We start from the raw sequence: 57,418 nt of genomic DNA on the forward strand, positions 1-57,418 counted from the left end.
CAACGGCCGACACATCGTGCGCTGCGTCAAAGTGATTCAGGAAACCTGGGATGTGCGCACCTTCTGCTTTATGGCTGACCAGCCGATCCTGTTCTTTTTCAAGCCGGGGCAGTTCGTGACCCTGGAGCTGGAAATCGACGGCGATCCGGTGATGCGCTCGTACACCATTTCCAGTTCGCCTTCGGTGCCGTACAGCTTTTCGGTGACCATCAAGCGCGTGCCGGGCGGGCGCGTCTCCAACTGGCTGCACGACACCTTGAGTGAGGGCCAGGAGCTGGCGGTACACGGCCCGGTCGGGCTGTTCAACGCCATCGACGCGCCGAGCCCCAAGGTGCTGTATCTGAGCGGCGGGGTCGGCATTACCCCGGTGATGTCCATGGCGCGCTGGTTTTACGACACCAACGCCAATGTCGACATGGTGTTTATCCACAGCGCCCGTTCACCGAAAGACATCATTTATCACCGCGAGCTGGAGCACATGGCTTCGCGCATCGACAACTTCAGCCTGCACCTGATCTGCGAGAAGCACGGCCTGGGCGAGCCCTGGGCCGGCTACCGCGGCTATTTGAATCACAAGATGCTGGAGCTGATGGCGCCCGACTTCATGGAGCGCGAGGTGTTCTGTTGCGGCCCCACGCCTTACATGAGCGCGGTCAAGCGGCTGCTGGAAGCCAACGGTTTTGACATGAGCCGGTACCACGAAGAGTCTTTTGGTGCGACCCCGCCCGAGGCCCGGGCCGATGCGGTGGAGCAGGCCGAACAGGCGGCAGATGCGCCGGAGCTGGATCTGGCGGACCTCAACCAGGTGGAGTTCACCGCGTCGGGCAAAAGTATCCGCGTGGGCCCGGCCGAAACCGTACACGCTGCGGCAGCCAAGCTGGGGCTGTTGATTCCCAAAGCCTGCGGCATGGGCATTTGTGGCACGTGCAAGGTGTTGAAGCTGGGCGGCGAAGTCGAGATGGAGCACAACGGCGGCATCACTGACGAAGACGTGGCAGAAGGCTACATCTTGTCTTGCTGCAGCGTACCCAAGGGCGATGTGCGGATTGAATTCTGATACCTGTAGGAGCGAGCTTTTTAAAACCACAGCTCGCTCCCACAGTGGGTGTTTGGGGGAGGACGGGAACAAAGATTGGAAACCACAGTCTTTAGGGGGCTTAAAGGCCGGTTGCCGCTAGCTTAGCCGGTGACTTTTCTTTATCGTACGCGCCCTCTGAAAACAGCTTGAGATCACCACCATGATGGAATCATCCCTTAGCAAACTGGAACAACTGGTCAGCGACCTGGTTCAACAAAAGCAGGAGCTGTTGGACACCAACGCTGCGCTGAACGCTGAACTGGCCCAGGCCAAAGACGACAACGAAAGCCTGCAACTGAGCCTGATGGAACAGGAAGAGAAGCAAGGTGCAACCGCTGCACGCATCCAGGCACTGGTTGAACGTGCGAGCACTGTCAGCGCATGAGCGAAGACAGAGACGGAATAAAAGTCGTCTCGATTCTGGGCAACGACTATTCGATCAAGGCGCCTGTGGGGGAGCTGCAAACCCTGGTGGCCGCATCGGTGATGTTGAACACTGCCTTGGCCGATACGAAAAGAAAGTACCCGAGCTTGATCGGGGACAAGTTGCTGGTGCTGGCCGCGTTGAATCTGTGTTCACAACAGATTGAACTCAAACAGCAGCACAAACAGGAAATCGACCGTTATCAAGAGCAAGTCAGCGCCACGGTCGAAGTGATTGAGCGGACTCTCGGGCAATCCTGAGTCTCGCAAAAAACAATCATCTTCTGTGGGCGCGAGCTTGTTCGTGAGCTGTTAGAAGCTCGCGAGCAAGCTCGCCCCTGCATTAATTTGCGCCCATCACTTCGCGGATATCCGCAGCCAGTTCCCGCACCCGCGCCTCTTCGGTGTCCCACGAGCACATGAAGCGTGCGCCGCCCTTGCCGATAAAGGTGTAAAAGCGCCAGCCCCTGGCTGTCAGCGCTGCCACAGCCGGTTCCGACAGTTGCAGGAACACGCCGTTGGCTTCCACCGGAAACATCAGCTCAACCCCCGGAATGTCACTGACCAGCTGGCTCAGCAATTGTGCGCAGTGGTTGGCGTGGCGTGAATGTTTGAGCCAGGCGTCGTTTTCCAGCAAGCCGACCCAGGGGGCTGACAGAAAACGCATTTTCGACGCCAGTTGCCCGGCCTGTTTGCAGCGATAGTCAAAATCCACTGCCAGGGCGTGATCAAAGAACAGAATCGCTTCGCCCACCGCCATGCCGTTTTTGGTCCCGCCAAAGCACAGCACATCAACCCCGGCCTTCCAGCTCAGTTCCGCAGGCGTGCACCCCAGAAACGCGCAGGCGTTGGAGAAGCGGGCGCCGTCCATGTGCAACAGCAGGCCCAGCTCCTTGCAGGTAGCGCTGATGGCGCGGATTTCTTCCGGGCGATACACGCTGCCGACTTCGGTGGCCTGGGTGATGGTGACGACCCGCGGCTTGGGGTAGTGAATGTCTTTGCGCTTGAGGGCGATTTCGCGGATCGACTCGGGGGTGATCTTGCCGTTTTCAGTACGGGCGAGCAGCAGCTTGGAACCGTTGGAGAAGAACTCAGGGGCGCCGCATTCGTCGGTTTCGACGTGGGCGGTCTCGGAGCAGATCACGCTGTGGAAACTCTGGCACAACGACGACAGGGCCAATGAGTTGGCAGCGGTGCCGTTGAAGGCGAAGTACACCTCGCAATCGGTTTCAAACAGTTTGCGGAAATCGTTGGCGGCGCGCAGCGTCCACTCGTCATCACCATAGGAACGCTGGTGGCCGTGGTTGGCCAGCTCCATGGTGGCCCAGACTTCGGGACAGATACCGGAGTAGTTGTCGCTGGCGAATTGTTGGCTCTTGTCAGTCATTTCCCGGTTCCATGGTCGAAGATCGTGCTGCACTTTATCCAAGAATCCGGCGGGTGCACAGAATGCTCGACAGACTTCTTGTGGGAGCCGGCTTGCCGGCGATGGCAGATCAGGTATCGCCGGCAAGCCGGCTTCCACAGGGCATGAGTGATACCCGCTTTTGTCCCATGTCGTAAACGCACCTTTGTGTGGCGTCCATAGGCATTTGATCCGGGGGCGCCAGCTCTACCATCTGGCTCAAAGGGCAAGCCCTAACCGAGACCAAAGGCGCGCTGGCGCTGGGAGAACGCAATGTTCAGCAAGCAGGATCAGATTCAGGGCTACGACGATGCCTTGTTAGCGGCCATGAATGCCGAAGACCAGCGTCAGGAAGATCACATCGAACTGATTGCCTCCGAGAACTACACCAGTCGGCGCGTGATGCAAGCCCAGGGCAGCGGCCTGACCAACAAGTACGCCGAAGGCTACCCCGGCAAGCGTTATTACGGCGGCTGCGAGCATGTGGATAAAGTCGAGCAACTGGCCATCGACCGTGCCAAACAACTGTTCGGTGCCGATTACGCCAACGTGCAACCGCACTCCGGCAGCCAGGCCAACGCAGCGGTGTATCTGGCGTTGCTCAATGCCGGGGGCACCGTGCTGGGCATGAGCCTGGCCCACGGCGGTCATTTGACCCACGGCGCCAGCGTGAGTTTTTCCGGCAAGTTGTACAACGCCGTGCAATACGGCATCGACACCGCCACCGGCCTGATCGACTACGACGAAGTCGAGCGTCTGGCCGTCGAGCACCAGCCGAAGATGATCATTGCCGGGTTCTCGGCTTACTCCAAGTTTCTCGATTTTCCGCGCTTCCGGCAGATCGCCGACAAGGTGGGGGCTTACCTGTTTGTCGACATGGCCCACGTGGCCGGTCTGGTGGCGGCGGGCCTGTACCCGAACCCGCTGCCGTACGCTGACGTTGTGACCACCACCACCCACAAAACCCTGCGCGGGCCACGTGGCGGTCTGATTCTGGCCAGGGCCAACGAAGCGCTGGAGAAAAAATTCAACTCGGCGGTGTTCCCCGGCGGCCAGGGCGGGCCGTTGATGCACGTGATCGCCGCCAAGGCCGTGTGTTTCAAGGAAGCCCTGGAACCCGGCTTCAAAGCCTATCAACAACAGGTGATCGACAACGCCCGGGCGATGGCCGAGGTGTTTGTGAAGCGCGGTTACGACGTGGTTTCGGGCGGCACCGACAACCACCTGTTTCTGCTCAGCCTGATCCGTCAGGGCCTGACCGGCAAAGACGCCGATGCAGCCCTGGGCCGGGCCCATATCACGGTCAACAAAAACGCCGTGCCCAACGATCCGCAATCCCCCTTCGTGACTTCGGGCCTGCGCATCGGTACCCCGGCGGTCACCACCCGCGGTTTCAAAGTGGCGCAATGTACGGAGCTGGCCGGCTGGATCTGCGACATCCTCGATCACCTCGGCGATGCCGATATCGAGGCTGATGTGGCGCGCCAGGTAACGGCACTGTGCAAAGACTTCCCGGTTTATCGCTGAGCGCGGTTTTGGAGTAATCCCTATGCAACGGTATTCAGGCTTCGGCCTCTTCAAACACTCCCTCAGCCACCACGAAAACTGGCAGAAGATGTGGCGCACGCCGACCCCGAAAAAGGTTTACGACGTGATCATTGTCGGCGGTGGCGGCCACGGCCTGGCCACTGCTTACTATCTGGCCAAGGAGCACGGCATTACCAATGTAGCGGTGGTGGAAAAGGGCTGGCTGGGGGGTGGCAACACGGCGCGCAACACCACCATCGTGCGTTCCAACTATTTGTGGGACGAGTCGGCGCATCTCTACGAACACGCGATGAAGCTGTGGGAAGGCCTGTCCCAGGATCTGAACTACAACGTCATGTTCTCCCAGCGCGGGGTATACAACCTGTGCCATACCCTGCAAGACATCCGCGATTCCGAGCGCCGGGTCAGCGCCAACCGACTCAACGGGGTGGACGGCGAGTTGCTGAATGCGAAACAGGTGGCGGACGAAATTCCGTACCTGGACTGTTCAAAAAACACCCGCTACCCGGTGATGGGCGCCACCGTGCAACGACGTGGCGGCGTGGCCCGGCATGACGCCGTGGCCTGGGGCTTTGCCCGGGCCGCCGATGCGCTGGGGGTGGACTTGATCCAGCAAACCGAGGTACTGGGCTTTCGCAAGGAAAACGGGGTGTGCATCGGCGTCGAAACCAGTAAAGGTTTTATCGGTGCCAAGCGCGTAGGCGTGGTCACGGCCGGTAATTCCGGGCACATGGCACGCCAGGCCGGCTTCCGTCTGCCGATTGAATCGCACCCGCTGCAGGCACTGGTGTCGGAGCCGATCAAGCCGATTATCGACAGCGTGATCATGTCCAACGCCGTGCACGGCTATATCAGCCAGTCCGACAAGGGCGACCTGGTGATCGGTGCCGGTATCGATGGCTACAACGGCTATGGCCAGCGCGGCTCGTACCCGGTGATCGAACACACCATTCAGGCCATCGTCGAGATGTTCCCGGTGTTGTCCCGGGTGCGCATGAACCGCCAGTGGGGCGGCATCGTCGATACCACGCCGGACGCCTGCCCGATCATCTCCAAAACCCCGGTGCCGAACCTGTTCTTCAACTGCGGTTGGGGCACGGGCGGGTTCAAGGCCACACCGGGCTCGGGCAACGTGTTTGCCGCCAGCCTGGCCAAAGGCGAAATGCATCCGCTGGCTGCCCCGTTTTCCATTGACCGGTTCCACAACGGCGCCCTGATCGACGAACACGGCGCTGCCGCTGTCGCCCACTAACAGGAGAATCACCCATGTTGCACATCTTCTGTCCCCATTGCGGCGAGCTGCGTTCCGAAGAGGAATTTCACGCCAGTGGCCAGGCCCACATTCCGCGTCCGCTCGACCCTGGCACCTGCACCGATGCCGAGTGGGGCGACTACATGTTCTTTCGCGACAACCCCCGTGGCCTGCACCACGAGTTGTGGAACCACGTGGCCGGCTGTCGCCAGTTTTTCAACGCGACCCGCAATACCCTGACCTATGAAATTCTTGAAACCTACCTGATCGGCAGCAAGCCGCAGTTCACCGAACAGGCTGCACCACTGACCACCACGGCCACTCGCGAGCTGGGAGAAAAGGTATGAGCCAGACCCACCGCTTGCCTAACGGCGGCCGCGTCGATCGCAACAAAGTGCTGACCTTCACCTTTAACGGGCAACAGTACAAAGGCTACGAAGGCGACAGTCTGGCCGCTGCCTTGCTGGCCAACGGCGTCGACGTGATCGGTCGCAGCTTTAAATATTCCCGGCCGCGGGGCATTTTTGCCGCCGGTGCCGAAGAGCCCAATGCGGTGCTGCAAATCGGCGCCACCGAAGCCACCCAGATCCCCAACGTGCGCGCCACACAACAGGCGCTGTATCAAGGGCTGGTGGCGACCAGCACCAACGGCTGGCCCAACGTCAACAATGACGTGATGGGGATTTTGGGCAAGGTTGGCGGTAAGCTGATGCCGCCCGGCTTTTACTACAAAACCTTCATGTACCCGCAGTCGTTCTGGATGACTTACGAGAAATACATCCGCAAGGCGGCGGGGCTGGGGCGTTCGCCAACCCAGAACGACCCCGATACCTACGATTACATGAACCACCATTGCGATGTGCTGATCGTCGGTGCCGGCCCGGCCGGACTGGCCGCCGCCCTGGCAGCAGCGCGCAGCGGCGCACGGGTGATAGTGGCCGATGAACAGGAAGAGTTCGGCGGCAGCCTGCTGGACAGCCGCGAAAGCCTGGACGGCAAACCGGCGATGGAGTGGGTAGCCGGGGTGATTGCGGCCCTCAAGGCGCTGCCGGACGTGTTGCTGCTGCCACGGGCCACAGTGAACGGCTATCACGACCACAATTTCCTGACCATTCACGAGCGCCTTACCGACCACCTTGGCGACCGCGCACCCATCGGCCAGGTGCGTCAGCGCATCCATCGGGTACGGGCCAAGCGCGTGGTGCTGGCCACCGGCGCGTGCGAGCGGCCGCTGGTGTATGGCAACAACGACGTGCCGGGCAATATGCTTGCGGGTGCGGTGTCGACCTATGTGCGCCGCTACGGCGTGGCTCCGGGCAAAAAACTGGTGCTGAGCACCAACAACGACCATGCCTATCGCGTGGCGCTGGACTGGCTCGACGCCAGTCAGCAAGTGGTGGCCATTGCCGATGCCCGCAGCAATCCCCGCGGTGCACTGGTCGAAGAGGCACGGGCCAAAGGCATCCGGATTCTGACCGGCAGCGCGGTGATCGAAACCCGCGGCAGCAAACATGTAACCGGTGCCCGTGTGGCGGCGATTGACCTTAAACAGCACAGCGTCGCCAGCCCTGGCGAATGGCTGGAGTGTGATCTGGTTGCGACCTCCGGCGGCTACAGCCCGGTGGTGCACCTGGCCTCGCACCTGGGTGGCAAGCCGACCTGGCGTGAAGACATTCTCGGCTTTGTTCCCGGCGAAGCGCCGCAGAAACGCGTCTGCGTGGGCGGCATCAATGGCGTCTACAAGCTCGGCGACAGCCTGGCCGATGGCTTTGAAGGAGGCGTGCGGGCGGCCAGTGAAGCTGGTTTCAAACCGGTTGAGGGCGTGTTGCCCAAAGCCCTGAACCATCATGAAGAAGCCACCCTGGCGCTGTTTCAGGTGCCCCACGAAAAAGCCACTGCACGGGCGCCGAAGCAATTCGTCGACCTGCAAAACGACGTCACTGCAGCGGCCATTGAACTGGCCACCCGTGAAGGCTTCGAGTCGGTGGAACACGTCAAACGCTACACCGCCCTGGGTTTTGGCACTGACCAGGGCAAGCTGGGCAACGTCAACGGGCTGGCCATTGCGGCGCGTTCGCTGAACGTGACCATCCCGCAAATGGGCACCACCATGTTCCGCCCCAACTACACGCCGGTCACATTCGGCGCGGTGGCGGGCCGCCATTGCGGGCACATCTTCGAGCCGGTGCGCTACACCGCGCTGCAGAGCTGGCACGTCAAGCAAGGTGCCGAATTTGAAGACGTCGGCCAGTGGAAGCGCCCGTGGTACTTCCCGCGCAATGGCGAAGATCTGCACGCGGCCGTCAAGCGCGAGTGCCAGGCGGTGCGTGACAGCGTCGGCATTCTGGATGCTTCCACCCTCGGCAAGATCGACATTCAGGGCCCGGATGCCCGGGAGTTCCTCAACCGCATCTACACCAACGCCTGGACCAAGCTCGATGTGGGCAAGGCCCGCTACGGCCTGATGTGCAAAGAAGACGGCATGGTGTTCGACGATGGCGTGACCGCCTGCCTGGCCGACAACCATTTTGTGATGACCACCACCACCGGCGGTGCGGCCCGGGTACTGCAATGGCTGGAGATCTATCAACAGACCGAGTGGCCGGAGCTGAAGGTGTACTTCACTTCGGTCACCGACCATTACGCGACCCTGACCCTGTCCGGCCCCAACAGCCGCAAGCTGCTGAGCGAAGTGACCGACATCGACCTGGACCGTGAGGCTTTCCCGTTCATGACCTGGAAGGAAGGTCTGGTGGGCGGCGTACCGGCGCGGGTGTTCCGTATCTCGTTCACCGGCGAGCTGTCGTATGAAGTCAACATCCAGGCTGACTACGCCATGGGCGTGCTGGAAAAAATTGTCGAGGCGGGCAAGCAGTACAACCTCACCCCGTATGGCACCGAGACCATGCACGTGCTGCGGGCCGAGAAGGGTTTCATCATCGTCGGTCAGGACACCGACGGTTCCATGACCCCTGACGACCTGAACATGGGCTGGTGTGTGGGCCGCACCAAGGCATTTTCATGGATCGGCTGGCGCGGGATGAACCGTGAAGACTGTGTGCGTGATCAGCGCAAACAACTGGTGGGCCTCAAGCCGGTGGACCCGACCAAATGGCTGCCTGAAGGCGCACAACTGGTGTTCGACACCAAGCAGGCGATCCCGATGAGCATGGTCGGTCATGTGACCTCCAGCTACACCTGCGGCTCGCTGGGTTACTCGTTTGCCATGGGCGTGGTCAAAGGCGGCCTCAAACGCATGGGCGAGCGGGTGTTCGCACCGTTGGCGGACGGCAGCGTGATCGAGGCTGAAATCGTGTCTTCGGTGTTCTTCGACCCCAAGGGCGAACGGCAGAATATTTGAATCAAGACCATCGCTGGCAAGCCAGCTCCCACATGGGTTGCATTGCAAGTGTGGGAGCTGGCTTGCCAGCGATAGCGGTCGATCCTACATAACATTGCGAACGGGTGATTCATGACCACAGCCAACGTGTACCAACAACGCCCTGACTCGGGCGCGAAAGCCGAGTCATCGTTACACCACGCCAACCTCGCCGGGCTGATTGGCAAAGGCCGTAAAAATCCCGGTGTCATCGTGCGCGAGAAAAAACTTCTGGGGCATCTGACCCTGCGTGGCGACGCCAAAGACCCGGCCTTTGCCGAAGGTGTGCACAAGGCCCTGGGCCTGGAATTGCCGGTGGCCTTGAGCCTGGTGGCCAAGGATCAGACATCGCTGCAATGGATGGGCCCGGACGAGTGGCTGCTGATTGTGCCCGGTGGCCAGGAATTCGCTGTGGAACAAGCCCTGCGCGCAGCGCTGGCGGGGCTGCATATTTCGGTGGTCAATGTCAGTGGCGGCCAGCAACTGCTGGAGCTGAGCGGGCCCAACGTGCGTGAAGTGCTGATGAAGTCCACCAGCTATGACGTGCACCCCGACAACTTCCCGGTGGGCAAGGCCGTGGGTACGGTGTTCGCCAAATCGCAGCTGGTCATCCGCCATACCGGCGAAGACACCTGGGAACTGCTGATCCGGCGCAGCTTTTCGGACTATTGGTGGTTATGGTTGCAGGATGCAGCGGCGCAATACGGGCTGAGTGTCGAGGCCTGAGCAACGCGCGATCACATAACTGATTGTGGGAGCTGGCTTGCCAGCTTCCACAAGGGTTACGCCATTCCACACAATTACAAGGACCCCCCCCATGAGCCGCGCCCCGGATACCTGGATTCTCACCGCTGACTGCCCCAGCCTGTTGGGTACGGTGGATGCGGTGACGCGTTATCTGTTTGAGCACCGCTGCTATGTCACCGAGCACCATTCGTTCGATGACCAGCGTTGCGGACGGTTTTTCATTCGTGTCGAGTTCCGCCAGCCCGATGGCTTCGACGAGCACGAATTCCGCGCCGGCCTGGCCGAACGCGGCGAAGCCTTTGGCATGAGGTTCGAGCTGACCCCGCCTCACTACCGGCCCAAAGTGCTGATCATGGTGTCCAAAGCCGACCACTGCCTTAACGACTTGCTCTACCGCCAGCGCATCGGCCAGTTGTCGATGGATGTGGTGGCCGTGGTGTCCAATCACCCGGACCTTGAGCCGCTGGCCCAATGGCATGGCATTCCTTATCACCACTTCGCCCTCAACCCCGCCGACAAACCGGCGCAGGAGGCGAAGGTCTGGCAAGTGATCGAAGACACCGGCGCCGAGCTGGTGATTCTCGCCCGCTACATGCAAGTGCTGTCGCCTGAGCTGTGTCGCAAACTGGACGGCAAGGCGATCAATATCCATCACTCGCTGCTGCCCGGTTTCAAAGGCGCCAAGCCCTATCACCAGGCTTACGAGAAGGGGGTCAAGCTGGTGGGCGCCACTGCGCACTACATCAACAACGACCTGGATGAAGGCCCGATCATCGCCCAGGGGGTCGAGGTGGTGGATCACAGCCATTACCCCGAAGACCTGATCGCCAAGGGCCGCGACATCGAGGCGCAAACCCTGGCCCGGGGCGTGGGGTATCACATCGAGCGGCGCGTTTTCCTAAATGGAGGTCGTACGGTGGTGCTGTAACCGCAGCAGCCCGTTCTAAGCTGCAAGCTGCAAGTCACAGCAGACTGCTTGCGGCTTTTAGCTTGCCGCGTGCAACTGCCCTCAAATAACAACAAGGGTGAACTCGATGGCTGACAATCGCGGTGTGGTGTACCTGGGCAATGGCCAGGTGGAAGTGCAAAGCATCCCTTTCCCGAAGATGCAGAACCCGCAGGGCAAACAAATCAATCACGGCGTGATCCTGCGAGTGGTATCGACCAATATCTGCGGTTCCGACCAGCACATGGTGCGCGGACGCACCACGGCGCAAACCGGGCTGGTGCTGGGGCATGAGATTACCGGGGAGGTGATTGAGGCCGGACGCGACGTGGAGCATTTGAAAGTCGGCGACCTGGTATCGGTGCCCTTCAACGTGGCGTGCGGCCGTTGCCGCAGCTGCAAGGAACAAAATACCGGGGTGTGCCTGACCGTCAACCCGGCCCGTCCCGGCGGCGCTTATGGTTACGTGGACATGGGCGACTGGGTCGGCGGCCAGGCCGAATATGTGCTGGTGCCCTATGCCGATTTCAACCTGCTCAAGTTGCCGGACCGCGACGCGGCGATGGAGAAGATCCGTGACCTGACCTGCCTTTCCGACATTCTGCCCACTGGCTACCACGGTGCCGTGACCGCCGGTGTCGGCCCTGGCAGCACGGTGTACATCGCCGGTGCAGGCCCGGTCGGTCTGGCAGCGGCGGCTTCGGCGCGACTGTTGGGCGCGGCCGTGGTGATTGTCGGCGACGTCAATCCGATTCGTCTGGCGCACGCCAAGGCCCAGGGTTTTGAAATTGCCGATTTGTCCAAAGACACTCCGCTGCACGAACAGATTGCCGAGCTGCTGGGCGAGCCCGAAGTGGATTGCGCAGTCGATGCGGTGGGCTTTGAGGCCCGTGGCCACGGGCATGACGGGGTCAAGCACGAAGCCCCGGCCACGGTACTCAACTCTCTGATGGGAGTGGTGCGGGTAGCGGGCAAAATCGGTATCCCTGGCCTGTACGTGACCGAAGATCCGGGTGCTGTGGATGCGGCTGCGAAAATGGGCAGCCTGAGCATTCGCTTTGGTCTGGGCTGGGCCAAGTCCCACAGTTTCCATACCGGCCAGACTCCGGTGATGAAGTACAACCGCCAACTGATGCAGGCCATCATGTGGGACCGGATCAAAATCGCCGACATCGTCGGCGTTGAAGTGATCAGTCTGGATGATGCTCCGCGTGGCTATGGCGAGTTTGATGCGGGGGTACCGAAGAAATTTGTGATCGATCCGCACAAACTGTTCAGCGGGGTCTGATCCCTGCACACACTGGCGCAGCGAACCGCTGCGCCAGTGATGTTTACAACGCAGCCAACGGGCCCTGGTACAACACTGGCCCGCTCGGCTGACCGGTGGTTGAGCCGCCCTTGGGTTCAAGACTCACGGCCAGCACAACATGGGGGCCAAGCAATTGCTGCTGGCTTTTGCTCAGACCGATCATACCGTCCCCGCCCGTGGGGATCAGGCCCAGTGATACAGGCTTGCCATCCACCGGAATCGCCCACAACTCCAGACTGCGCCCGGCATCGAGGGCTGCCAGTTGCAGCGGTTGAACCTGCAGATAGTCGGTGTGAGCTTCGATCCGCAAGCCCGGTTGCTCGGTGCCGCTGAGCAGGGTGGCCTTGTACTGGACGTTGTCGCGGGTATAGAGCAGGCCCACGGTGACGGCAATCAGCAAAGAGCAGATCACAACCCCCGTGCGTAGCCAGGTCCAGAACGGACGCCTGGCCGGCACATGCAGTTTTTGTGGTTCGATGCGCGAGACGATGGCCTGCCATACGTGCTCGGGTACGGGCTGCGCAGACAGGGGTTCGGCCAGGCTGGCGAGATGGGTGTCCCACTGCGCCAGTTCGGCGCGCAAATGCGGGTCGTCCAGCAGCAGCTGTTCAAAACGTTTGCGGGCAGTGGGCGGCATCAGGCCAATGGCATAGTCGCCAGCCAGAGCCCGGCGCCGCTCGGCAGTTTGATAGTTCATGATTCGAGGCACCTGCGCAGACGTTCCATGCCCCGGCGAATCGAGGATTTGACTGTGCCCAGAGGTGCTGCCAGTTGCGTGGCCAGTTCGCTGGCACTGAAGCCATGGAAGTAGGCAATGGTAATGGTCTGGCGCTGCATGCCGTCCAGTTGCTCAAGGCAATGATTGAGGGCACGGGAGGAGCGGGCGCTGTCCAGTTGCTCATCGGCGCCCGGGGTGTCATCGGCCACGGCGTTCTGTTGCAGATCGCTTAACGGCAACTCCCGGTGTTTGCGCAGTTGGTCGATGGCCAGGTTGCGGGTGATGTTGATCATCCAGGTCAATGGCGCCGACAAATGAGCTTCATAACGTGAGGCGTTGTGCCAGATACGCACAAAGCTTTCCTGCACCACTTCTTCAGCAAGGTCGCGTCGGCCCATGCAACGCAGGGCTACGCTGTGCAGGCTGGGAGCAACGCTGCGGTAAAGTGTTTCGAAAGCGCGTCGATTGCCCAACGAGCATTGGGCCAGCAGCTGTCTCAGGTTCTCGGTGTTGGCAGTTAAAATACCGGTTCTCCCTACATGACTGGGGATGGCTCCATGCCAGTTGTCGGTTGAGATTAGTTGAGCATATAGAGTTATTCCATTCATGGCGGGGTTCCCATTGACCGGCCGCTTACCGTGGGTGCCCACCGGCCGGGCAGGCATGCACTATTCAGGCATCAGCACTTTGTCGACAGTTGCTGGCGGCAACAACCAGCCTCAGAAGGCTGGCAATCAACGGGGTTCTGATCGAGTTGCGTTTCATGGTCTGTGCCCTTGTCGGTTGGCAGGCGGTCAACAAGGTCTGTCCGTGCTTGATATACGCAGGCGAAGGCAAAGCGGATGCAGCGCGGGCAAACAATTTTTCAATTAAGATTGCGTGCCGTTTGATCCCGTAGTGGCATTTGGGAACATCTGCCGGTTTTTCGGGTCTTACACACAGTTTTGCCGTCGCGTTAATTGACGCGCGGCTCTTTGGATATAGAGGTTGATGCGATGAAAAAGTTGAGCGCAGTGGCACTGGCAACATTTATGACCGTGGCCGCAAGCCCGGTGTTTGCGGGTTTCAGCTTGAGCGATGTGGCTGGCGTCGCGGCTCAAATGCAGGGCGCCAACGGTAACGGCGCGACCACTGACAAGTCGGCACAAGCGGTACAGTTGCTGAGCAAGGTCAACGAACTTGGGGTCAAACCCGAGCAGGCGGCTGGCGGTGTTGGCGCGATGTTGAGCCTGGCGAAAAACCAGCTGACCTCAAGTGACTATTCCGAGCTGACCAAGCAAGTGCCGGGTGTTAACAAACTGGCTGGCGCCGGTGCCCTGGGTCAACTGAGCCAACTGGGCGGTTTGCTGGGCAAGACCAATGGCGTGTCCGAAACCGCGACCAGCGCTGTGAGCAACGTGGCCAATACCAGCCAGCTTGATGCTGCGTTCTCTGCGCTGGGCATGCAGGACGGAATGGTCGCCAAGTTTGCTCCGGTCCTGCTGGACTACTTCAAAGGCCAGAACGTCAGCACTTCGCTGCTGAGCAAACTGGGTAGCGCCTGGGGCGTTTAAGATCAATCGCGCTCGGCACGCAAGGTGCTGATGCGCTGATCTTTCTTGATCCAGAGCTGGTTGACCCAGCTCTGGATCTGCTGGCGAAACAGCGGATCATTCTCGTAATCCCCCTGACATAACGCCGGGTCCAGTTGGTGGATCTGAATGTCGACAATCACCTTGGGCACTTGCCCGCTGATCAATGCCCAAAAGCCCGGAATTTTTGCCTGTGGATAAACCACGGTCACGTCGAGCACGGCATCCAGCTGTTCGCCCAGGGCGGCCAGTACAAACGCCACGCCGCCCGCCTTGGGTTTGAGCAGGTAGGTGTAGGGCGATTGTTGCCGGGCGCGCTTGGCCGGGGTGAAACGCGTGCCTTCAAGGTAATTGACCACGGTCACCGGCTGGCGCTTGAACAGCTCGCAGGCTGCCCGGGTGATTTTCAGGTCTTCACCTTTGAGTTCCGGGTGTCTGGCGAGGAAGGCTTTGGAGTAACGCTTCATGAACGGGTAGTCGAGCGCCCACCAGGCCAGGCCCAGAAAGGGCACCCAGATCAGTTGTTTTTTGAGGAAGAATTTGAAGAACGGCGTACGCCGGTTAAGGCCCTGCATCAGCGCCGGGATATCCACCCAGGATTGATGATTGCTGATCACCAGGTACGAGGTATCGCGGCTCAGGCCTTCAGCGCCGCGAATGTCCCATTGGGTGGGCAGGCACAGGGCGAAAATGCGTTTGTCGATTTCAGACCAGGTCTCGGCGATCCACATCACGGCCCACGAATTGTAATCGCGCAGGCGACCCGGCGAGATGAGTTTGAGCAGGGCAAACAGCATCAAGGGGCCAAACAGGATGAGGGTGTTGCACAGCAGTAGCAGTGTGACCAGACAGCCGGTGAGCAGGCGGCGCATAAGTAACTCTTGAACGTTTAATGACAGGCAATGATAAGCAGAGCCTTGCCGAACGCCAAATCGGCGTATCGACAAATGTTTCACGCGCCAGCCGCTATCGTTCAACCGACACTGTAGAAGCGGGCTTGCTCGCAATAGCATCACCACGGCAAATGAATTAAACGAGTTGCCAGCATCGCGAGCCAGACTCGCCCCTGCCGGCAGCGTCAAACCGAAGGAAACTGTCTTTATGAAGTCTGTTCTAGCCTTGCTCTCTGTATTGGCATTGCCGGTGATGGCCGCCGAGCCGACCCTGTACGGGCGCTACGAATACATCAAGTTGCCGGAAATCGGTGAAACCCTGAAAGCCAAGATGGACACCGGTGCCCTGACCGCGTCGCTGTCGGCCAAAAACATCCAGACCTTTACCCGCGATGGTGACGACTGGGTACGCTTCCAGCTGGCCACCGAAGGTGCGAGCAGCAAGGTGTATGAACACAAAGTGGCACGCATCAGCAAAATCAAAAGCCGCGCCGATGAAGACGAAGACAAGGACGCGAGCGAAAGCGCCAAGCGCCCGGTGGTTGATCTGGAAATGTGCCTGGGCAATGTCAAACGCACGGTTGAGGTCAACCTCACCGACCGCAGCAGCTTCAACTACCCGCTGCTGATCGGTGCCAAGGCGTTGCGCGAGTTCGGTGCCGCGGTTAACCCGGCCCGTCGTTATACGGCAGACAAGCCTGATTGCTGATGCGACCTGGCCCTACCCTGCGGGGTAGGGTCAACGCTTGAGCAAGCCTCGCAGGCTGATCCACGCCGGTATGCCCAGCCCTATCCAGCTCAGCGAATCCCAGGCGCCATCGTCCAGCAGTGCGCAGAACAACCCGGTGGCGCCCACCAGGGCTATCGCCAGCGGAATGGAAAACACCTTCCAGAAACTCGACTGACGCGGTTTCATCGGGTGCTCTCCTGTGCCGCGCGGCGACGTACCCACCACAGGTACAGGCCACTGCCCAGGACCACGATGGTCAGCAGGTCGAGTGCTGCCCACAGGATTTTCATCGGCATGCCGCCGTAGTCGCCAAAGTGCAGCGGCTGCGACATGCCCATGGCATCCATGTACCAGGGCCGTCCGGCCACGGCGGTGACTTCAAGGTTGCTGGCGTCGATCAGGACCGGAGTCAGCAGGTGTGAGGTCAGATGAGTACTGCCTTTCATGAACACCGAGTAATGGTGTTCGCTGGAGAACCGGGTGCCGGGGAAGGCGATAAAGTCCGGCTGCATGTCGGGTGCCGCCCTGGCGGCGATGTGCAATAGATCACTGGCAGGTGCCAGGTGAGTCAATGGCGGGGCGTCGCGGTAGGGTTCGATCATGGCGCTGAGGGTTTCAGCACGCCAGGCAGCGATGATCAGGTCGGCGCTGGCGCTGATCACCCCGGTCACGCCCACCACCAGTGCCCAGGTCAGGGTCACGACGCCAATCAGGTTGTGCAGGTCGAGCCAGCGCAGGCGCCGGGATTTGTCGGTGCGCACGGTGGCGAAGTCATGGCGGCGCATGAACGGCAAGTACAAAACGGTGCCGGAGATGATCGCCAGTACGAACAGGATGCCCATGAATGCCAGCAGCAGTTTGCCGGGCAGGCCGGCAAACATGTCCACGTGCAGACGCAGCATGACCATCATGATGCCGCCGTTGGCGGAGGGCACATCAATCGCCTCGCCGGTGCGTGCATCGAGCATGAAGGTATGGGACGAATTGGGTTCGGTACCTGCGGTGGGGGCCATGATGGTCAGGACGGCGTTGGGTTCATCGTCGTCCCAGCCGAAATACTGCATGACCTCGCCCGGCCGGTGGGCCTGTGCGGCGAGCACCAGTTGTTGCAGATCGAGGGTTGGAGTACCGGCGGGCAATTCCTTGACCTGCGGCGCGTCGCCCAGCAGATGGTCGATTTCATGGTGAAAAATCAACGGCAGGCCGGTCAGCGCCAGCATCAGCAAAAACGCGGTGCAAATCAGGCTGGTCCAGGTGTGAATGAAGGACCAGCGGCGGATGGTTTTGCTTTTCATGACATTCCCAAATGCAAAAACTCCCCTGCAGGAGCGAACTTGTCTCGCGATGCCGGCCCCTCGGTAGGGGATGATTTCATCGCGAAGCAAGCTCGCTCCTGCAGGTGGGTATTGGTGTTGCGTTTAGCGGGTTACCACTTGTAGTTGACGCTGGCCATGATGTTGCGGCGGTCGCCGTAGTAGCAGTAGAAACCATCGCAGGTCGACAGGTATTGCTTGTCGAACACGTTGTTGGCGTTAACCGAAACCGTGGCGCCCTGCAGTGATTTGTTCATCTTGCCAAGGTCGTAATGCACCGCCGCATCGTAGACGGTATAGGCGTCTGTATGACCGTAGGAAGCGTCCGGTACATAGGCCATGCTGCCAATGGCGATGTTGTCGGTCTCGCCGATGTAGCGGGCACCAAAGCCTACGCCGAAGCCTTCCAGCGCGCCTTTGTGCCAGGTGTAGTCAGCCCAGATAGAAGCCTGATGCTCGGGGGTCAGCGGCAGTGGACGGTTCTTGTCCAGCGGGTCGGACACCTTGGTCATTTTGGTGTTGGCGTAGGTATAGGCTGCCGTCAACTTCAGGTTCTCGTTAACGTTGCCCACCGCTTCCAGTTCCAGGCCACGCACGTTGGCTTCACCCAGCGGACGGCTGACGCCCAGCGTATCGCTCAGCACAATGTTCTTGCGGGTCAGGTCATAGACTGCGGCGGTAAACAGCATGTCGCTGCCCGGTGGCTGGTACTTGAGGCCCAGTTCGTACTGCTTGCCGGTGCCGGGCTTGAATGATTTTCCGGCAAAACCGCCCGGTTCGGCCTGGAAGGATTCGGCGTACGAAACATAAGGCGTGAAGCCGGAATCGAATACATAGCTCAGTGCGGCATTACCGGTAAAGGCGCTGTCGTCACGTGTGTCGCGGGCATTTTTCTCGTTGTAGAACGTGGTGTCGGTGTGCAACCAGTCCTGACGTCCGCCAAGGGTCAAGCGCCAGTTGTCCAGAGCCATCTGGTCTTGCAGGTAAAGACCGGTGTCGCGGGTTTTCTGGTTGTAGTCGTTGTAGGTGGTGTATTTGACGTTGCTGAAATCCTGCCCGTAGATCGGGTTGATGATGTTGCTGGCAGGCGCGGCGCCGTAATCCCATTTGTAGTTGGTATTGACGCGCTGATGGTCGAGACCGATCAACACGGTGTGCTTGATTGCGCCGGTGTCGAAGTCGGCCTGGAAATTGTTGTCCACGGCGAACTGGCTGATGTCTTCATCCACCACGTTGGCCCCGCGCTCAACCGTGCCATCGTCTGCCACCGAGCCGTAGTAACCGCCCGCCGTGATGCCCTGGAAGGCCAGATCGCTTTTGGTGTAGCGCAGATTTTGACGGAACTGCCACACGTCGTTCAGGCGGTGCTCAAACGCATAGCCCAGTGCGTAGTAGGTCTTGTCGTAGAACTCCCACTTCGGATCACCGAGGTTTTCGTGATACTTCACTTTGCCCGCAGACGTGGACACCTTGGTGCCTTGCAGCGGCAAGAACTGGCTGGTGATCCCGGTGTCATCACGGTTGAACTGGCTGAGGAAGGTCAGCTTGGTGTCTTCGTCAATGTTCCAGGTCAGGCTCGGTGCAATGTTGTAGCGCTTGTCTTCGTTGTGGTCGATGGCGGTGTTGCTGTCACGCACCACGCCGCTGACGCGGTACAGAAAACGTCCTTCATCATCAATCGGGCCGGTGCTGTCGAAGCTGATCTGCTTGCGCTGATAGCTGCCGATCTGCATCTGTACTTCGTGGCTGGCGCTGTCTTCCGGGCGCCGGCTGACCATATCCAGCAGGCCGCCGGCAGGTGTCTGGCCGTAGACCGATGACGCCGGGCCGCGGAGCAGGGCCACGCGTTCCAGGTCCCAGGTTTCAAGCTTGGGCATGGCATAGGTGCCCTTGGGCAATGGCAGGCCATCGAGGAACTGGGTTGGCTCGAAACCTCGCACCTTCAGCCATTCTGCACGGCTGTCGCTGCCATAGCTGCTGGCCGTTACGCCCGGCATGTAACGCACCGCATCATCCAGGTTCTGCACCGCCCGGTCCTGCATCTGGCTGCGGGTGGCGACGGAGATCGAGCGCGGGGCTTCGAGCAGGGACGTGTCGGTCTTGGTGCCGGCGGCGGTACGTTGGGCGAGGTAGCCGTCCACCGGGCCCCACGGGCTTTCATAGCTGCTTTGGCCGCTGATGGTGGTGGCTTCCAGCGCCACCACCCCTTCAGGAATGGCGATCAGGCTGAAGCTGCCGGCGCTTCCCGGCACCAGTTGCAGGCCACTGTCGCGCAACGCCTCGCGCAATGCAGTGCTGGCCTCGAACGAACCCTGGACCGGGGCTGACGTTTTACCTGCAACCAGGGCCGGGTCGATGGCCAGGGTGATACCCGACTGGCTGGCGATCTGGTTCAGGGTGGCGGCCAGCGGTCCGGCGGGCAGGTTGTAGCTGCGCGCAGTCGGGGCCTGTTCGGCGGCGATGACGCAGGTGCTGGTCAGCGGGATGCTGAGGGCGATGGCTACGGCTAACAGGCCAGGGCGCAAAAAGGTGTCGAGGGAGCGGGACATTCGGCGGGTTCCTGAATGGAAATGTTTCTCAATGACTATCTGCCGAACGAGATCCGAAAAGTGATAGGGCTGATTGAAAATAATTTAGATTTAGTTTTTTGCCGGCCTGGCGCTGATGGTGACCCACCACGGGGTGTGCTGTTCAATCTTCACCGGCAAGGCGGGCAGCAGGGCATTGAGGGCCAGCTCGACGTTGTTCAGCGCGAAGCTGCCGCTGATGCGCAGGTCGGCGACGTCGGGGTCGACGCCCAAGTGGCCGCGTCGATAGCGCTTGAGTTCGTGCACCATGTCGGCCAGGCGTACGTTGTCGAGCACCAGCATGCCGCGGGTCCAGGCGTCTGCCCCGGGGTTGACGGCGAGCATCTGGCCCAGGTAATCGCGGTGCATCAGCACTTGCTGACCTTCGGTGTAGATGATTTCGTCGACGCTGTTTTCGGGATGCGCTGCAACCCGCGACTGCAGCACGCTGAGGCGGGTGCCGTCGTCTTCGCGCCGGACCAGAAACCGCGTGCCCAATGCTCGCAAGCTGCCATCACGGGTTTGCACGACAAAAGGCCGGGGGTCGCCATGGCCGGTCTCGACCATGATTTCGCCTTCTTGCAGGACGATGCGTCGCGTCGTGCCATCAAAGCGCACATCGACTGCGCTGTGGGTGTTGAGGTTCAGCAGGGTGCCATCGGCCAGGCGTAACTGGCGTTGCTCGCCGGTAGCGGTGCGGTGATCGGCCATCCAGTAATCAACCGGCAGGTAGTCTTTGCTGGCGAACAAGGTCAGCCCGCACACCAGCGCAATACTTGCCAGGCCGCCGCCGATTTTGCGCACCTGTTGCTGTACGCCGCTGCGGGCCTTGAGCAAGGCGTTACGCGCCGGGACACTGGTGCTGCTGAAGCGGTGATCGAGCATGCCCAGTTGCATCCAGGCCCGCGCGTGCTCTTCGCTGGCGCTGTACCACTTGTTGAATTCGGCTTGCTCCAAGGCGCTGCCATTGCCGCAGTCCAGGCACAGTTGCCAGGCAATGGCAGCATCCAGCACGGGTGCCGATACCGGTTTGGAGCTGACCGGGCTCATGCCGGCTCGCCATACAGGGCGATGTAGCACTGGCGGATGCCCTGGGCCAGATACTGGCGCACGCGGGGCACCGATACGCCGAGGCGTTGGGCAATTTCAGCGTGGGTCAGGCCGTCGATACGGCTATAGAGGTAGGCCGCCCGGGATTTGCTCGAGAGTTTGGCCAGCAGGCGGTCGATGGCTTTGAGGTCTTCGAGGATCAGTTGCTGCTCTTCGGGCGAGGGTTGCTCGGCATCGGGGATCAGCATCAGCTCGTTGAGGTAGGCCTGTTCCAGGGCAGCGCGGCGAAAATGGTCAAACAGCAGGCCTTTGGCAATGGCGGCCAGAAAAGCCCGGGGTTCGCGGGGGGCCTTGAGGTCTTCACGGCCCAGCAGGCGCACGAAAGTGTCCTGGCTCAAGTCTTCCGCCCGTTGCGGGCAGGCCACATTGCGTCGCAACCACGCCAGCAGCCAACCGCGATGGTCGCGGTAAAGCGCTCCAACCAGTTCACTGTGGGGGGTTTGGACTGACGACAAGGGCATCACCGAATACATGCATTAACTAACGATAACTATTCGCGATTGTGTCAGAGGCAATGGGCATGCGCAATTGACACTCATCGGAAGGTAAACAGCCTGCAGGCGCGAGCTCTTTGGCGCAGCCATGAAAGGCGCGCGAGCAAGCTCGCTCCTACAGGTGTGAAGTCAGCTGTGGTGTCGCTTCAGGAGTCGAGTCCGGTGTCAGAAGCTATGGGCTTGTTTGCGTCGCTGCCATTGGTTTAGCCGCTGCTGCAGGGCCAGGGGGCTGTCGATCTGTTGCGTGCGTGCGCGGCTGAACAGGATCAACGCCAGTTCGGCGGTGACCAGGGCGTCGGCGCTGGCGTTGTGGCGGTCTTCGACTTGCAGGTTGAAGTGCCGGATCCAGTGATCAAGCCCCGCCTCTCGCGGATTGACCTGCGGGCACAGCATCGGCGCCAGGGCCGCCACATCCAGAAACGGGTGCTGCAGGCGGTAGCCCAGGCTGTCTTTAAGGGCACGCCCCAGCATGTGCTGGTCAAATGGGGCGTGAAAGGCCAGCAGCGGGCTGTCACCGACAAAGGCCATAAAGTCCAGCAGGGCATCCACCGGATCACTGCCCGCGGCAATTGCTTCCGGGCTCAGACCATGCAGCAACACGCTGGGGTTGAGGGTGTTGTCGGGGCGCAACAGGGTGCGTTCGAACGCCTGGCCCAGATCGATGGCACCATCTTCGATGACCATCGCGCCAATCGACAGCACCTGGTCGCGATTGAGGTTCAGGCCGCTGGTTTCCAGGTCGACCACCACCCAGCGCTGTTGGCGCAGTGAGGCCTCGCTCAGCCCGGGTGGTGCCGGCAGTTGCAGCACTCGTTGTTGTTGCTCAGGGCTCAAGACCGGCTTTTTACGCGGCAGCAACCAGGACAGCAGGCTCATAGTTGATACCGCAGGGCCAGGCTGCTCTGCAGGCGCTGGGCCTGGCGCAGGGCTTCACGCAGGATGCGCCGGTCCAGCTGGTTCAGCCTGTCCGGGTCGACACGGTTGGAATACGGGCGGTTTTCCCGGGTTTGCAACTGGTGCTGTTGCATGCGGGTTTGCTGGATGAAGTGGTAGGCCTCTTCATAGGCCGCGCCGTCCAGTGCCTCGATCACTTCCTGGGTCACCAGCTGGCGCAGGCGTTCCAGGGTGTTGTTGGCTTCCACGCCGTGGGCCAGAGCCAGCAGCCGTGCACCGTCAACGAACGGCGTGAGGCCCTGCACCTTGAGGTCCAGGGTGGCTTTGTCGCTGCCTTTGCGCTCCAGTACAAACTCACGGAAACGCCCCACCGGCGGGCTATGGCGCAGGGCGTTGGCGGCCATCATGCGCTGGAACAGGCGGTTGTCGGCCACTTGTTCGAGAATGCCGCGGCGCAGTTGCTGGCAGCCCTGTTCGTCACCCCAGACCACCCGCAGGTCGAAATAGATGCTCGAGGCCAACAGGTTTTCGGGGGTTGCCTCGCGAATGAAGGCGGCGAAACGGCGGGCCCATTCGGCGCGCGACAAGCACAGCTCCGGGTTGCCGGCCATGACATTGCCCTTGCACAGGGTAAAGCCGCATGCCGCCAGATGATGGTTGATCTGCTGTGCGATGGGCAGCAGGCGCTGGCGGATTTCAGCGGCCTGGGTGGCGTCCCTGGCCTCGAATAAAATGCCGTTGTCCTGGTCGGTATGCAGGGTTTGCTCGCGTCGCCCTTCGCTGCCAAAGCACAGCCAGCTGAAGGGCACGCCAGGATCGCCACGGTCGGCCAGCACCAGCTCGATGACCCGGCACACGGTGTGGTCGTTGAGCTGGGTGATGATATGAGTGATCTGGGTTGAGGACGCGCCGTGGGCCAGCATGCGTTCCACCAGTTGCCCGATCTCGCCGCGCAGGCTGATCAGGTTTTCCAGCCGGGGGGCATGACGGATGGTGCGGGCCAGATGAACCAGGTCAACCCGTTGCAGAGAAAACAGATCGCGCTCGGAGACTACGCCGCACAGGCGCTGATCCTTGACCAGGCACACATGGGCAATATGGCGCTCGGTCATGGCGATGGCGGCGTCGAAGGCGCTGTGATCGGGGGACAGGTAAAACGGCCCGGGGGTCATGTACAGGTCGATGGTTTGGGCGAAATCCTGAATCCCGCTGGCCACCACCTGGCGCAGGTCGCGCAGGGTGAAGATGCCCAGCGGCGCTTTGTGCCCGTCCACCACCACAATGCTGCCCACCTGCTGTTCGTGCATCAGGCGCACAGCTTCACGCAGCGCGGTGTCCGGCAGACAGGTCACCGGGTGGCGCATGGCCAGTTCACCGAGGCGGGTGTTGAGTGAATATTGCGTGCCGAGGGTTTCTACGGCTTTTCGCTGCACCTGTTGATTGACCTTGTCGAGCAAGCTGCTGACGCCACGCAGGGCAAAGTCGCGGAACTCGTCGGACAGGGCGAACAATTTGATAAATGCAGGCTTGTTCAGTTGCAGGCAAAAGGTGTCTTCGGCGGCCAGATGTTCGGTACGGGTGGCGCGCTCGCCCAGCAACGCGGCCAGCGGAAAGCACTCGCCGGCAGTGATTTCAAAGGTGGTCTCGGCGTCTTCACGGCCTACATGGGTCCGTTCACCCACCACCCGGCCCTGCTTGACGATATAGAAGTGATCCACCGGCCCGTCAGTCGGTCGGATGATGCTCTCACCGGGCCCGTAGAAGCGCAGCTGGCACTGCTCCACCAGGAATGCCAGGTGCGTATTTTCCATTTGGTTGAAGGGCGGGAATCGCTGCAAGAATTGCATGGTGCCGTGAATGTTCTGCAGCACCGCAGTTTTCCCTGCCTGGAGAAATGCATCCGATTTACTCATTACCATTACCGCATTGTTGTTATGACGGGACGGGGCGGGCCCATGGCGTGTTGTGACCCTCATGCTCGGTTGTCTGGGCGCGGGTGCCCATTGGACGTAAGTCTATGGGGAAGAGGCCTGTTGAAGTTTTTGCGAATGCTTACAGACTATTTCCTTGTTTACCCTGATGCCGGACTTGGAATTACTCTGATCTGGGTGCACATTGATCCGATCAAGGATTAACCGACTTTAACGCTGGGATATTTGACCGGCAGGACAGTTTACGAGAGCCGCATGACTGAACACGACATATTGACCGACGCCGAACGCGAGGCCTTGAACGAGGTGATGCGAACACCTGTGCCGGAGCAGCATGGGGTGTTGATTGTTGACGATGATGAGTTGGCCTGCGAGTTGCTGGCGGAGTTTTTGACCTTGAGCGGCATTGAGTGTGTGACCGCAAGAAATGAACGTCAGGCGCTGGCGTTGTTGAAGTCTGAACACTCCATCGGGCTGATACTCACCGATTTGCGCATGGTGCCCCACGATGGCCTGCACCTGATCCGCAAAGTGCGCGCATCCGAGCGGGCAAGCTTGCCGATCATCATCATGTCGGGCGATGCAGGAGTGCGTGATGCCATCGATGCGATGCACCTCAACGTGGTGGATTTCCTGCTCAAACCTATCGACACCGCCAAGTTGCTCAAGCTGATCAAGCAGGAACTGGCGTTGTAGCCCGGCACATGGCCGCAATGCGGTTCGCTTGAACAACGGCGATCTCAACTGCAGGGGCGAGCTGGTGCGGGAGGGCTTTAAACAATAACGCCGTGTTTACAGGGTAAACACGGCGTTATTGAGAATATCCCGGGACCCGCAAGCCCCTGCAAAGACAGCGCTCTGCAGGGGCTTGCGGTTTTCGGGGTTTGTTACAAACCATTCCTGGCTTTGAACTCGCGACGACGACGGTGCAGAACAGGCTCGGTGTATCCGTTTGGCTGTTTGCTGCCTTCGATCACCAGTTCAACCGCTGCCTGGAAGGCGATGTTGCTGTCGAAGTCCGGTGCCAGCGGACGGTACAGCGCGTCGTTGGCATTTTGACGGTCGACCACCGGAGCCATGCGCTTGAGGCTTTCAAGTACCTGGGTCTGGTTGACGATGCCATGGCGCAGCCAGTTGGCGATGTGCTGGCTGGAAATGCGCAGCGTCGCACGGTCTTCCATCAGGCCGATGTCATTGATGTCCGGTACTTTCGAACAACCAACGCCCTGGTCGATCCAGCGCACCACGTAACCGAGAATGCCCTGGGAGTTGTTGTCCAGTTCGTTCTGGATCTGCTCGGGCGTCCACTGCGGGCTAACGGCCAGCGGGATGGTCAGGATGTCGTCCACGGAGGCCGGGGCGCGTTTGGCCAGCTCGGCCTGACGGGCGAACACGTCAACCTTGTGGTAGTGCAGCGCATGCAGGGCGGCTGCCGTCGGCGAAGGCACCCAGGCGGTGTTGGCGCCGGCCAGCGGGTGAGCGATTTTCTGCTCCAGCATGGCAGCCATCAGGTCGGGCATGGCCCACATGCCTTTACCGATTTGCGCACGACCTTGCAGGCCAGTACTCAAGCCGACATCGACGTTGTTGTTTTCGTACGCGCTAATCCATTTTTCGGACTTCATGTCCGCCTTGCGCACCATTGGCCCGGCTTCCATCGAGGTGTGAATCTCGTCGCCAGTACGGTCCAGGAAGCCGGTGTTGATAAACACCACCCGCTCGCTGGCGGCCTTGATGCAGGCCTTGAGGTTGATGGTGGTGCGGCGCTCTTCGTCCATGATCCCGACTTTGAGCGTGTTGCGTGGCAGCTTCAGGACATCTTCGATGCGGCCGAACAGCTCGTTGGTGAACGCCGCTTCTTCAGCGCCGTGCATTTTCGGTTTGACGATGTACACCGACCCGGTGCGGCTGTTGGTGCGGGTCGCTTTGCCATTGAGGCTATGGATTGCTGCCAGGCTGGTCAGCAGGCCGTCGAGAATGCCTTCAGGTACTTCGTTGCCGTCTTTGTCGAGGATCGCATCGATGGTCATCAAGTGACCCACGTTACGCACGAACAACAACGACCGGCCGTGCAGGCTGACAGTGCCGCCGTCGGGCGCGGTGTATTCGCGGTCAGGGTTCATGGTGCGGGTGAAGGTTGTGCCGCCCTTGGATACTTGCTCGCTCAGGTCGCCCTTCATCAGGCCGAGCCAGTTGCGGTAGATCACCACCTTGTCGTCAGCATCGACGGCGGCGACTGAGTCTTCGCAGTCCATGATGGTGGTCAGCGCGGCTTCCATCAGCACGTCTTTGACCCCGGCAGCGTCGGTCTGGCCGACCGGGCTGGCAGCGTCGATCTGGATTTCGAAGTGCAGGCCATTGTGTTTGAGCAACACGGCGGTCGGTGCCGCGGCCGCGCCGTGGTAGCCGGTCAGTTGCGCAGTGTCGCGCAGGCCGCTGCTGGCGCCGCCCTTGAGGCTCACCTGCAGGGCGCCGCCAACAATGGCGTAGCCTGTGGCGTCAACGTGGGAACCTGTTGCCAGGGGCGCGGCGTCGTCGAGGAAGGCGCGGGCGAAGGCGATCACTTTGTCGCCACGGACCTTGTTGTAGCCTTTGCCCCGGGTGGCGCCATCGGTTTCGCTGATGGCATCGGTGCCGTACAACGCGTCATACAACGACCCCCAGCGGGCGTTCGAGGCGTTGAGGGCAAAGCGCGCATTCATCACCGGGACCACCAGTTGGGGACCTGCCATGCGGGCGATTTCGTCGTCGACGTTCTGTGTCGTTGCCTGGAAATCCGCCGCTTCTGGCTGCAGATACCCGATGTCTTGCAAGAAGGCTTTATAAGCCACGGCGTCATGGGCCTTGCCGGCCTGAGCCTGGTGCCAGGCGTCGATCCGCGCCTGCAAATCATCGCGTTTGGCGAGCAGTGCTTTGTTCTTGGGTGCCAGGTCATGAATAACCTTGTCGGCACCGGCCCAGAACTGGTCGGCGTCGAGGCCGGTACCGGGAATGGCTTCGTTGTTTACGAAGTCGAACAGGACTTTGGCGACCTGCAGGCCACCGACGTGAACGTGTTCAGTCATTGCTTGCCTCACTCATTTTTATTTAAAGCCTGGAGCGCTTCTTAAAACACCGCGTTAGCTCATGCTGGCGGGGTTGTGCGGGGTGTAGCAGACGCCTTGGCGAACCATATTACGAATTATGTAGTGGTCGCCAAGGGATACTACATGATCAATTGCAGATGTGAAAATCAGACTAATCACGTCGTTCTGCGACCATTTGTACGCTATCGGTCATACAGAAGAACAGGATGTTCTCAAGAATTGTACAGCTTGTTCCAGATAATTCTAAAAACAGTACACAATTTGTTTTTTCGAGGTGTTTTTGCGGCACCTGAAGTGGCACCCGAGGTCTTGCCTATACTCATCCGACCCCTAACAAGAGAGTCCCCGCCATGAACCATCTTGTGATTACGGTCTTTGCCCCGGACAAGGCCGGGCAGGTCGAACGTATTGCCCAATGCATCGCCGAGCATGGCGGCAACTGGCTGGAAAGCCGGATGTCACGGATGGCCGGGCAATTCGCCGGGATCTTGCGCGTAGGCGTGCCGGCTGAAGCCCATGATGAATTGATCGCTGCGCTGCACGGCTTGGCGCCGGACGGGATTCGGGTGTTGATCGCCGAAAGCGGGATCGAGCAGTCTTGCACCTGGAAGCCGATTGCCATGGACCTGGTGGGAAATGACCGTCCGGGCATAGTGCGCGACATTACCCGGGTGCTGACGGAGCAGGGAGTGAATCTGGAGCGTCTGGTGACGGATGTGCGACCCGCGCCCATGAGCAACGAGCCGCTGTTTCATGCCGAGGCCATTCTGGCGGTACCGCTGACGCTCTCGCTGGAGGTGTTGCAGGCGCGCCTGGAAACCCTGGCCGACGAGTTGATGGTCGGGCTCGAGTTGCGCCCCGAGGACTAGGGGCCGACCCTGCTGTTGCGCAGGGCCGTGTTGCGCGAAGCTGGTTTGGAATGATTCAGCCTCGCTTCCCGCGCTGCACAACAGCAGAACCTGCGTGCTGTGGAAACTGATTGGGCACGCCCCCTATCCCCGGCGCAGGGTCAGCACTGCATCAAGGGTATAGATCGCCAGACCGGCCCAGATAAACATAAAGGCCATCAGTGTGGCTTCTGACAGATGCTCGCCAAACACCCACACCGCCAGAATCAGTACCAGTGTCGGCGCGATGTACTGCATAAAGCCCAGGGTGGTGTAGGGCAAGTGCCTTGCGGCGGCGTTGAAGCTCACCAGCGGGATCAACGTTGCCGGACCTGCAGCCACCAGTAGCCAGGCTTCCTTACTGCTCCAGAACTCCGTATGGGCACTGTTGGCCTCGGGGTGCATGAGCAGCCAGCCAATGGCGATGGGCACCAGAATCCAGGTTTCGACCACCAGCCCGGGCAGTGCCTTGACGGGCGCCTGTTTGCGGATCAGCCCGTAAAAGCCGAAGCTCAGCGCCAGCACCAGGGACACCCACGGCAGGCTGCCCACTTGCCACACCTGCTGCGCCACGCCAAGGGCGGCAAGCCCTACGGCCAGCCATTGCAGGCGGCGTAAACGCTCCCCCAGCAGCAGCATGCCAAGCAATACATTGACCAGCGGGTTGATGTAGTAGCCGAGGCTGGCTTCCAGCATGCGGTCGTTATTGACCGCCCACACATAGGTCAGCCAGTTGACCGCAATCAACAGCCCGCTGATGGCCAGCACGCCGAGGCGCCTGGGGTTGTCGCGCAGTTCCTGCCACCAGCCGGGGTGTTTCCAGAACAGCAGCAACAAAGAGCCGAACAGTGCGGACCAGAGCACCCGGTTTACGATGATCTCGGCCGCGGGGACACTGGCCAGGAGTTTGAAGTAGAGCGGGAAGATGCCCCAGATGATATAGGCGGTGAGGCCTAAAATGTACCCGCGACGCGGGTTGGCGGCTTGCATGCAGAGTCCTTGCTTAGGCAACTAACGGATACGGAACAGGCCAAGAGTGTAAGCAGGTTTTACAGATTGCGAGCAAAGTTTTTGTAGGTCCGGGCTGTTCGTTTACCGGGTAGTCAAAAACCCGCGAACAAGCTCGCACCTACAGAAAACGGGGGCGGGTCAGAACAGCTTCAGCGGTTCTTCATTGAGCGCTGACAGTTGCTCGCGCAAAGCCAGCACCTGGTCGCCCCAGTAACGCTCGGTGCCAAACCACGGGAAGCTGTGGGGGAACGCCGGGTCGTCCCAGCGGCGCGCCAGCCAGGCGCTGTAATGCATCAGGCGCAAGGCCCGCAGCGGTTCGATCAACGCCAGTTCCCGCGGGTTGAAGTCATGGAACTCGCTGTAGCCGTCCATCAATTCTGACAGCTGGCCCAGGCATTCCTGACGATCACCTGCAAGCATCATCCACAGATCCTGCACCGCAGGCCCCATGCGGCAGTCGTCGAGGTCGACGATATGGAACACTTCATCACGGCACATCATGTTGCCGGGGTGGCAATCACCGTGCATGCGGATGTTGGTGTGCGGGGTGGCGGCGTACACGTCTTCGACACGCTTTAGCAGGTCACGGGCCACGGACTCGTAGGCCGGCAGCAGGCTGCGCGGGATGAAATTGCCTTCGAGCAGGGTGGTGAGGGAGTCGTGACCAAAGTTCTTCACCCCCAGCGCTTCGCGGTGTTCAAACGGCTTGGTTGCCCCCACGGCATGCAGGCGCCCCAGCAATTGCCCCAGGCGGTACAGCTGGTCGAGATTGCCGGGCTCCGGCGCACGGCCGCCCCGGCGCGGAAACAGGGTGAAGCGAAAGCCTGCGTGTTCAAACAGGCTCTGACCGTTGTGAATCATCGGTGCGACCACCGGGACGTCAAGGTCGGCGAGCTCGAAGGTGAAGCGGTGTTCTTCGAGGATGGCTTCGTTGGTCCAGCGTTGCGGTCGGTAGAATTTGGCGATCAGCGGTTCCGAGTCTTCGATGCCGACCTGGTACACGCGATTTTCGTAGCTGTTGAGCGCGAGCACGCGGGCATCGCTCAGGAAACCGATGCTTTCGACGGCGTCGAGCACCAGATCAGGGGTAAGTGTTGCAAACGGATGAGACATGCTGACTCCTGCGCGCAGCAGGCTGCCGCGTCCGGCCATGCATGTTAGCGCAGACCGGGAACGATCTGGCACTAAACCTGTGGCTGCCGGCGATTGAGGCACAACGCCGGCTCCCACAGATGGGCCTGCGGTCATCAGGCGCCGATGATGCCGCCATCTTCGCGACTGATGGCCATGACCGAAGAGCGTGGCTTGCCGTTGGGCAAGTGCTCGGGGAAGGTCGATCCACCGTTTTCACCGGGATGCTGGATGCCGACGAACAGGGTTTTCTGGTCTGGCGAGAAGCTGATGCCGGTCACTTCGCAACCGATCGGCCCGACCATGAAACGGCGGATTTCACCGCTTGCCGGGTCGGCACAGAGCATCTGGTTATTGCCCATGCCGGCGAAGTCCCCGCTATTGCCGGAATCGCCATCGGTCTGGATCCACAGGCGTCCGGCGTCGTCGAAGCCCAGACCGTCGGGGCTGTTGAACATGTTTTGCGGGGTGATGTTGGACGAGCCGCCCTTGGCTTTTCCGGCATGCACCAGCGGGTTGCCGGCGACTACAAACAGGTCCCAGTCGAAGGTGTCGGTGCCGTGATCGTCGTTGTGGGCTTTCCAGCGCAGGATCTGTCCGTAGACATTCTTCTCCCGGGGGTTGGGCCCGCCGACCGGTTGCCCGTCTTCGCCGCGCTTGGCGTTGTTGGTCAGGGTGCAATAGACCTGCCCGTCCTTGGGGCTGACCACTATCCATTCCGGGCGGTCCATGCGCGTGGCATTCACCGCGCTGCCTGCCAGGCGTGCGTGAATCAGTACTTCGCCCTGGTTGGCGAAGCCGCCGGCGGAATCGATGCCGTTTTTGCCATGGCTCAATTCAACCCACTGACCCTGCCCCCTGGGCAGGTCGGGGTTTTTGTCGCCGCCGTCAAAGCGGGCAACGTAAAGGGTGCCGTGGTCCAGCAGGTCGCGATTGGCCTTGGGGTCTTTATGGTTGATCCGGTCGCGGCTGATGAATTTGTAGATAAATTCGCCGCGTTCGTCATCGCCCATATAGACCACCGCCCGGCCATCGGCGGTTTCGGCCAGGGCGGCGTTCTCGTGCTTGAAGCGGCCCAGCGCTGTGCGTTTGACGGGCATCGAGTGCGGGTCGAACGGGTCAATTTCCACCACCCAGCCGTGGCGATTGAGTTCGTTGGGGTTGACCGCCAGATCGAATCGCGGGTCATGGGGGTGCCAGTTGATTTCTTTGCTGGCGGCCACGGCGCCATAGCGTTTTTGCGCGGTGTCGAAGGCTTGCCTGGGGTCAGAACTGCCGAAACAGTCGGTGAAGTTCTCTTCACAGGTCAGGTAGGTGCCCCATGGGGTTTTGCCATTGGCGCAGTTCTGGAAGGTGCCCAGGGCCAGGGTGCCGGTGTTGTCGGCCCGGGTGCGCAGCAAGGCATGACCGGCCGCCGGGCCACCCAGGCGAATCGGTGTATTGCCATGTATGCGCCGGTTGAACGGCGAGCCCTGGGCAAACGCCCATCCGTTGCCGGTGCGGCGGATTTCAATGACCGATACGCCTTCACTGGCCTGGGCTTTATGCACTTGTTCAAGGGAGGCGGGCATGCCGCCGTGGGGGTACAGATAGCGGTAGTTGGTGTACTCGTTGTTGATGGCCATCAGGGCGCGGTTCGGGTCATCGGCGAAGGCGAACAGGCTCATGCCGTCATTGTTGTCGCCGAATTGCACTTCCTGGTCCCTGGCCGAGCCGTTACCGTCGGGGTCGAACGCCGGGCCTGCGGCGTGCAGTGGCTGACCCCAGCTGATCAGTACGCTGGAGCGATAGCCGGGTGGCAGGCTGATACTGTCAGTGGTGGCCGCCTTGATACTGTCAAAACCCAGCAACGGGCTGGAGGCGGCGCTGATGCCGGTAGCCAGGGCGCTGCGGCTCAGCAGGCCGCCGCCCAAAAACATGGCAGCGCCGCACAAGGCGCCGGCGCCGATAAAGCCACGTCGACTGAGGCCGATGATCTGCTCAAGGTCGGTGGGTTGGTCTTCTTTTAACAGGGTCATGTCAGGCTCGGCTCGCAGACGATTTTGCCAGCCACCATAAGCCGCGGGTATGACAGCCGTGTTGCAAGCGGCCGTGGTGGCCGTTACAGCGGGGTGCCCAACAACACCAGTGACGGCGAGAACTGCACCTGGGTTGCATCCCCCGTCTTTGCGCCAAGTATTTCAAGGTGTTGCGGCTCGCTCAGGGCGCACAAAACCTGGCCGCCGGACAGGCTGATGCGCACTTCGCTGGGGCCATCGTCGGCGTGGAGGATTTGCTCAATGCGCCCCTGCAGATGATTGTGCCCCGGGGCGGGCACCTGTTTGGCAGCCACCAGTTGCAGCCAGCCGGCCTTGATCAGGGCGACCACCGGGCTGCCGATCTGCAGTTCCAGGCGCAGGGTACTGTCGCGGGTGATTTGCGCGTGCAAGCTCAGACCGCCCGCCAGGGCGAGCTCAATCATGTCGTTATGGCCATGGCTGGATATGGCAGTCACGTTGCCGTGCAACTGGTTGCGGGCGCTGGTTCTGAGCATCAGGCGCCCCAGCAGGTCGAGGTCTTCGGTGTCTTCGGCGGCATCCAGCACCTGGCTCTGTAGCACCTGCAAGCGCTGGTAAAGACGCAGTACCCGCTCTCCGGCAACGGACAGCCGCGCCCCGCCCCCGCCTTTGCCGCCAACGCTGCGCTGAACCAGTGCGGTTTGCGCCAGGTTGTTCAGTTCATCAATGGCATCCCATGCTGCCTTGTAGCTGATGCCCGCACTTTTGGCCGCCGCAGTGATCGAGCCCTGTTCGGCAATGTGCTGTAACAGCGCAATACGCTGCGGGCGGCGGACCATGTGTTGTGCAAGCAAGGAGGGCAGGTGCATGACGGCGGATTCGCAAGGCGGCTGGAAGCCCGGAAAGTGCCTGTTCAACCCGGGCCCGTCAAGGCGCTCCGTCAGGTTTCGGGGTGCGGGCCAGGCAATATACGTCGACCCGCCGCGCCCCGGCTTTGAGCAGCAGGCGCGCCAGGCTTTCAGCGGTGGCGCCGGTGGTCAGTACGTCATCAATCAGCGCCAGGTGCAGGCCCTGGACCTGCGCTCCCGGGCTCAGGCCGAAGGCTTGCAACAGATTGCGCTTGCGGGCTTTGGCGTTCAGCGCCTGTTGCGTGGGGGTGTCCTGGGTGCGCAGTAACCAGTGTTCACGGCAGGGGATGTTCAACCGGGCACTGAGCCAGTGACTGAGCATGGCTGCCTGGTTATAGCCACGTTGGCGCAGGCGCTGAACGGACAGCGGTACCGGCAGCAAGAAGTCGGGTCGCTCTTGGCCGCAGTTGAAGCTATCAAGCAGGCATTGGCCGAGAAGTTCGGCCAACAGCCGGCCATAGGGCCATTTACTGTTGTGTTTGAAACCCACGATCAGGCTGTCGACCGGAAAGCCGTACGCCCAGGCCGCATGCACCTGCTCGAACGCAGGCGGTTGCTTGAGGCAGTCACCGCAGGTCAACCGGGCCGCCGGGAGTGGCAAGGCGCAGCGCAGGCAGCAATCACCCAGCCAGGGCAGCTCAGGCTCACAGGCACGGCAGATCGGTAAAACGCCCTTGAGCGCCTCATCGCACAATAAACAGGTCTGGTTATTAAATAACCATATGTCAACCAGACTAATCCAATGTGGTTGACAGTTCATCTTGCATCCTTAAACATGCCGGGCATCCGTGCCGTGCCTGAAGCCCTTGCTTCAGGTTCAAGTCAAAGCATAAATCAAGAGAAACGCCGATGAGCGCCAGCACCCTTGCCAACTTGCGACATGATTGGTCCCTAGCCGAAGTTCGCGCATTGTTTGTTCAGCCATTCAATGATCTGTTATTCCAGGCACAGACCGTTCACCGCGCACATTTCGACGCCAATCGGGTGCAGGTTTCGACGCTGCTTTCGATCAAGACCGGGGCCTGCCCGGAAGATTGCAAATATTGTCCGCAGTCAGGCCATTACAACACCGGCCTGGCCAAAGAGAAGTTGATGCAGGTCCAGGCAGTGCTGGAAGAAGCGGCACGGGCCAAGTCGATCGGCGCCACCCGTTTTTGCATGGGTGCAGCCTGGAAACATCCTTCGGCCAAGGACATGCCCTACGTGCTGGAAATGGTCAAAGGGGTCAAGGCGCTGGGGCTGGAAACCTGCATGACCCTGGGCAAGCTCGACCAGGAGCAAACCAGCGCGCTGGCCCACGCCGGGCTCGATTACTACAACCACAACCTCGACACCTCGCCCGAGTTCTACACCAGCATCATCACCACCCGCACTTACAGCGAGCGCCTGCAAACCCTGAGTTACGTGCGTGATAGCGGGATGAAAATCTGCTCCGGCGGGATCCTGGGCATGGGCGAGTCGCTGGATGATCGGGCCAATCTGCTGATCCAGCTGGCCAACTTGCCCGGGCATCCGGAATCGGTGCCGATCAACATGCTGGTGAAAGTGGCCGGTACGCCGATGGAAAACGCGGAAGATATCGACCCGTTTGATTTCATCCGCATGCTGGCGGTGGCGCGGATCATGATGCCGCAGAGCCATGTACGGCTATCGGCGGGGCGTGAAGCGATGAACGAGCAGATGCAGGCACTCGCGTTCTTTGCCGGGGCCAACTCGATTTTCTATGGCGATAAATTGCTGACCACGGCCAACCCCCAGGCCGACAAGGACATGCAGCTGTTCAGCCGCCTGGGCATCTTGCCCGAGGCCGGTGAGGACCACGCTGACGAAGTGCATCAGGCAGCCATTGAGCACGCGCTGATGGATCAGAAATCCAGCGAACAGTTTTATAACGCTGCGGTTTAAACCCGAGCCCCACCCTCTGTAGGAGCGAGCTGTTTCAGGTTGCTTAAAAGCTCGCGAGCAAGCTCGCTCCTACAGGGGGCAGCTCGCTCCTGCAGGTTGTGCGCCATCTGTTTTCGAGGCCAGCATGTCTTTTGATCTAAGCGCCCGCCTGGCCGCGCGTCGGGCCGACCACTTGTATCGCCAGCGCCCGTTGCTCGAGAGCCCGCAAGGGCCACAGGTAGTGGTCGACGGCCAGCCGTTACTGGCTTTTTGCAATAACGACTATCTCGGTCTGGCCAATCATCCCCAGGTCATCGAAGCCTGGCAGGCCGGGGCATCGCGCTGGGGCGTGGGCGGCGGGGCATCCCATCTGGTGATCGGCCACAGCACACCGCATCACGAACTGGAGGAGGCGCTGGCCGAGTTCACCGGTCGCCCGCGGGCGCTGTTGTTCAGTAATGGCTATATGGCCAATCTGGGCACGGTCACGGCATTGGTGGGGCAGGGCGATACGGTGCTGGAAGACCGTCTCAATCACGCTTCGCTGCTGGATGCCGGTTTGTTGAGCGGCGCGCGTTTTAATCGTTATCTGCATAACGATGCGCTCAGTCTGGCCGCGCGGCTGGAGAAGGCTTGCGGTAATACGCTGGTGGTGACTGATGGCGTGTTCAGCATGGACGGTGATCTGGCTGACCTGCCTGCCCTGGCCCGCCAGGCCAGGGCCAAAGGCGCATGGCTGATGGTCGATGATGCCCATGGTTTCGGCCCGTTAGGCGCCAATGGCGGCGGGATTGTCGAGCACTTCGGCCTGAGCGCGGACGATGTTCCGGTGCTGGTCGGCACCCTGGGCAAGGCATTTGGCACCAGCGGTGCGTTTGTGGCCGGCAGCGAAGAGTTGATCGAAAGCCTGATCCAGTTCGCCCGGCCTTACATCTACACCACCAGCCAGCCACCGGCGCTGGCCTGTGCCACGCTGAAAAGCCTCGAGCTGTTGTGCACCGAACACTGGCGCCGTGAACACCTCAAGCAATTGATTAGTCAGTTCCGCCGTGGTGCCGAGCAGATTGGCCTGCAACTGATGGACAGCTTTACTCCGATCCAGCCGATCATGATTGGCGACAGTGGCCGGGCGATTCGTCTGTCACAGATGCTGCGCACACGCGGATTGATGGTGACCGCGATTCGTCCGCCAACGGTGCCGGCAGGCAGTGCGCGATTGCGCGTGACGTTGTCGGCCGCTCACACAGAGGCGCAGGTGCAGCTATTGTTAAATGCACTCGCTGACTGTTGGCGCAAGCTGGAGCCCGACCATGCGTGACCGTTTGATTTTGCTGCCGGGCTGGGGCCTTGGGGTTTCACCGCTGGAGCCCCTGGCCGCAGCGTTGCGAGGCCTGGACGAGCACTTTCGGGTTGAAATCGAACCGCTGCCGGTGCTGGCGTCGACCACGTTGCAAGACTGGCTCGATGAGCTGGATGCAACACTGCCCGACAACGTCTGGCTGGGCGGCTGGTCGCTGGGCGGCATGCTTGCCACGGAGCTGGCCGCCCGCCGGGGTGAGCGTTGTTGCGGGCTGGTGACCCTGGCCAGCAACCCCAGCTTTGTCAGCCGTGACGACTGGCCCAGTGGCATGCCGGCAGCTACCTTCGAGCTCTTTCTTGGCGGTTTTCGCGAAGCACCCAACACCACCCTGAAACGCTTTTGTCTGTTATGCAGCCAGGGCTCGGCCGAGCCCCGTGCATTGGCCAGCCAGCTGTTGGGCGGCGCGCCCAAAGCGCAGCCGGACATCCTGCTCGCAGGCCTGGAATTACTGGGCAAGCTCGATACGCGCAGTGCCTTGCAGGCGTTCAACGGTCCGCAATTGCATTTGTTCGCCGGGCTTGACGGCTTGGTGCCGGTGCAGGCCGCAAGCGATGTGCTGGCGCTGTTACCAGATGTCGAAGTGGGTCTGATTGAACAGGCCTGTCATGCATTCCTGCTGGAAGCCCCCCACGAATTGGCGGCGGCGATCCAGGGTTTTTTACATGAGTCGGGCGATGACTGATTTGAGTGTTGCAACCCACGCCAATCCCTTGCCGGACAAGCGTCAGGTGGCCGTTTCGTTTTCCCGGGCGGCAGCCAGCTACGACAGCGTGGCTGAACTGCAGCGTGCAGTAGGTCATGAACTGGCCAGCCGCTTACCGGCAGATCTCAAGCCTGAGCGGTGGCTGGATCTGGGCAGTGGCACGGGCTATTTCAGCCGGGTGCTGGGGCAGCGTTTTGCTCACAGTGAGGGGCTGGCGCTGGATATCGCCCAGGGCATGCTGGCGTTCGCCCGGCCCCAGGGCGGTGCCCAGCATTTTATTGCAGGGGATGCCGAAAGCCTGCCGCTGCAGTCCGGCAGTTGTGACTTGATTTTTTCCAGCCTGGCGTTGCAATGGTGTGCCGATTTCAATGCCGTGCTCAGCGAAGCCCGGCGGGTGCTCAAACCCGGAGGCGTGTTTGCCTTTGCCAGTTTGTGCGTGGGTACATTGCGCGAGTTGCGTGACAGCTGGCGGGCGGTGGATGGTCAGGTTCACGTCAATCGCTTCCGTGAATTCGAGACCTATCAACAGCTGTGCGCCGGTAGCGGCCTGGCTGTACTCGGCCTGCACAATCAGGCGCATGTGCTGCACTACCCGCAAGTGCGCCAGTTGACCCATGAGCTGAAAGCTCTGGGGGCGCATAATCTCAACCCCGGTCGCCCCGAAGGGCTGACCGGCAGGGCACGGCTTCAGGGATTGGTGGGTGCCTACGAGCAGTTTCGTCAACCTGCGGGACTACCGGCAACCTATCAGGTGGTCTACGGGATTCTGGAGAAAGCGCGATGAGCCCTGGGTACTTCATTACTGGCACCGACACCGACGTTGGCAAAACCACGATCGCAGCAGGTTTGTTGTATGCCGCACGCGAGGCCGGATTGAGCACGGCGGCGGGCAAGCCGGTGGCTTCGGGCTGTGACAACACCCCTGAAGGTTTGCGTAACGCCGACGCGCTGGCACTGATGGCAGAGTGTTCAATCAAGCTCAGCTATGACGAGGTCAACCCCGTGGCATTCGAACCGGCTATCGCTCCGCACATTGCTGCGCGCGAAGTCGGGGTGGTGCTGACGGTGAAATCGTTGTTGTTGCCCATGCGCCAGATTTTGGCCCGGCAGGCGGATTTCACTCTGATTGAAGGCGCCGGAGGCTGGCGCGTGCCGCTGTCCGGGCAAGACAGTTTGTCGGATCTGGCCCAGGCACTGGATCTGCCGGTGATTCTGGTGGTGGGCGTACGCCTGGGTTGCATCAGCCACGCCTTGTTGACGGCCGAGGCGATTGCCCGGGATGGCCTGCAACTGGCCGGTTGGGTGGCCAACATCATTGGTCCGAAGACCTCCCGCCTTGAAGAAAACCTCGCCACCCTGGCCGAGCGTCTCCCGGCTCCCTGCCTGGGCCGTGTGCCAAAGCTCAAGAGCGCCTCGGCGCAGGCTGTGGCCGAGCATCTGCAGCTGGATTTGCTGGACTAAGCTCTGTTCCCCATGTGACTGCTCCCTTCAGGCGCTGGCTTACCAGCGATCCTGGGGACGGGTGCGCCTGTGGCAATACGCTGAAGCGATGGCCGGCAAGCCGGCTCCCACAATTTGCTGCCGGGCCCGATATAAAAGGGTATCGATCATGCCCAAGACGAACGGCGGCATAGCGCTGCTTGACAATAAATGGGCGTAAACGTATGTTTCAAACAACTGTTTGACCGCTATAACAAATTCACGCGGTTGTTCATCCCCGGATTCATCAGCAGAGGTTTATCGCTATGCCTGACTACAAGGCCCCCTTGCGTGATATTCGCTTCGTTCGTGACGAACTGCTCGGTTACGAAGCGCATTATCAGAGCCTGCCGGCTTGCCAGGACGCTACTCCAGATATGGTTGACGCCATTCTTGAAGAAGGCGCCAAGTTTTGTGAGCAAGTGCTGGCACCGCTGAACCGCGTGGGTGACATCGAAGGCTGCACCTGGAGTGAATCCGGGGTTAAAACGCCTACCGGCTTTAAAGAAGCCTACAAACAATTCGTTGAAGGCGGCTGGCCTAGCCTGGCTCACGACGTAGAACACGGCGGCCAGGGCCTGCCGGAGTCTCTGGGTCTGGCAGTCAGCGAAATGGTGGGTGCGGCCAACTGGTCGTGGGGCATGTACCCGGGCCTGTCGCATGGTGCGATGAACACCATCTCTGAGCACGGTACTCCCGAGCAGCAGAATACCTACCTGAGCAAGCTGGTTACCGGCGAGTGGACCGGCACCATGTGCCTGACCGAGTCCCATTGCGGTACCGACCTGGGTCTGCTGCGGACCAAGGCTGAACCTCAGGCTGATGGTTCCTACAAAATCTCCGGGACCAAGATTTTCATCTCGGCCGGCGAACATGACATGGCCGACAACATCGTCCATATCGTTCTGGCGCGCCTGCCGGATGCACCGGCGGGTACCAAAGGTATTTCGCTGTTTATCGTGCCCAAGTTCAACGCTAACGCCGATGGCAGCCTCGGTGAGCGCAACGCGGTCTCCTGTGGCTCCCTTGAGCACAAAATGGGGATCCACGGTAACGCCACCTGTGTGATGAACTTCGACGGTGCAACAGGTTTCCTGATCGGCCCGCCGAACAAAGGCCTGAACTGCATGTTCACCTTTATGAACACGGCCCGTCTGGGCACTGCCCTGCAGGGGCTGTCCCACGCCGAGATCGGTTTCCAGGGCGGCCTGAAGTACGCTCGCGACCGCCTGCAAATGCGTTCGTTGACCGGGCCCAAGGCACCTGAAAAGGCTGCTGACCCGATCATCGTTCATCCGGATGTACGTCGCATGCTGTTGACCATGAAGGCATTCGCCGAAGGCAACCGTGCGATGGTTTACTTCACCGCCAAGCAAGTCGACATCGTGAAATACGGCGTTGATGAAGACGAGAAAAAGAAAGCCGATGCGTTGTTGGCGTTCATGACTCCAATCGCTAAAGCGTTCATGACTGAAGTCGGCTTTGAATCCGCCAACCATGGCGTACAAATCTATGGCGGCCACGGCTTTATCGCTGAATGGGGTATGGAGCAGAACGTTCGCGACAGCCGCATTTCGATGCTGTACGAAGGCACCACCGGTATCCAGGCACTCGATCTGCTGGGCCGTAAAGTGCTGATGACTCAAGGCGAAGCGCTCAAAGGCTTCACCAAGATCGTGCACAAGTTCTGCCAGTCCAATGAAGGTAACGAAGCCGTTCAGGAGTTCGTGACACCTTTGGCTGCACTGAACAAGGAATGGGGCGAGCTGACCATGAAGGTCGGTATGGCAGCCATGAAAGACCGCGAAGAAGTGGGTGCGGCCTCGGTCGACTACCTGATGTATTCCGGTTATGCCTGCCTGGCGTATTTCTGGGCTGACATGGCGCGTCTGGCGGCTGAAAAGCTGGCAGCGGGCACGTCCGAAGAAGCGTTCTATAAAGCCAAGTTGCAAACGGCACGTTTCTACTTCCAGCGCATCTTGCCGCGTACCCGTACCCACGTTGCCACCATGCTTTCGGGCGCAGGCAACCTGATGGACATGAAAGAAGAAGACTTCGACCTGGGCTACTAAGCCCGGCGAGTCATCTGAAAAAGCCGCTTCTCCCCAGGGGACGCGGCTTTTTTATTGTGCGCCATCCACATCCCCCCTTGTAGGAGCGAGCTTGCTCGCGAGCTTTTTATAAAAACGCCTCGCGAGCAAGCTCGCTCCTGCAGGGCATGACTTAAATATTATGTCTGGTCACAGCTTGACCCTATGTATCACTATCGTCGTTAAGCTAGACTGAGTGCCGGTTTCAATTGCCCTACGGGCTCCAACGTTTACAGATTACGAGGTTTGCCATGGCTGATTACAAAGCGCCCCTGCGCGATATGCGCTTCGTCCTCAATGAGGTTTTCGAGGTCGCCTCTCTTTGGGCGCAATTGCCTGCATTAGCAGAAACCGTCGATGTTGAAACTGTTGAAGCCATTCTTGAGGAGGCGGGCAAAGTAACTGCCAAAAGCATCGCGCCGTTGAGCCGCAGCGGCGACGAAGAAGGCTGCCACTGGAAAGACACCGTAGTCACTACGCCAGCCGGTTTCGTCGATGCCTACAGGACCTACACTGAAGGCGGTTGGGTCGGCGTGGGCGGCGCCCCCGAGTTCGGCGGAATGGGCATGCCCAAGTCGGTATCGGCCCAGGTTGAAGAAATGATCAACTCCTCCAGCCTGGCTTTCGGCCTGTATCCCATGCTGACGGCCGGGGCCTGTGTATCGATCAACGCTCACGCCAGTGAAGAGTTGAAAGCCACTTACCTGCCCAATATGTATTCGGGGGTGTGGGCGGGCTCCATGTGCCTCACCGAGCCACATGCCGGTACCGATCTGGGGATTATTCGCACCAGGGCCGAGCCTCAGGCTGATGGTTCCTACAAAGTCAGTGGCACCAAGATTTTCATCACCGGTGGCGAGCACGACCTCACCGAAAACATTATCCATCTGGTCCTGGCCAAACTGCCGGATGCTCCGGCGGGGCCCAAAGGCATTTCGCTGTTTCTGGTGCCCAAGTTCATGGTGCATGCCGATGGCAGCCTGGGTGAGCGCAACCCGGTTACCTGTGGTTCCATCGAACACAAAATGGGAATTCAGGCTTCAGCCACTTGCGTCATGAACTTCGACGAAGCCGTGGGTTATCTGGTGGGCGAGCCCAACCGTGGATTGGCCGCGATGTTCACCATGATGAACTACGAGCGTCTGGGCGTCGGTATTCAGGGCCTGGCCTCGGGCGAACGCTCGTATCAGAACGCGGTGGAATACGCCCGCGACCGCCTGCAAGGGCGTGCTGCAACCGGCGCTCAGGCCAAGGACAAAGTGGCTGACCCGATCATCGTTCATGCTGACGTACGCCGCATGCTCCTGACCATGAAAGCCTGCAACGAAGGCGGACGTGCATTTTCCACCTATGTCGCCAATCAGCTGGATATTGCCAAGTTCAGCGAAGACCCGGCGGCGCGTGAACGGGCCGATGCCCTGGTGGCGTTACTGACCCCTGTGGCCAAGGCCTTTTTGACCGATCTGGGGCTGGAAACCACCGTGCATGGCCAGCAAGTGTTTGGCGGCCATGGCTATATTCGTGAGTGGGGTCAGGAGCAACTGGTGCGCGATGTGCGTATCACCCAGATCTACGAAGGCACTAACGGCATTCAGGCGCTGGACTTGATGGGCCGCAAGGTGGTTGGCAACCGCGGGGCTTACTACCGGATGTTTGCCGATGAAATCCGCCAGTTCATCGCAGCGCAATCCAGCGACTTGAGCGAGTTTACCCAGCCCCTGGCGGCCGCTCTGGACACCCTTGACCAACTGACAGCCTGGGTTCTGGACCGCTCGCAAAATAATCCCGATGAAATCGGCGCGGCATCGGTCGAGTACCTGCAGGTTTTTGGTTACACGACCTATGCCTACATGTGGGCATTGATGGCCAAGGCTGCTTTGGGCAAAGAGTCCGAAGAAGCCTTTTATGTCAGCAAACTGGGCACTGCACGCTTCTACTTCGCGCGTTTGCTGCCACGTATTCACTCGCTGAGCGCCTCGGTCAAGGCTGGTAGCGAGTCGCTTTACCTGCTGGACGAAGCGCACTTCTGAAATCATTTCAGAGCCATGTAAGCATTTGCTTACATGGCGTACTGCCATTCGCCCATATCGCCAGATTGGATCCATGGGTAATCTACTTATCAGGGACGTAGAGCAGGAAGCTCAAAGCAACAACAGGGACACGTAGGATTCTGCCAGGAAGGCGGAGTGAAAAGGATGTCAGGGAAACAGTCTGCAAAACCCCGCCTAGGCGGGGTTTTCTTTTTTGTGCGTCTGAATTTTGCTGGGCCCCGGCCGACAATAGATATCCTGCGGGAGCCGGCCTGGCGGCGATGGCATCATCGTTTTTGTTCAGATGGCCGCCCTTGCTGCACCGCTGCAAGCCGGTTTGCACTACAACAGCGCTGCATCCTTGGGATGCCTCACGTCTTCCAGCAATGTGCGCAGTAATTCGAGCGTCGCTTGCTGGCGCTGTACATCGCGACACACCAACCCCACCTTCAGCGGCACCCGCGGTTCACTGAGGGGCTTCCAGAGCAGTACTTGATTTTCATGTTCCTGGCGCGAGCGCCCCGGCAGTACGGTCGCCAGCCTGGTATGGGGCAGGCTTTCGAGAATTCCGGCCATGGTGTTCAGCTCAGCCTGAACCTGTGGCCGACGGCCCAGGCTCGCGAGCTGGCTCTTCCAGATTTGCCGCACCTGAAACTCCTCCCCCAGCAGCAACATCGGCAGTTCGGCAGCCTGGGTCAGTGACACCTTCTTGAATTCGCGTAACGGATGGTCGGCTGGAATTACCAGTTGCAACTCGTCTTCGTACAGCAACATGCCGTTCAGCCCCGGCTGACGTGGCGGCAGATAGCTGATCCCGATGTCGAGGGAACCATTGAGCAGGCGCCGTTCAATCTCGATGCCGGTCAGTTCGTAGATTTGCACCACCAGATGCGGCTGGGCCTGACGCACGCGTTCGAGCATTTGCGGCACCAGGCTGGTATGCACGGTTTGCAGCACGCCGATGGCAATGGTGCGCAGGGCCTGGCCCTGGAAGTTGCTTAGAGCCTCTTTGGCCCGTTGCAGACCATCGAGTAGTGGCAAGGCGTGGTTGTACAAGGTATGCGCAGCGAGCGTCGGTAGCAGGCGTTTACTGCTGCGCTCAAAGAGGCTGACGTCGAGGTTGTGCTCCAGGTGGCGTATCTGTTGCGAGAGCGCCGGTTGCGAGATGGACAAACGCTCGGCAGCACGGCCCACATGGCCTTCTTCGTAGACCGCGACGAAATAACGCAGTTGCTTGAAATCCATAAGTAATGCTTATCGAAAATGCTTAAAAAACGAAATGGCTCAAAGGCCCGACGACGCCTAGTCTACCCCCATTCCACAAGGGCCGTAGAGCCTGAGAGCCAGAAGATTACTGATTTGCACGAGGTTTTTTGCATAGGAAAGGCAATACGTTTTGCCGGTGGCGTTGTCACCCATGCACAAGACTCACGGTTGCATATCGGATCTGCTTATGAGCACAAGGTCTGCCTGCATGAACCTGTTCAACCTGCGTCGCCCCCGATCCAGCCATCACCTGCTGGAGGCTGAGTCCGTTCCGTCAGTTCATGACAGCCGCCAGTCCCGGGCCTGCCTGATGCCCAGCGTGGAGCGCGCGGCTCAAGTCTTTGTGCGGGGCCAGGGGTCGTGGCTGTGGGACAGTGAAAGCCGTGCTTATCTGGACTTTTACCAGGGCGGTGCAGTCAATAGCCTGGGGCATAGCCCGGCCGTATTGATCAAGGCGATGGCAGATCAGGCGCAGGCACTGATCAATCCCGGGTCGGCTTTTTACAATCCGGGCATGTTGGGCCTGGCCGAGCGCTTGTGCGCAAGCACCGGCAGTGACCAGGTGCATTTTCTCAATACCGGAGCCGAGGCCAACGAGGGCGCGATCAAACTGGCGCGCAAGTGGGGCCAGTTGCATCGTGGCGGTGCCCACCGAGTTATTACCGCCACCCAAAGTTGCCACGGTCGCAGCTTTGGCGCGATGTCCGCCTCCGGCTGCGGCACCTTTGATAATCGCTTTGAACCGCAATTGCCGGGCTTTATCAACGTACCGTTCAACGACCTGCCGGCGCTGCACGCCGCCGTCGATGCGCAGACCGTGGCCATCATGCTGGAGCCGGTACAGAGCGATGCCGGTGTGATTCCGGCGACCGGGCATTACCTCAAGGGCGTCGAACGCCTGTGTCGCGAGTTGGGCATCTTGCTGATTCTGGATGAAGTCCAGACCGGTATGGGCCGCTGTGGCACCTTGCTGGCAGAACAGAACTACGGCGTACGTGCCGACATCGTAACCCTGGGCAAAGGCCTGGGCGGCGGCGTGCCATTGGCCGCGTTACTGGCGCGTGGCAAGGCCTGTTGCCTGGAACCGGGAGAGCTGGGTGGCACCCATCATGGCAATGCATTGATGACCGCTGCCGGTGGTGCGGTGCTTGAGACGCTGCTGGAAAAAGGTTTCTTGCAGCAGGTGCGGGACACCGGTCACTACTTGCGCGAGGGGCTGGCCCGTCTGGCAAGCCGTTATGCCCAGGGCGAACTGCGTGGTCAGGGCATGTTCTGGGGGCTGACCCTGTCGGATGATTCGGCGCAGGCAGTGGTAAAGGCGGCGTTATACGAAGGTTTGCTGATCAGCGCTCCGCAGCCCGACTGTCTGCGTTTCACCCCTGCGCTGTGTGTCAGTAAAGGCAACATCGATGAGATGCTGCTGCGTCTGGCCCGGGCGTTTGCCCGGGTACGGACAGCACAATTGCAGTGCCGCAGAATCTAGAGCCATACAGAATTCAATGAACCGTCTCGCGGTGTACCGCGCGCCCTGTGCCAGTTTTGTTTGGCACGGGGCGTTTTTTTGTCCCGGATGAGTGCCGACTGAACCTTTTAATCACGTGCGCAGTCGATTAACTGTAGGGCCCGATTGGGCCCGCTATTAATTGGGAGCTGAACTCATGGACCTTATTAAAATCATTTTTGCGATCTTGCTCCCTCCACTTGGCGTGTTCATGCAAGTGGGATTTGCCGGCGCATTCTGGCTGAATATTCTGCTGACCTTGTGCGGATACATCCCGGGGATCGTGCACGCGGTGTGGATCATCGCCAAGCGCTAACCTGTGGCCGGAACTTCCTGATGCGCCGCTGACGTTGCAGGAGCGAGCAAGCTCGTTCCTGCAGGTGGTGTGCAGTCCAGGGGTTATCTGGCCAGCAACTCGCTATAAAACAACCATTCCTGTTCCAGTGCGTGTTCCTGGTTTTTGGCCCTGCGAAACCCGTGGTGTTCATCGGGATAGTAATGCGCCCGGGCCGGGATGCCGTTGTATTGCAGCGCCTCGAGCATGTCCCGTGTCTGCTGCGGGACCACCACGGCGTCCAGCTCGCCCTGGAAGAAAATCACCGGCACGCGGATCTGGCTGGCGTGCAGTAACGGGGTGCGGGCCGCGTAGCGTTCGGCATCCCGTTGCGGGTCGCCGATCAGCCAGTCGAGGTAATCGCCCTCAAACTTGTGGGTGCTGCGTGCCAGGGCGACCGGATCGCTGACCCCGTACAGACTGGCGCCCGCGCGGAAGACATTGTGGAATGCCAGCGCGCACAAGGTGGTGTAGCCACCCGCGCTGCCGCCACGAATAAACGCGCGTTCGCCATCGATCAAGTCCTGTGCCGCGAGGTAGCTGACCACGGCGCAGGCGTCTTCAACATCCACTTCACCCCATTGCAGATGCAGGGCCTGGCGATATTCCCGGCCATAGCCACTGCTGCCGCGGTAGTTCAGGTCGGCGACGGCAAAGCCGCGTTGGGTCCAGTACTGGATACGCGGGTCAAGCATCGGGTAGCAGGCCGATGTCGGGCCTCCGTGAACAAACACCAGCAATGGCGGTTTGGTTTCGCCGTGCATTGCCGGGTAGAAAAAGCCATGGGCTTCGCCGCCCCCGGACGGGTAGCGCAGGGTATGTGGCCGGCTGATTTGCCCGGGGGGGAGCGGCGCAATGCCACCGGCCAAAACGTTGATCTGTTTGTCGTGGCGGCGGATGGCAATGACGGCCGAGGGGCTGACCGGTGATGCGGCAATGCAATAGATGAACTCATCATCCAGCGCCAGGGAGCGAAAGCGGCTGTAGTCTGCGGTGTAATCTTCAAGATGGCCGTCAGGCGTATGGATGCCCAGGCGTCCGAAACCGGCCTCGGTCCAGCTGGCCAGATAGGCCTTGTCGCCCAGGGGCAGCCAGGTACTTGCGCCCAGTTGCCAGGGTGCCGGGGCGTGATCGGCGGCGGCACTTGGCGCAGGTATCAGGCCTTCGGCAAATTGTGCCCAGGGCTGCCAGAAGCCGGCACGATCGGTAAGGCAATACAGGCGACTGTATTCGTCGAAGCGCGGCTGTTGCAGCGACTCTTCGCGCAGATCTCCGGCGATGCAGCGTGGGGTATTCCAGTGCCCATCGATGTTACCTTCCGCCAGCATCAGGCGGGTCGACGTCCACGGCTGATGCGGCCGGCTCCATTCGATCCAGGCCAGGCGTTGACCGTCTGGGCTCAGGGTGGGCGCCGCGTAGAAATCGGCGCCTTCAGCCAGTACCCGGCGCTCAAGGGTCTTGAGGCTGATGCTCACCAGTCGATGGGTTTCGACATTTTCCTCGACGGCCAGTATGTGCCCGTCAGCGTATTGCACATCGCCATAGCGGCAAATGCCCCGGGTCAGGGCCTGGGGGGCCTTGTCATCCAGGGTTTGCAGATACAGTTGCTGGTCGGATTCGTTGACGAACACCACCCCGTTATCGCTCAGGCAGAACGCGCCGCCGCCGTACTCGTAGACCCGGCTGCGAACACTGAAACCCTCGGGTGTCAGGCAATGTGCCTGGCCGTCGCGCCAGTGCCAGATGCGACAGGCCGCGTCGGTGGGGCGGTACTCATTCCAGAACAGCCCTTTTGGGCCGACCCGCAGCTCTGCGAAATCGACCCCGGCGGCTACGGCGAGTGCGGCACTGAAAGGTTCAGCCTTTTGCGATGAGACGTGAGTTTCGATCATTTCGGAACGCCAGTTGTTCGATGGTCTGGGTGGCGTGCTCGGCTTCTTCGCGCGCCTTGAGAATCAAGTCGTGTTGTGGCGATTTGCTGCAAACCGGGTCCGCATTGCTGGCATCGCCCGTGAGCATGAAGGCCTGACAACGACAACCGCCAAAGTCCTTTTCCTTCTCGTCGCACGAGCGGCAAGGCTCGGGCATCCAGTCATAGCCTCGAAAACGATTGAAGCCGAAGGAGTCATACCAGATGTGTTGCATGCTGTGGTCGCGTACGTTGGGGAACTCGACCGGCATCTGCCGTGCACCATGACACGGCAAGGCGGTGCCGTCAGGTGTCACGGTCAAAAAGATGCTGCCCCAGCCATTCATACAGGCCTTGGGTCGCTCTTCGTAATAGTCCGGGGTGACGAAAATCAGTTTGCAGGGATGGCCTTCGGCGGCCAGTTTGGCCCGGTATTCATTGGTGATGCGCTCCGCCCGCACCAGCTGTTCTTTGGTCGGCAGCAGTCCGACCCGGTTGAGCTGGGCCCAGCCGTAGAACTGGCAGGTGGCAAGCTCGACGAAGTCGGCCTCAAGGGCGATGCACAGCTCGATAATGCGATCGATCTTGTCGATATTGTGCCGATGGGTGACGAAGTTCAGCACCATCGGGTAGCCGTGGGCCTTCACGGCGCGGGCCATTTCAAGTTTTTGCGCGAAGGCTTTTTTCGAACCGGCCAGCAGGTTGTTCACCTGTTCGTCACTGGCCTGGAAACTGATCTGGATATGGTCCAGGCCGGCCTTTTTGAAGTCGCTGATTTTCTGCTCGGTGAGGCCGATGCCGGAAGTGATCAGGTTGGTGTAGAAGCCCAGCTTGCGGGCTTCGGCGATCAGCTCGGCGAGGTCCTGACGCACCAGCGGTTCGCCCCCTGAAAAACCGAGCTGGGCGGCGCCCATTTCCCGGGCTTCACGGAACACCTTGAACCATTGCTCGGTGCTTAGCTCTTTGCCCTGCTGGGCGAAGTCCAGCGGGTTGGAGCAATAGGGGCATTGCAGCGGGCAGCGGTAGGTCAATTCGGCCAGCAGCCAGAGCGGCAGGCCGATTTCCGGTTTGGGCGGGATACGGCTGTCAGGCAAGTTCGATCCAGTGCTCTGCACGAGCGACCTCCATAAATTGCTCGATGTCTGCGCCGAGCTCGGGTACGCCGGGGAACTGTTGGTCCAGTTCACCAATAATGGCGGCTACGTCACGCTGGCCATCTATCAGGCCACCGATCAATGCCGCGCTGTCGTTGAGTTTGATCATGCCTTCGGGGTACAGCAGCACATGGCCTTTTTGCGCGGGCTCGTATTGAAAGCGATAGCCCTGGCGCCAGGTCGGGATTTTGCTGCGATCGAAGCTCATAGGGTGATTCCTTTGTGCCAGACCCGTTGGTCGGTCACGCTGTGATAGGGCGGGCGGTCCAGCTCGTAGGCCATGGTCATGGCATCGAGCATGCTCCAGAGAATGTCCAGTTTGAACTGCAGAATCTCCAGCATGCGTTGCTGACCCTGGTAAGTGGTGTAGTGCTGCAAGGTAATCGCCAGCCCATGTTCCACATCGCGCCGGGCCTGGCCCAGGCGGGTGCGGAAGTACTCGTAGCCGGCAGGATCGATCCACGGGTAGTGCTGCGGCCAGCTGTCGAGCCGTGACTGGTGGATCTGCGGCGCGAACATCTCGGTCAGGGAGCTGCTGGCGGCTTCTTCCCAGCTGGCGCGGCGGGCGAAATTGACATAGGCATCCACGGCAAAGCGAACGCCGGGCAGGACCAGTTCCTGGGAACGCAGTTGCTCCGGGTCCAGCCCTACTGCCTGGCCCAGCCGCAGCCAGGCTTCGATACCGCCGTCTTCGCCGGGGGCGCCGTCGTGGTCGAGCATGCGCTGAATCCACTCGCGGCGTACTTCCCGGTCGGGGCAGTTGGCCAGAATAGCGGCGTCCTTGAGCGGGATATTCACCTGATAGTAGAAGCGGTTGGCGACCCAGCCCTGAATCTGCTCGCGGGTCGCGCGGCCTTCGTACATCGCCACCTGATAAGGGTGATAGATGTGGTAGTAGGCGCCCTTGGCCCGCAGGGCGGCTTCGAATTCGGTGGTGCTGAGAGGGGCGTGGGTCATGGTGCCTCCAGAAAATACGTTTTTGCAGTCGCTGCCGCTGGCTGCGACTACAGGGTTTTGCGGGTCAGAGCTCGATACTCATGCCGTCAAAGGCCACTTCAACCCCCCGGCGGGCCAGTTCGGCACGTTCGGCAGAGTCTTCGTCGAGGATCGGGTTGGTGTTGTTAATGTGGATCAGGACTTTGCGCTGCCCGGGCAATTGCTCAAGCACTTCGAGCATGCCACCGGGGCCGTTTTGTGCCAGATGGCCCATTTCACGACCGGTACGGGTGCCGACGCCACGGCGCTGCATTTCGTCGTCGTCCCACAGCGTGCCGTCCACCAGCAGGCAGTCGCTGCCGGCCATGATGTCCAGCAATGGCCCGTCGACCTTGCCCAGTCCCGGGGCGTAGAACAGTTTGCCGCCGGTGCGCAGGTCTTCGACGATCAGGCCGATGTTGTCGCCGGGGTGCGGGTCGAAGCGATGCGCAGAATAGGGCGGCGCAGCACTGCGCAAGGGCAGAGGACTAAAGCGCAGGTTCGGGCAGGCCGGGATGGTGAACGTGCCTTCAAGCTCGATGCGGTGCCAGTTGAGACCGCCGTTCCAGTGCTTGAGCATGGTGAATAACGGGAAGCCGGTGCTCAGGTCTTCATGAACCATGTCGGTGCACCACACGTCATGGGGGCAGCCTTCGCGCAGGCTCAGCAGGCCTGTGGTGTGGTCAATCTGGCTGTCCATCAGAACAATGGCGCTGATCCCCGTGTCACGCAGGGCGCGGCCTGGCTGCATGGGGGCAAAACTTTGCAGTTGCGCACGAATGTCGGGTGACGTGTTGCACAGAACCCAGTTCACGCCGTCATCGGAGATTGCAATCGAGGACTGGGTTCGGGCCTTGGCGTTCAGTGTGCCATCGCGAAAACCCGCACAGTTGACGCAGTTACAGTTCCACTGCGGGAAGCCGCCGCCAGCGGCGGAACCTAGAATCTGGACAAACATGGCATGCTCTCTTGCAATTCTGAAAATAAAAACGCCCCGGCGAACCGAGGCGTTGGGTTGCTCTGCTCAGCTCTGTTGTGCACAGAAGCAGCGCAGATCAACGGCTAGCGAAATACATGGTGACTTCGAAGCCAATACGCAGATCAGTGTAAGCAGGTTTTGTCCAAGCCATGAGGTAACTCCTTCAGCGGTAGTGGGTGGGGTCTCTAACGTTAGTCCGGCTCCCGAGGGAGTCGTTCCTGTGCTTAGGCGATCATGTTACTAAATCAGACCGTTCTTGAACGACCAATGTCGGAAAAAGCTCGTTACACAGATGGTAACGATCAGCTTCTCCCCTGATAAAACGTTTCAGTTGCAGTGTGTGTTGCGAGGCACAAGTAGCCGATATCAGCCTGGGCAATGTGCTGTGCCGCTTTCAGTGTAGTGCCTGGTTCCAGCGCCAGAAGCGCGGCGTAGAGGGCCTCGAGGTAATCCGACGGGTGGCCTGCCAGTTTGGCTTGCCACGACAGCTCAGCGGCCTGGAGCGCGCCCAGGGCCTCGGTCGAGAATTGCCGTGCCAAGGCATCACGAGCCTGGGTGAAAGAAGTTTCATCCAGCGAGCTGACCAATTGCGGCAAATCGGCGAGAAAGGTCCGGATGTGCCCGAAGATTTCAGCCGTTGAGGCGTGGGGTGATTGCACGCCGAACAGCAGGCCGGTCTGGCCATTGATTTGGCGCAAACCACTGAACACCGCGTAGCCCAATTGCAGCTCGCCCCTTAGCCGCTGATAGAACGGGGTTTGGGCGATATGGGCCAGCAGGCGCCAGGCCGCTTCAGCGCCGAGATTGCCCACTGGCGAAGGACAAAATAGGAGCAGGGCCTGTTCGCTGGAATCGCAGGGTTCGGTGTGCCAGAAGTGCCGGTTTGCAGATTCGGGCTCCTGTCTGATCTGTGCATCCGGGGTGCCGGGAACTCTGGCCAGTGCCGCTGTGATCAGCGACTGGGTGGCGGCGGGCAAACCGACAGCCAGCCCGTCCCACTGCGCCGTGGCCCAGCACTGCTGCAGATCGCCGGCCACATAGTCGCTACCAGGCTGGCAGACCTCGGGCAGGCGCTTGAGCAATTGGCGAATGGGTATCAATGGCCTGGCAGGGGGGGCGTTAGTCAATGGCCCGGTCGAGGGCGTAGCCAGTGCGCGCAGAGCGTGTTCGAGAATGGCGGGCATGGGCATCTGAAAGCCCTGCAGTTTCAGCAGCCAGTCATTGCCGCAAGGGCTGAACGACAGTTCGACCCCGGCCGCACGGGCATCTTGCTGCAGTGGGCGCAGGCTGTTTTCCAGGCCTGACAGCACGCCGTCTGCAGGTGTTGTGTGCAAGCGCCAGCGCAGGTAAATCGCTGCTTCGCCGTTATGGGCAGGCACCGCCGAACTGAAGTTCATTGCGGACATATCGCGACGGCTGCGCAAACGGTCCTGAGCAAAGGTGCGCAAGCCACGGTGAGCACTGGTTTGCCCGCGAATCAGGCCGGCACTGACCGGCTCTTTTGGTGCGCGCAAAAATGGATTGGCCGCCGGCAATTGCCAGGTGTGCCGGCAGGTCGAGACCGGCACGGGCTGCATCTGCCCCAGTATGGCTTTAAGGGCCGCCACGGCTTGATCCGACAACGGCCCCTCAGCTTGCTCGCAGTCCAGGCGGGCCAGTTCCATTGCGCCACAAACTTCCATCTGACGCTGTTGCAGTAAACGAAACTCCTCCCGCAGAGCGGGCCAGTCTTGTTGAGTGCTGAAGAACGCCAGCCAGTCGTAGAACATCTCGCTTATCTGTGTTGCGGTCTGAGTGATCTCGGCAGCTGCGCTGAACTCGATTTGCAACAGGGCCTGCCCCTTGAACTGATACAGCACCGCAGCTTTCAGGTTAGTGATCAGTTGCTGCTGGCATAGCCGGGCCACCAGGCCGTCGGGTTTATCGGCATTGATCCAGTGGCACAGAAAGTCCAGGGCCTGTCTGGAGGCGGGCGGCAGCTGCTCGAAGGCGAACATCAGGTTCAGGTGCTGGCCGTCGATGTGTTGATAGCCCGGCCCGGCATCAGTCATCAATCGGGGGGGCGCACTCTGTACAACGGTTTCTGCGCGTCGTAGTTCGGCGCAGCTGTGTTCAGCCAGTGCGGTCAGTTGATCTACGGATAGCGGCCCCGTCAGGCTGAGGCTCATTTGCCCGGTTTGATAGAACGCTTGGTAAAAGTCCTGCAGCGCCTGCTGAAAACTCTGGCGAGGTATTGGCAGGCTGTAACGGTTACCGGCATGGAAAGCCCTAAGCGGATGTGCCGGATTAAGGGGTTGCAGCAGTTTTAGCTGGTGCTGTGCCGAGGGCTCACGAGCCCAGGCGATAAATTCGGCATGCAGTACTTCGCGTTCGCGCAGTTGCTCATCCAAATTCATGCGCGGATGCGCGAGCATGTCGCACAACCGCTCAACACCGCCGGCAAAGGTATCGGCTGACAGCTCAAAGAAGAAGTCGGTGTGACGCTCGCTGGTTCTGGCATTCACTTGGCCGCCATGGCGTTGCACGTAGGCCATGAGGTTGTCTTGTGCCGGGAAGCGCTCCGTGCCGAGGAACAGCAAGTGCTCCAGAAAATGCGCGAGGCCGGGCCAGGCGGCGGGCACATCGTGACTGCCTGCGGCAACGCGCAATACGGCCGCGCAACGCTTGAGGCGCGGCTCATGGCGTACAGAAAGACTCAGACCGTTGTTCAGGGTCGAGCGTTGGGTGTGAGGGTGGTTCAGCGCAGGCATGGGCACTTCCGGAACAGAGAAGCGCTCATGCTAGCGGATTACGGGCAATTAGCGCTTGGTCAGCTCGTTGTAAAGTTCTGGGCGGCGATCGGCGAGGTAGGAATTGGCGGTTTTGGCAGCCAGCAGTTGCGGGTGTTCGAGGGTCGCAGCAATCAAGGTTTCGTCCTGTTTGGCCAGGGCAACCTGCCGGCCGTTGGGGGCGGCGATACTGCTTTGACCACAGTAATGGATATTTCCTTCATGCCCGCAATAGTTGGCGTAAGCCACGAAGCACTGGTTTTCGAAGGCGCGGCAGCGCACGGTGACATCGGCGATAAAGTCGTAGGGCACCATGTTGGCAGTGGGCACCACAATCAGTTCTGCACCGGCCAGGGCCAGACGCCGGGCATTTTCCGGGAACTCCAGGTCATAGCAAATCAGCAGGCCGAGCTTCCAGCCATTGAGCTCGACAACCGGGAACGCATCGGGACCCTGGCTGAACATGGAGTGATCCAGTTCACCGAAAAGATGGGTCTTGCGGTAGTTGCACAGGCTTTTGCCATGGGCATCGATCAACTGCACGCTGTTATAGATGTGCCCGTCGGCACCGCGCTCGGGGTAGCCGTACACGATCGCCTTGTTGGTGGTTTTGGCCAGCTCGGCAATTTGCTGCGCAGCGTCGCCGTCGTGGGTCTGTGCGAGTTCGGCCACGGCCCTGGCGCCGATGTTGTAGCCCGTGAGGAACATTTCGGGCAGCACCAGCAAGTCGACATCTTTGGATTGCCGCGCAATATTGCCTAAGCGCTGCAGGTTGCCCGCGACATCCAGCGGCAGGGGCGGGCATTGATAAAGGGCGACGCGCATGGGGTTCTCCGGTGTAAGTGCTGACTGTTTGTGGCGGTGACTTCCATAACCCTTGGGTCAGCCAGACTCAAGGGTCATGGGAGTATCACGGCGGTGTTCAGTCCGGAAGGGCGATCGGGCCGATTTCATGGAATACATCGCCTGGCCCCGGGTTCTCGGCATGGGTGCTGCCGCCGAAGTGGGTCATGATGCCCCATACCGCATTCAATGAGGTCTGCACCGCGCCTTCCACCCAGGCCGGTGTCCAGGACACATCATCGCCGGCAATGAAGATTCCGCGCTGCTCGTCGGGTAAATCCTGCTGCATGAAGTGTGCATACATGCGCTGGTTGTAGCGATAGTGCCCTGGCAGCGCCCCTTTGAAGGCGCCAAGGAAGTGCGGATCGGCTTCCCAGGACACGGTGATCGGGTCACCAATGATGCGGCTGGCGATATCCACCTTGGGGTAGATCTTTTTCAGCGAGTCGAGCGCCAGTTTCACGCGCTTTTCTACGGGGTGTGGCAGCATTTTAAGTGCATCGCTCATCCACGAATACGACAGGCAGATGACCCCCGGCTTGTTGTCGCCGTTATCAAACAGGTAGGTGCCACGGGTCAGGCGATCGGTGAGGGTCATGCTCATCAGGTCGCGGCCGGTCTCCGGGTCTTTGTCTTTCCAGAACGGGCGGTCGACCATGACAAAAGTTTTCGAGGACTGCATGTAGCGTGTGCGGTCCAGGGCCATCCACACTTTTTGCGAGAACAGCGATTCTTCGCATTCGATCTGGGTGGTCAGCAGCCAGCTTTGGCAGGTGATCAAAATGGCTGCATGGGAGCGCACTACACCGAGGTTGTCGGTGACGCAGAACTGTCCGTCAGGTGCGCGGGAGATGGCTTTGACCCCGGTGCGCGGGGCACCGTTATGCAATGAGCTGAGGCTGGTGCCCTCGGGCCAGTGTGCGCAGCGCTCGGGTGCATGACGCCAGATGCCCAGCGGGACTTGCTCAACTCCGCCAACCACCAGGTGTTGATGGTCGTCACAGTTGGTCATCACGACACGAAAGATCTCGAGCATCGAATTCGGGAAGTCGGAGTCCCATCCGCCAGTGCCAAAGCCGACCTGGCCAAATACCTCACGGTGCTGGAACGACAGTTTGGCGAAGGCTTTTGACGTAGCGACAAAGTCGTAGAACGTGCGGTCGTCCCACAGCGGAACCAGAGTGTTCCACAGCTCTTTGAGGCGAGGTACGTCACGGTCGCGGATGGCTTGCTGAATATCACCAAAGCGCGAACCTGACTCAAGGGCATCGGCCCAGGCGTCGGCGACTTCCTGGAACAGTGCAGGCAAGTCCGCCATTTTCTGTGCGTAGAAAGTCTGGCCTTCGAGGTCGATAACGGTGCTGCCCGACGCGGGCGTCAATGGGTTGGGGAACGGTTTGGTTTCCAGTCCCAGCTTGTCGACGTAGTGGTAAAACGCGGTCGAGGACACCGGGAAACGCATGCCGCCCAGCTCGGCGATCACCCCTTCACTGCCTTCGAAGGCCTGCGAGCGCAGGCGTCCACCCATCTTTGAGGCTTCATACACTACGGGTTTGAGGCCCAGCTTCATCAGCTCGTATGCCGCTACCATTCCGGCCATGCCGGCGCCGACGATCGCGACTTCGGTCCCCAGCTTGTCGGCCGGGATACTGCCCAGGCCAGCCGGGTGTTCAATCCAGTCATCAAAGGCAAACGGAAAGTCCGGGCCGAAGATGGTGATGGGTTTTTTTCCGTCGATGGGGTGGCGATTATTCTTGTTCATGGCTGACCTGCTGGCGACCCGCGTTTAACGCTGAGTATAGGAAAAGACAGGCACCATGATAGGGAGCGCAGAACACGTTAATAAGGCGCAATGTGTCGTCGTTATGACTGTTTATTGGTCAATGTGACGAATATAGACTGCATATTGTTGTGTAGGACGGTTAAAAAGTTACCCGCGGTCGACTTTGCTGCTGAGAATGATCGAGGTGGTGGTTTTTTCAACACCTTCGACATTGCCAATCTGATCCAGCAATTGATCCAGCTGCTCGGGAGAGTCGCTGCGAAGCCAGGCCACATAATCGAACTCGCCACTGACTGCACACAGTTGCTGGACCTGGGCCATGGCGCTCAGGCGTCTGACCACCTCTTTGCCCGCGCGCGGCTGCACGGTGATGCCCACATAGGCCTGCAGTCCGCCATCAATCAGTCGCTGGCCCAGGCGAACGCCATAGCCGGTAATCACTCCGGTTTTCTCCAGTCGTGCCAGCCGCAAGGTCACCGTGGTGCGCGCGATCCCCAGCTGGCGAGCCAGCATTGCCACGCTTTCGCGGGCATTGAGTTGCAGGGCCCCGATCAATTGGCGGTCGGTTTCATCCAGCGCGGGCGGGTGGGCATCAGACAAGGGAGGGCTCCTGTGGCATTGGTGACGCGGGTGGTCATGGTACATGGCCTGACGGCTCGTGGTTGCAGGTGCAATAGATCAGCCTGTTGTTTTAAGCGCCCGGGACTTTCAGATGGCGGAAGAAGTGTCGGCCGCAGGCGAGCCAGCGCTGCTGCGCTGGAGCCAGAAACACGAAAGCCGCGCAGTGCGCGGCTTTGAGTATGGTGGGCCCAGTAGGACTCGAACCTACGACCAAGGGATTATGAGTCCCCTGCTCTAACCAACTGAGCTATAGGCCCTCAGTAGGTCGCGGATTATAACGATGGTTTCTCGTGAGTGCTATCCGAAAAGTCTGAAATAGAGGCGTGAACAATGGTCTCTGCGATTTTTTGCGGTTTGCGCCGTGCTGGCGATGCGGGTCTGTATCCGTTCGCAGCTTTGTGCGGCAAGAAA

Annotated in this window: 51 protein-coding genes and 1 tRNA gene (1 of these 52 cut by a window edge); 23 read left to right on the top strand and 29 right to left on the bottom strand. The window is 60.3% G+C overall.

Features of this window, described 5'->3' with window-relative positions:
• From gbcB to B195_RS01890, 3 genes are all read left to right on the top strand, one after another.
• A protein-coding gene (gene gbcB, locus B195_RS01880) for a glycine-betaine demethylase subunit GbcB (protein ID WP_004419536.1) crosses the window boundary here: on the top strand, nt 1-1,057 show its 3' portion. It extends 44 nt beyond the left edge of the window; the window shows 1,057 of its 1,101 coding nt (coding positions 45-1,101); its start codon lies beyond the left edge, outside the window; its stop codon occupies nt 1,055-1,057.
• A 181-nt stretch (nt 1,058-1,238) separates the two neighbouring features.
• Nucleotides 1,239-1,463: a hypothetical protein gene (locus tag B195_RS01885; protein ID WP_004419533.1), complete on the top strand. Its 225-nt coding sequence runs from the start codon at nt 1,239-1,241 to the stop codon at nt 1,461-1,463.
• Complete coding sequence (locus B195_RS01890; protein WP_004419530.1) at nt 1,460-1,762, top strand: cell division protein ZapA; 303 nt, start codon at nt 1,460-1,462, stop codon at nt 1,760-1,762. Before B195_RS01885 ends, B195_RS01890 begins: the two co-directional genes overlap by 4 nt.
• An 82-nt stretch (nt 1,763-1,844) precedes the next feature.
• Here B195_RS01890 and B195_RS01895 read toward each other — a convergent pair whose 3' ends face one another.
• Nucleotides 1,845-2,888 carry a low specificity L-threonine aldolase gene (locus B195_RS01895; RefSeq protein ID WP_004419528.1) on the bottom strand — a complete coding sequence of 348 codons (1,044 nt, stop codon included), beginning with the start codon at nt 2,886-2,888 and terminating at the stop codon, nt 1,845-1,847.
• 291 nt (nt 2,889-3,179) lie between these two features.
• On the opposite strand from B195_RS01895, the gene glyA reads away from it, so the two are divergent.
• From glyA to fdhA, 7 genes are all read left to right on the top strand, one after another.
• The gene (gene glyA / locus B195_RS01900) at nt 3,180-4,433 is read left to right on the top strand and encodes a serine hydroxymethyltransferase (RefSeq protein WP_004419526.1); all 1,254 of its coding nucleotides are present in this window, start codon (nt 3,180-3,182) and stop codon (nt 4,431-4,433) included.
• A gap of 22 nt (nt 4,434-4,455) precedes the next feature.
• A complete protein-coding gene (locus tag B195_RS01905) occupies nt 4,456-5,706 on the top strand; it encodes a sarcosine oxidase subunit beta (RefSeq protein WP_004419522.1) in 1,251 nt (416 codons plus the stop codon).
• A gap of 14 nt (nt 5,707-5,720) precedes the next feature.
• The gene (locus B195_RS01910; protein ID WP_004419517.1) at nt 5,721-6,053 is read left to right on the top strand and encodes a sarcosine oxidase subunit delta; all 333 of its coding nucleotides are present in this window, start codon (nt 5,721-5,723) and stop codon (nt 6,051-6,053) included.
• Nucleotides 6,050-9,067 carry a sarcosine oxidase subunit alpha gene (locus B195_RS01915; RefSeq protein ID WP_004419514.1) on the top strand — a complete coding sequence of 1,006 codons (3,018 nt, stop codon included), beginning with the start codon at nt 6,050-6,052 and terminating at the stop codon, nt 9,065-9,067. The genes B195_RS01910 and B195_RS01915 overlap by 4 nt, the downstream gene beginning before the upstream one ends.
• Before the next feature lie 111 nt (nt 9,068-9,178).
• On the top strand, nt 9,179-9,811 hold the full coding sequence (locus tag B195_RS01920) for a sarcosine oxidase subunit gamma (RefSeq protein WP_004419513.1): 633 nt from the start codon (nt 9,179-9,181) through the stop codon (nt 9,809-9,811).
• Between the two features lie 91 nt (nt 9,812-9,902).
• Nucleotides 9,903-10,760 (top strand): formyltetrahydrofolate deformylase, encoded by an 858-nt coding sequence (purU, locus tag B195_RS01925; RefSeq protein ID WP_004419510.1) that lies wholly within the window; start codon nt 9,903-9,905, stop codon nt 10,758-10,760.
• Between the two features lie 106 nt (nt 10,761-10,866).
• Nucleotides 10,867-12,066 (top strand): formaldehyde dehydrogenase, glutathione-independent, encoded by a 1,200-nt coding sequence (gene fdhA / locus B195_RS01930; protein WP_004419507.1) that lies wholly within the window; start codon nt 10,867-10,869, stop codon nt 12,064-12,066.
• A gap of 43 nt (nt 12,067-12,109) precedes the next feature.
• Here fdhA and B195_RS01935 read toward each other — a convergent pair whose 3' ends face one another.
• Nucleotides 12,110-12,784 carry an anti-sigma factor domain-containing protein gene (locus B195_RS01935; protein WP_004419505.1) on the bottom strand — a complete coding sequence of 225 codons (675 nt, stop codon included), beginning with the start codon at nt 12,782-12,784 and terminating at the stop codon, nt 12,110-12,112.
• Nucleotides 12,781-13,413 carry an RNA polymerase sigma factor gene (locus B195_RS01940; protein ID WP_085985557.1) on the bottom strand — a complete coding sequence of 211 codons (633 nt, stop codon included), beginning with the start codon at nt 13,411-13,413 and terminating at the stop codon, nt 12,781-12,783. The genes B195_RS01935 and B195_RS01940 overlap by 4 nt, the downstream gene beginning before the upstream one ends.
• A 387-nt stretch (nt 13,414-13,800) precedes the next feature.
• Between B195_RS01940 and B195_RS01950 the strand changes: the two genes are divergently transcribed.
• Nucleotides 13,801-14,358: a DUF2780 domain-containing protein gene (locus tag B195_RS01950; protein ID WP_004419500.1), complete on the top strand. Its 558-nt coding sequence runs from the start codon at nt 13,801-13,803 to the stop codon at nt 14,356-14,358.
• 2 nt (nt 14,359-14,360) lie between these two features.
• Here B195_RS01950 and B195_RS01955 read toward each other — a convergent pair whose 3' ends face one another.
• Nucleotides 14,361-15,248 (bottom strand): acyltransferase, encoded by an 888-nt coding sequence (locus B195_RS01955; RefSeq protein ID WP_004419497.1) that lies wholly within the window; start codon nt 15,246-15,248, stop codon nt 14,361-14,363.
• A 229-nt stretch (nt 15,249-15,477) separates the two neighbouring features.
• Here B195_RS01955 and B195_RS01960 point away from each other — a divergent pair, with 229 nt between their 5' ends.
• Nucleotides 15,478-15,978, top strand: coding sequence for an ATP-dependent zinc protease (locus B195_RS01960; protein WP_004419495.1), 501 nt, complete (start codon nt 15,478-15,480; stop codon nt 15,976-15,978).
• Nucleotides 15,979-16,008: 30 nt separating this feature from the next.
• On the opposite strand, the gene B195_RS22960 is transcribed toward B195_RS01960, so the two are convergent.
• From B195_RS22960 to B195_RS01990, 7 genes are all read right to left on the bottom strand, one after another.
• Nucleotides 16,009-16,185 (bottom strand): hypothetical protein, encoded by a 177-nt coding sequence (locus B195_RS22960; RefSeq protein ID WP_004419493.1) that lies wholly within the window; start codon nt 16,183-16,185, stop codon nt 16,009-16,011.
• Nucleotides 16,182-17,294 carry a PepSY domain-containing protein gene (locus B195_RS01965; RefSeq protein WP_004419491.1) on the bottom strand — a complete coding sequence of 371 codons (1,113 nt, stop codon included), beginning with the start codon at nt 17,292-17,294 and terminating at the stop codon, nt 16,182-16,184. Before B195_RS01965 ends, B195_RS22960 begins: the two co-directional genes overlap by 4 nt.
• A gap of 131 nt (nt 17,295-17,425) precedes the next feature.
• The gene (locus B195_RS01970; protein ID WP_004419489.1) at nt 17,426-19,861 is read right to left on the bottom strand and encodes a TonB-dependent siderophore receptor; all 2,436 of its coding nucleotides are present in this window, start codon (nt 19,859-19,861) and stop codon (nt 17,426-17,428) included.
• A 90-nt stretch (nt 19,862-19,951) separates the two neighbouring features.
• A complete protein-coding gene (locus tag B195_RS01975; RefSeq protein WP_004419488.1) occupies nt 19,952-20,929 on the bottom strand; it encodes a FecR domain-containing protein in 978 nt (325 codons plus the stop codon).
• Nucleotides 20,926-21,450, bottom strand: a complete 525-nt coding sequence (locus tag B195_RS01980) for an RNA polymerase sigma factor (RefSeq protein ID WP_165439574.1) — start codon at nt 21,448-21,450, stop codon at nt 20,926-20,928. The genes B195_RS01975 and B195_RS01980 overlap by 4 nt, the downstream gene beginning before the upstream one ends.
• Nucleotides 21,451-21,648: 198 nt before the next feature.
• Nucleotides 21,649-22,359, bottom strand: a complete 711-nt coding sequence (locus B195_RS01985) for a PolC-type DNA polymerase III (RefSeq protein WP_004419485.1) — start codon at nt 22,357-22,359, stop codon at nt 21,649-21,651.
• The gene (locus B195_RS01990) at nt 22,356-24,290 is read right to left on the bottom strand and encodes a putative nucleotidyltransferase substrate binding domain-containing protein (RefSeq protein ID WP_004419484.1); all 1,935 of its coding nucleotides are present in this window, start codon (nt 24,288-24,290) and stop codon (nt 22,356-22,358) included. The genes B195_RS01985 and B195_RS01990 overlap by 4 nt, the downstream gene beginning before the upstream one ends.
• 273 nt (nt 24,291-24,563) lie before the next feature.
• Between B195_RS01990 and B195_RS01995 the strand changes: the two genes are divergently transcribed.
• A complete protein-coding gene (locus B195_RS01995; protein WP_004419482.1) occupies nt 24,564-25,004 on the top strand; it encodes a response regulator in 441 nt (146 codons plus the stop codon).
• A gap of 191 nt (nt 25,005-25,195) precedes the next feature.
• Here B195_RS01995 and B195_RS02000 read toward each other — a convergent pair whose 3' ends face one another.
• Nucleotides 25,196-27,373: a malate synthase G gene (locus B195_RS02000; protein WP_004419480.1), complete on the bottom strand. Its 2,178-nt coding sequence runs from the start codon at nt 27,371-27,373 to the stop codon at nt 25,196-25,198.
• A 371-nt stretch (nt 27,374-27,744) separates the two neighbouring features.
• Between B195_RS02000 and B195_RS02005 the strand changes: the two genes are divergently transcribed.
• On the top strand, nt 27,745-28,263 hold the full coding sequence (locus tag B195_RS02005) for a glycine cleavage system protein R (protein ID WP_004419479.1): 519 nt from the start codon (nt 27,745-27,747) through the stop codon (nt 28,261-28,263).
• A gap of 123 nt (nt 28,264-28,386) precedes the next feature.
• On the opposite strand, the gene rarD is transcribed toward B195_RS02005, so the two are convergent.
• The 5 genes from rarD to B195_RS02030 form a co-directional block, all read right to left on the bottom strand.
• Nucleotides 28,387-29,271: an EamA family transporter RarD gene (rarD, locus tag B195_RS02010; protein ID WP_004419477.1), complete on the bottom strand. Its 885-nt coding sequence runs from the start codon at nt 29,269-29,271 to the stop codon at nt 28,387-28,389.
• Between the two features lie 159 nt (nt 29,272-29,430).
• On the bottom strand, nt 29,431-30,405 hold the full coding sequence (locus tag B195_RS02015) for a serine/threonine protein kinase (RefSeq protein ID WP_004419476.1): 975 nt from the start codon (nt 30,403-30,405) through the stop codon (nt 29,431-29,433).
• Nucleotides 30,406-30,539: 134 nt separating this feature from the next.
• Nucleotides 30,540-32,441, bottom strand: a complete 1,902-nt coding sequence (locus tag B195_RS02020) for a PhoX family phosphatase (protein WP_004419475.1) — start codon at nt 32,439-32,441, stop codon at nt 30,540-30,542.
• An 83-nt stretch (nt 32,442-32,524) separates the two neighbouring features.
• On the bottom strand, nt 32,525-33,289 hold the full coding sequence (locus B195_RS02025; RefSeq protein ID WP_004419474.1) for a TOBE domain-containing protein: 765 nt from the start codon (nt 33,287-33,289) through the stop codon (nt 32,525-32,527).
• A gap of 58 nt (nt 33,290-33,347) precedes the next feature.
• Nucleotides 33,348-34,088: a ComF family protein gene (locus B195_RS02030; RefSeq protein WP_004419472.1), complete on the bottom strand. Its 741-nt coding sequence runs from the start codon at nt 34,086-34,088 to the stop codon at nt 33,348-33,350.
• 89 nt (nt 34,089-34,177) lie between these two features.
• On the opposite strand from B195_RS02030, the gene bioB reads away from it, so the two are divergent.
• From bioB to B195_RS02065, 7 genes are all read left to right on the top strand, one after another.
• Entirely contained in the window at nt 34,178-35,233 is a 1,056-nt protein-coding gene (gene bioB / locus B195_RS02035) for a biotin synthase BioB (RefSeq protein WP_004419470.1), read from the top strand.
• 124 nt (nt 35,234-35,357) lie between these two features.
• On the top strand, nt 35,358-36,530 hold the full coding sequence (bioF, locus tag B195_RS02040; protein ID WP_004419468.1) for an 8-amino-7-oxononanoate synthase: 1,173 nt from the start codon (nt 35,358-35,360) through the stop codon (nt 36,528-36,530).
• Complete coding sequence (locus B195_RS02045) at nt 36,523-37,254, top strand: alpha/beta fold hydrolase (protein ID WP_004419465.1); 732 nt, start codon at nt 36,523-36,525, stop codon at nt 37,252-37,254. The genes bioF and B195_RS02045 overlap by 8 nt, the downstream gene beginning before the upstream one ends.
• The gene (gene bioC / locus B195_RS02050) at nt 37,247-38,059 is read left to right on the top strand and encodes a malonyl-ACP O-methyltransferase BioC (RefSeq protein ID WP_004419463.1); all 813 of its coding nucleotides are present in this window, start codon (nt 37,247-37,249) and stop codon (nt 38,057-38,059) included. The genes B195_RS02045 and bioC overlap by 8 nt, the downstream gene beginning before the upstream one ends.
• Nucleotides 38,056-38,736 (top strand): dethiobiotin synthase, encoded by a 681-nt coding sequence (bioD, locus tag B195_RS02055; RefSeq protein ID WP_004419461.1) that lies wholly within the window; start codon nt 38,056-38,058, stop codon nt 38,734-38,736. Before bioC ends, bioD begins: the two co-directional genes overlap by 4 nt.
• A 284-nt stretch (nt 38,737-39,020) precedes the next feature.
• Nucleotides 39,021-40,826 carry a phenylacyl-CoA dehydrogenase gene (locus tag B195_RS02060; RefSeq protein ID WP_004419459.1) on the top strand — a complete coding sequence of 602 codons (1,806 nt, stop codon included), beginning with the start codon at nt 39,021-39,023 and terminating at the stop codon, nt 40,824-40,826.
• 269 nt (nt 40,827-41,095) lie between these two features.
• On the top strand, nt 41,096-42,874 hold the full coding sequence (locus tag B195_RS02065) for an acyl-CoA dehydrogenase C-terminal domain-containing protein (RefSeq protein ID WP_004419457.1): 1,779 nt from the start codon (nt 41,096-41,098) through the stop codon (nt 42,872-42,874).
• A 342-nt stretch (nt 42,875-43,216) separates the two neighbouring features.
• Here B195_RS02065 and B195_RS02070 read toward each other — a convergent pair whose 3' ends face one another.
• Nucleotides 43,217-44,119 carry a LysR family transcriptional regulator gene (locus B195_RS02070; protein ID WP_004419455.1) on the bottom strand — a complete coding sequence of 301 codons (903 nt, stop codon included), beginning with the start codon at nt 44,117-44,119 and terminating at the stop codon, nt 43,217-43,219.
• A gap of 229 nt (nt 44,120-44,348) precedes the next feature.
• Between B195_RS02070 and B195_RS02075 the strand changes: the two genes are divergently transcribed.
• Together B195_RS02075 and B195_RS02080 are read left to right on the top strand one after the other, a co-directional pair.
• Entirely contained in the window at nt 44,349-45,623 is a 1,275-nt protein-coding gene (locus B195_RS02075; protein WP_004419453.1) for an aspartate aminotransferase family protein, read from the top strand.
• Nucleotides 45,624-45,798: 175 nt separating this feature from the next.
• Complete coding sequence (locus B195_RS02080; protein ID WP_004419451.1) at nt 45,799-45,957, top strand: YqaE/Pmp3 family membrane protein; 159 nt, start codon at nt 45,799-45,801, stop codon at nt 45,955-45,957.
• 83 nt (nt 45,958-46,040) lie between these two features.
• Here B195_RS02080 and B195_RS02085 read toward each other — a convergent pair whose 3' ends face one another.
• The 11 genes from B195_RS02085 to B195_RS02135 all read right to left on the bottom strand — a co-directional run bounded on the left by B195_RS02085 (nt 46,041) and on the right by B195_RS02135 (nt 57,264).
• On the bottom strand, nt 46,041-47,867 hold the full coding sequence (locus tag B195_RS02085) for a S9 family peptidase (RefSeq protein WP_004419450.1): 1,827 nt from the start codon (nt 47,865-47,867) through the stop codon (nt 46,041-46,043).
• Entirely contained in the window at nt 47,833-48,978 is a 1,146-nt protein-coding gene (pqqE, locus tag B195_RS02090) for a pyrroloquinoline quinone biosynthesis protein PqqE (protein ID WP_004419448.1), read from the bottom strand. Before pqqE ends, B195_RS02085 begins: the two co-directional genes overlap by 35 nt.
• Complete coding sequence (pqqD, locus tag B195_RS02095; RefSeq protein WP_004419445.1) at nt 48,971-49,246, bottom strand: pyrroloquinoline quinone biosynthesis peptide chaperone PqqD; 276 nt, start codon at nt 49,244-49,246, stop codon at nt 48,971-48,973. Before pqqD ends, pqqE begins: the two co-directional genes overlap by 8 nt.
• Entirely contained in the window at nt 49,243-49,995 is a 753-nt protein-coding gene (gene pqqC / locus B195_RS02100; protein WP_004419443.1) for a pyrroloquinoline-quinone synthase PqqC, read from the bottom strand. The genes pqqD and pqqC overlap by 4 nt, the downstream gene beginning before the upstream one ends.
• Before the next feature lie 64 nt (nt 49,996-50,059).
• Nucleotides 50,060-50,971, bottom strand: coding sequence for a pyrroloquinoline quinone biosynthesis protein PqqB (gene pqqB / locus B195_RS02105; RefSeq protein ID WP_004419441.1), 912 nt, complete (start codon nt 50,969-50,971; stop codon nt 50,060-50,062).
• Nucleotides 50,972-51,068: 97 nt separating this feature from the next.
• The gene (pqqA, locus tag B195_RS02110; protein ID WP_003444522.1) at nt 51,069-51,143 is read right to left on the bottom strand and encodes a pyrroloquinoline quinone precursor peptide PqqA; all 75 of its coding nucleotides are present in this window, start codon (nt 51,141-51,143) and stop codon (nt 51,069-51,071) included.
• Nucleotides 51,144-51,294: 151 nt separating this feature from the next.
• Complete coding sequence (gene pqqF / locus B195_RS02115) at nt 51,295-53,742, bottom strand: pyrroloquinoline quinone biosynthesis protein PqqF (RefSeq protein WP_003444521.1); 2,448 nt, start codon at nt 53,740-53,742, stop codon at nt 51,295-51,297.
• A 48-nt stretch (nt 53,743-53,790) separates the two neighbouring features.
• On the bottom strand, nt 53,791-54,585 hold the full coding sequence (locus B195_RS02120; RefSeq protein ID WP_003444520.1) for a carbon-nitrogen hydrolase family protein: 795 nt from the start codon (nt 54,583-54,585) through the stop codon (nt 53,791-53,793).
• Between the two features lie 97 nt (nt 54,586-54,682).
• Complete coding sequence (locus tag B195_RS02125; RefSeq protein ID WP_003444519.1) at nt 54,683-56,365, bottom strand: NAD(P)/FAD-dependent oxidoreductase; 1,683 nt, start codon at nt 56,363-56,365, stop codon at nt 54,683-54,685.
• Between the two features lie 168 nt (nt 56,366-56,533).
• Complete coding sequence (locus B195_RS02130; protein ID WP_003444518.1) at nt 56,534-56,986, bottom strand: Lrp/AsnC family transcriptional regulator; 453 nt, start codon at nt 56,984-56,986, stop codon at nt 56,534-56,536.
• 201 nt (nt 56,987-57,187) lie between these two features.
• Nucleotides 57,188-57,264 (bottom strand) — tRNA-Ile (locus B195_RS02135).
• Between the last annotated feature and the right edge of the window lie 154 nt (nt 57,265-57,418).

Origin of the sequence: Pseudomonas sp. Lz4W, assembly GCF_000346225.2 — a bacterium.
Taxonomy (GTDB): domain Bacteria; phylum Pseudomonadota; class Gammaproteobacteria; order Pseudomonadales; family Pseudomonadaceae; genus Aquipseudomonas; species Aquipseudomonas paraversuta.

Coding starts and splice junctions, on each gene's coding strand:
- B195_RS01885 (WP_004419533.1), top strand. CDS start 1,239: ATGATGGAATCATCCCTTAGCAAACTGGAACAACTGGTCAGCGACCTG.
- B195_RS01890 (WP_004419530.1), top strand. CDS start 1,460: ATGAGCGAAGACAGAGACGGAATAAAAGTCGTCTCGATTCTGGGCAAC.
- B195_RS01895 (WP_004419528.1), bottom strand. CDS start 2,888: ATGACTGACAAGAGCCAACAATTCGCCAGCGACAACTACTCCGGTATC.
- glyA (WP_004419526.1), top strand. CDS start 3,180: ATGTTCAGCAAGCAGGATCAGATTCAGGGCTACGACGATGCCTTGTTA.
- B195_RS01905 (WP_004419522.1), top strand. CDS start 4,456: ATGCAACGGTATTCAGGCTTCGGCCTCTTCAAACACTCCCTCAGCCAC.
- B195_RS01910 (WP_004419517.1), top strand. CDS start 5,721: ATGTTGCACATCTTCTGTCCCCATTGCGGCGAGCTGCGTTCCGAAGAG.
- B195_RS01915 (WP_004419514.1), top strand. CDS start 6,050: ATGAGCCAGACCCACCGCTTGCCTAACGGCGGCCGCGTCGATCGCAAC.
- B195_RS01920 (WP_004419513.1), top strand. CDS start 9,179: ATGACCACAGCCAACGTGTACCAACAACGCCCTGACTCGGGCGCGAAA.
- purU (WP_004419510.1), top strand. CDS start 9,903: ATGAGCCGCGCCCCGGATACCTGGATTCTCACCGCTGACTGCCCCAGC.
- fdhA (WP_004419507.1), top strand. CDS start 10,867: ATGGCTGACAATCGCGGTGTGGTGTACCTGGGCAATGGCCAGGTGGAA.
- B195_RS01935 (WP_004419505.1), bottom strand. CDS start 12,784: ATGAACTATCAAACTGCCGAGCGGCGCCGGGCTCTGGCTGGCGACTAT.
- B195_RS01940 (WP_085985557.1), bottom strand. CDS start 13,413: ATGAATGGAATAACTCTATATGCTCAACTAATCTCAACCGACAACTGG.
- B195_RS01950 (WP_004419500.1), top strand. CDS start 13,801: ATGAAAAAGTTGAGCGCAGTGGCACTGGCAACATTTATGACCGTGGCC.
- B195_RS01955 (WP_004419497.1), bottom strand. CDS start 15,248: ATGCGCCGCCTGCTCACCGGCTGTCTGGTCACACTGCTACTGCTGTGC.
- B195_RS01960 (WP_004419495.1), top strand. CDS start 15,478: ATGAAGTCTGTTCTAGCCTTGCTCTCTGTATTGGCATTGCCGGTGATG.
- B195_RS22960 (WP_004419493.1), bottom strand. CDS start 16,185: ATGAAACCGCGTCAGTCGAGTTTCTGGAAGGTGTTTTCCATTCCGCTG.
- B195_RS01965 (WP_004419491.1), bottom strand. CDS start 17,294: ATGAAAAGCAAAACCATCCGCCGCTGGTCCTTCATTCACACCTGGACC.
- B195_RS01970 (WP_004419489.1), bottom strand. CDS start 19,861: ATGTCCCGCTCCCTCGACACCTTTTTGCGCCCTGGCCTGTTAGCCGTA.
- B195_RS01975 (WP_004419488.1), bottom strand. CDS start 20,929: ATGAGCCCGGTCAGCTCCAAACCGGTATCGGCACCCGTGCTGGATGCT.
- B195_RS01980 (WP_165439574.1), bottom strand. CDS start 21,450: ATGCCCTTGTCGTCAGTCCAAACCCCCCACAGTGAACTGGTTGGAGCG.
- B195_RS01985 (WP_004419485.1), bottom strand. CDS start 22,359: ATGAGCCTGCTGTCCTGGTTGCTGCCGCGTAAAAAGCCGGTCTTGAGC.
- B195_RS01990 (WP_004419484.1), bottom strand. CDS start 24,290: ATGAGTAAATCGGATGCATTTCTCCAGGCAGGGAAAACTGCGGTGCTG.
- B195_RS01995 (WP_004419482.1), top strand. CDS start 24,564: ATGACTGAACACGACATATTGACCGACGCCGAACGCGAGGCCTTGAAC.
- B195_RS02000 (WP_004419480.1), bottom strand. CDS start 27,373: ATGACTGAACACGTTCACGTCGGTGGCCTGCAGGTCGCCAAAGTCCTG.
- B195_RS02005 (WP_004419479.1), top strand. CDS start 27,745: ATGAACCATCTTGTGATTACGGTCTTTGCCCCGGACAAGGCCGGGCAG.
- rarD (WP_004419477.1), bottom strand. CDS start 29,271: ATGCAAGCCGCCAACCCGCGTCGCGGGTACATTTTAGGCCTCACCGCC.
- B195_RS02015 (WP_004419476.1), bottom strand. CDS start 30,405: ATGTCTCATCCGTTTGCAACACTTACCCCTGATCTGGTGCTCGACGCC.
- B195_RS02020 (WP_004419475.1), bottom strand. CDS start 32,441: ATGACCCTGTTAAAAGAAGACCAACCCACCGACCTTGAGCAGATCATC.
- B195_RS02025 (WP_004419474.1), bottom strand. CDS start 33,289: ATGCACCTGCCCTCCTTGCTTGCACAACACATGGTCCGCCGCCCGCAG.
- B195_RS02030 (WP_004419472.1), bottom strand. CDS start 34,088: ATGAACTGTCAACCACATTGGATTAGTCTGGTTGACATATGGTTATTT.
- bioB (WP_004419470.1), top strand. CDS start 34,178: ATGAGCGCCAGCACCCTTGCCAACTTGCGACATGATTGGTCCCTAGCC.
- bioF (WP_004419468.1), top strand. CDS start 35,358: ATGTCTTTTGATCTAAGCGCCCGCCTGGCCGCGCGTCGGGCCGACCAC.
- B195_RS02045 (WP_004419465.1), top strand. CDS start 36,523: ATGCGTGACCGTTTGATTTTGCTGCCGGGCTGGGGCCTTGGGGTTTCA.
- bioC (WP_004419463.1), top strand. CDS start 37,247: ATGACTGATTTGAGTGTTGCAACCCACGCCAATCCCTTGCCGGACAAG.
- bioD (WP_004419461.1), top strand. CDS start 38,056: ATGAGCCCTGGGTACTTCATTACTGGCACCGACACCGACGTTGGCAAA.
- B195_RS02060 (WP_004419459.1), top strand. CDS start 39,021: ATGCCTGACTACAAGGCCCCCTTGCGTGATATTCGCTTCGTTCGTGAC.
- B195_RS02065 (WP_004419457.1), top strand. CDS start 41,096: ATGGCTGATTACAAAGCGCCCCTGCGCGATATGCGCTTCGTCCTCAAT.
- B195_RS02070 (WP_004419455.1), bottom strand. CDS start 44,119: ATGGATTTCAAGCAACTGCGTTATTTCGTCGCGGTCTACGAAGAAGGC.
- B195_RS02075 (WP_004419453.1), top strand. CDS start 44,349: ATGAACCTGTTCAACCTGCGTCGCCCCCGATCCAGCCATCACCTGCTG.
- B195_RS02080 (WP_004419451.1), top strand. CDS start 45,799: ATGGACCTTATTAAAATCATTTTTGCGATCTTGCTCCCTCCACTTGGC.
- B195_RS02085 (WP_004419450.1), bottom strand. CDS start 47,867: ATGATCGAAACTCACGTCTCATCGCAAAAGGCTGAACCTTTCAGTGCC.
- pqqD (WP_004419445.1), bottom strand. CDS start 49,246: ATGAGCTTCGATCGCAGCAAAATCCCGACCTGGCGCCAGGGCTATCGC.
- pqqC (WP_004419443.1), bottom strand. CDS start 49,995: ATGACCCACGCCCCTCTCAGCACCACCGAATTCGAAGCCGCCCTGCGG.
- pqqB (WP_004419441.1), bottom strand. CDS start 50,971: ATGTTTGTCCAGATTCTAGGTTCCGCCGCTGGCGGCGGCTTCCCGCAG.
- pqqF (WP_003444521.1), bottom strand. CDS start 53,742: ATGCCTGCGCTGAACCACCCTCACACCCAACGCTCGACCCTGAACAAC.
- B195_RS02120 (WP_003444520.1), bottom strand. CDS start 54,585: ATGCGCGTCGCCCTTTATCAATGCCCGCCCCTGCCGCTGGATGTCGCG.
- B195_RS02125 (WP_003444519.1), bottom strand. CDS start 56,365: ATGAACAAGAATAATCGCCACCCCATCGACGGAAAAAAACCCATCACC.